This is a genomic window from Micromonospora sp. NPDC049240 (assembly GCF_040647835.1).
Taxonomy (GTDB): Bacteria; Actinomycetota; Actinomycetes; order Mycobacteriales; family Micromonosporaceae; genus Micromonospora.
The window spans coordinates 1-57,417 of the sequence record NZ_JBEZCX010000006.1; the positions used below are offsets into that span (position 1 = coordinate 1).

The window sequence follows — 57,417 nt, forward strand, 5'->3', positions numbered from 1 at the left end:
CCTGTACACGCTCTACGACGGGTCGCTTCCCCCCGGCTACAGCCCGATGAAGAAGCAGGGCGCGATCATCCTGGGCAGCGGCGGCGACTGCTGCATCGACAACAGGAACCAGAGCGTCGGCACGTTCTACGAGGGGGCCATGGTGGCCGGCTACCCCTCGGACGCGACGGAGAACGCGGTCCAGGCCAACGTCGTGGCCGCCGGCTACCGCTGAGCCGATCCGGCCGCCGCCCGGTCCCACGGGGCGGCGGCCGGATCACGGGCGGACCCGGTCGCCGTGGACGGGACGCCGCACGCCGGGCAGGCCCGGGACGGACGGTAGGCTGCGGGCGGTCATCGGGGCGTCCGAAGGGGAACTGCGTGACAGGCGTGTCGGTTCGCGGGACGGTTGCGGCCTGCGGAGGCCCGGAGTGAGCGAGGGACTGCGTCCCGGTGACCCGGTCCGGCTCGGTGGTTACGAACTGCTCGGCCGGCTCGGCGAGGGCGGCATGGGCAGCGTGTTCCTGGCCCGGTCGCCGCAGGGCCGGCAGGTGGCGGTCAAGGTGGTCCGCGCCGAACTGTCCCACCACGACGAGTTCCGGGGCCGGTTCCGCAGCGAGGTGAACCGGGCCCGCCAGGTGCCGCCGTTCTGCACCGCCGAGGTGCTGGACGCCGACCCGGACCACGACCCGCCGTACCTGGTGGTGGAGTACGTCGACGGGCCCAGCCTGGTGCAGGTGGTCCGGGACCGGGGACCGATGACGGCGGCCGGCGTGCACGGCATCGCGGTCGGGGTGGCCACCGCGCTCACCGCCATCCACGGCGCCGGCGTGATCCACCGGGACCTGAAACCCGCCAACGTCCTGGTCGCGCCCGGCGGGATCAAGGTCATCGACTTCGGCATCGCCCGCGCGTTCGAGGCCACGAGCCAGCACACCCGGACCGACCAGATGGTCGGCACCGTCGCGTACATGGCTCCGGAGCGGTTCGAGAGCGCATCCGGCCAACGCACGGGCCCGGCCGCGGACATCTTCGCCTGGGGCGCCGTGGTCGCCTTCGCCGCGACCGGCCGGACGCCGTTCGGGGGCGAGTCCGCCACCGCCACCGCGATGCGGATCATGACCCAGCCGCCGGACCTGACCGGTCTGGACGGCCCGCTGCGGGAGCTGGTCTCCCGGGCGCTGGAGAAGGAGCCGACCGCCCGGCCGACGGCCCGCGACCTGCTCGACGGCCTCTTGACCGCGGCCTCGCCGCCGAGCGGGGCCGCCGTCCGGACCGCCGGGCCGACAGTGCCCGGCGCGGCAGCGGAGAGCGGCCCCGGTGTCGGCCCCGCCGCCGGCGCGGGAGCGAAAGCCGGTCCCGCACCGGGAGGCGGCCCCGACGGCGCGGACCGGGGCGTCCCGGCGGACCCGGGCACGGCCACGACGCGGCGCCGCCGACTCATCGGGATGGCCGCCGGCGCCGCCGTGATGGCGGTGCTGGTGCCGGCCGCGCTGTACGGCGCGGACCTGGTGGGCGACCGGTCCGGTTCGACGCCCACCGGCTCCGCCGGCAGCGGTTCGCCGACCAGCGGCGGCACGCCGTCCACGTCGCCGGCGGCCGGCGGGCCGACCACCGGCGGCACGCCCTCCGCGACGGCGTCCCGGACCCCGGGCGGATCGCCCTCGGCGTCGGCCGACCGGACCCGGGCCATGCTGGCCGGGCAGCGGCGGGTCCTGCTGCACGTGGTGGAGATCGACCGGGACCTGTCGCTGCCGTTCGACGGTGAGCTGACGGTCGGCGACGGCACCGGCAAGGACGCGCTCTTCGTGCTCGAACCGGTAGGCGTCGACTTTATGATCAAGTCGGTGAACCCGGACATCGCGCACCGTCCGTGCCTCGGCGTCAAGCTCGACCCCGAGGGGTACGCGTCCCTGGTGGGCGCCGAGTGCGAACCCACCGGGGCCACCGTGTTCAGCATCACCCGCGAGGGCAAGGACGACAAGGGCCGCACCTCCTACTCGATCATCAGCGACAAGTACGGCGTGGTGCAGTGGGAGGACACCGAGAAGGAGATCTACGTCCAGGAGATGGGCGACGCCCCGATCGACACCACGTTCAGCCTGGTCGACCGCGGCGCCGCCTGAGCCCCCTCAGGTCAGCAGCTCGACGTACCCGCCGGAGCCGTGCACCCGGATCCGCTGCCCGTCGCGGATCAGCCGGGTGGCCCGCGGCACGTTCACGACGGCCGGCAGGCCGTACTCCCGGGCGATGACCGCGCCGTGGGTCATCGGGCCGCCCACCTCCGTCACCAGGCCGGCCACGGCGACGAACAGCGGCGTCCAGCTCGGGTCGGTGTGGACCGTGACGAGGATGTCGCCCGGTTCGACGTCCGCGCCGGCCAGGTCGAGGACGATCCGGGCCCGCCCCTCCACCGTGCCGGTCGACACCGGCACGCCGGCCAGCGCGCCGCTCGGCACGTCGTCACGCCGGTACGCCCCGTGGACCGCCTCGCCGTCCGAGGTGAGCACGCGGGGTGGCGTGAGCGCCTGGTGGAACCGGAACGCCTCCGCGCGCTCGCGGATGAGCCGCGCGTCCACCCGGCGCGTCCGCACCGCGTCCCGGAACTCGTCGAAGGTCAGGAAGAAGACGTCCTCCCGGTCGGGCAGCACACCGTCCCGTACCAGCCGGTCGGCCTCCGCCATCAGCGCCTGCTTGTAGACGAGGTAACGGCTCACGATGCCGTACTTCGGGTACTCGCGGTAGCCGATGAAGGTCCGGACCCGGTCGATCATCCGTTGGGTCTCGTCGGCCTTGCGGTCCCCGTCCGGCAGGGCCCGGAGCCGGTCGAGCACCTCCCGGGCCTTCCGCCGGACCGCCTGCCGGCCCTCCGCGAAGCGCCGTCCGGCGGCGCCGGGCGCGACGTTCCGGACGTGGTCGAGGATCAGCGGTACGAGGGTGGCCGGGCGCTCGCTCCACCGTGGTCGGGTGATGTCGATCTCGCCGACGCACCGCATGCCGTACCGGTCGAGGTAGTCCTGGAGGGCGTCGCGTGCCTCGCGTCCGCCCGGCAGTTTCGGCAGCTCGTCCAGGAAGCCGTCGTCGTCCGCGGCGTCCCGCAGGAACGCCACCACCTCGGGGTGGGGGCGGATGACGTCGGCGACGTCGAGCAGCGCCAGCCCCATCTCCGAGGTGACGTTGCCGGGGGCGGACAGCGTGAGCGTGTCGGCGGCGTTCCGCTCGCCCAGCCACTCCCCCAGCTTGTCGTTGAGCCACCAGGTGGCCTCCATGCCGGCCATGATCGCCTGCATGTTGACCGGGTCGACGAGGGCCCGCTTGTGCTCCGGGAACGCCTCCGCCACCAGGAAGTCGAACAGCGCCGGCCCGGTCCGGGTGCCGATGTCGCGGCGCAGCGCGGCGATGCTGGCCCGACTCTGCTCGATCAGGGCCGTGACGACGGCCGGGTCGGTCTCGATCGTCGCCGACGGCAGCCCGGGGGGCGGACCGGCGGGGCCGTCGTCGGGCAGTGTCGGCACGACGTCACCGCGGTCCAGGATCGTCTCCAGCGCGTCCCTGGTCAGCGGATCCGATCTGGTCATCAGGTCCAGGAAGGCGGCCCGGCCCGCCGGTGTGGCCAGGTGCCGGGTGGCGTCGACGAACAGCCGGCCACCGGCCTCGTGCATCGGCGCCATGGCGGTCAGCCGCCACATCGACAGCCCCAGCGGCTTCATCGCGTCGGTCATCATCTGCTGGTGGCCGACCGAGAGGTAGACGTGGTTCTGCCCGTCGTCGACCACCGGGACCGGGAACAGCGTGGTGATCGGGCGGCTCTGGAGGATGTGGAGGTCGCCGTCGGCCAGGGCCCACTCCACATCCTGCGGGCCGCCGAACCGCGCCTCGATCCGCCGCCCGAGCCGGACGAGACGGACCACCTGCTCGTCCGTCAGCGCGGGTTGCTCCCGACGGGCCGGATCGACCGCCTCGGTCCGCGTCCCGCCGCCCGGGACGGCGCGGACGGCCCGCGGCTTGGTGGCGATGGTCCGGGAGCGGACCCGGTCGTCGCGCACCGTGAACAGGTCCGGGGTGACCAGGCCGGAGACCAGGGCCTCGCCCAGACCGAACCCGGCCTCCACCGAGGCGACCTTCCGGTGCCCGCTGACCGGGTCGGCGGTGAACAGAATCCCCGCCACATCGGGAAGCACCATCCGCTGCACCACCACGGCCATGTGCACCGTACGGTGGTCGATGCCGTTGCGGAGGCGGTAGGTCACCGCCCGCTCGGTGAACAGCGACGCCCAGCACCGGGCGACGTGCGTGCGAATCTCGTCCGGGCCCATCACGTTCAGGTAGGTGTCCTGCTGGCCGGCGAAGGAGGCCGTCGGCAGGTCCTCGGCCGTCGCGCTGGACCGCACCGCGTAGGCGGCGTGCGCGCCGAACCCGGCCAGCGCCGCACCGATCGCTGCCGCGACCTCGCCCGGGACGGCCGCCTCCTCGACGACGCGGCGGATCTCGGCGCTGACCGTCCGGATCGCCTCGCGGTCGTCCGGGCGCAGCCGGGAGAGCCGGTCCAGGGACCCGTCGAGCGCCGGCAGGTCCGCCACGGCCCGCCGGTACGCGTCGGTGGTCACGCAGAAGCCGGGCGGCACGCTCACCCCGTCGAGCCGCGACAGCGCCCCCAGGTGTGCGCCCTTGCCACCGACGGTGGCGACCTGCCTCTCGTCGATCTCGTCGAACCCGACCACGTAGCGTCCGGCCATCGTCATGCCCCCGTTTTTCCAGCTCATCCGCGTCCGGCCGACGATTCTGCGGCATGATCGGGGTCTTGCGGCAAGCCCCGGGGTGCGATATACGTTAGAGGTGGCAGGGAGGGTGTCTCCCTGCCATCGCTGTTTTCCGGCCCTCTCCCTCACCATCGGTGGCGTCCGGCAGCGCGCTCCGGTCCGCGCACACCCACGCCTCGGCCGGCGACGACGCGAAGCGTCGCAGCGACCGGGCGGGCAGCGGCCGGGATTGTGGCACTCCCGACGGCGGTCGGTGGCATGGCGGGGACGCCCTGAGGGCAAGACCGGAACGGAGAGCTACTCTGAGGGGCCGTTCGGGCGACTCGATGACAGGTTGTATCCGGATTTGTCGCCCACGGTGGTGCCTCGACCTGGACGAGCGGGATCTGCTGTGGTGAGGGAGACTCGGGCGATGACCGGCGCTGGCACCGACCCGCGGACACGTGCCGACGTGTTCGCCGTCGACGGTGAGATCGGCCCGGAACTGGCCCGGGTCGACTGGTCGGCCCATCCGCTGGGGCAGCCCGACGCGTGGCCGCAGAGCCTGCGGACGGCGGTGCGCATCCTGCTCTCCTCCCGCTTCCCGATGTGGATGGCCTGGGGCCCCGAGCTGACGTTCTTCTGCAACGCCGCATACCGCCGCGACACGCTGGGCCGCAAGTACCCGTGGGCGTTGGGCCGACCGGCGAACGAGGTGTGGGCGGAGATCTGGGCCGACATCGGCCCCCGCATCGACACCGTGCTGCGCACCGGCGAGGCGACCTGGGACGAGGGGCTGCTGCTGTTCCTGGAACGCGCCGGCTACCGGGAGGAGACCTACCACACGTTCTCCTACAGCCCGCTGCGCGACGACGACGGCACGCTGGTCGGGATGCTCTGCGTGGTCAGCGAGGAGACCGAGCGGGTCATCGGCGAGCGCCGGATGGCCACCCTGCGGGACCTCGGCTCCGACCCGAGCGTGATCCGCACCGAGCAGGAGACGCTCGCCTTCGCCGGTCGCCAGTTGGGGCGCAACGCGCACGACCTGCCGTTCACGCTGACGTACCTGTTCGGTGACGAGGGCGACGCGCGGTTGGCGGAGGCGACCGGGTTCGCCGCCGGCCATCCGGCGGCGCCGGCCACGCTGTCGCTCGACGACCCCGACGCGGTCTGGCCGGCACGGGCGGTGACCGAGGGGGACCTGGTCCGGGTGCCGCTGGACGCCGCCGTGTTCCGCGGCCTGCCGACGGGCGCCTGGCCGGACCCGCCGACCGAGGCGTTGCTGGTGCCGCTGCGCCAGCAGGGCGACACGCCGTACGGGTTCCTGGTGGCCGGGCTCAACCGCTACCGGGCTCTCGACGACGGCTACCGCGGGTTCGTGGAACTGACCGCCGGGCACGTGGCGACCGGGATCGCCAGCGCCCGCAGCTACCAGGCCCAGCAGCGGCGGGCCGAGGAACTCGCCGAGTTGGACCGGGCGAAGACCGCCTTCTTCTCCAACATCAGCCACGAGTTCCGCACCCCGCTGACGCTGATCATGGGACCGGTGGACGAGTTGCGCGGCCGGCTACGGGACGCCGACGGGCCGATCCGCGAGGAGCTGGAGGTCATCCGACGCAACGGGCTGCGCCTGGGCAAGCTGGTCAACAGCCTGCTCGACTTCTCCCGGATCGAGGCCGGCCGGATGCAGGCCCGCTACCAGCCGGTGGACCTCGCCGCGGTGACCGCCGACCTGGCCAGCGTCTTCCGCTCGGCGATCGAACGCGCCGGCCTGACCTTCGAGGTCGACTGCCCGGCCCTGCCCGGGCCGGTGCACATCGACCCCGGCATGTGGGAGAAGGTGGTGCTCAACCTGCTCAGCAACGCCCTGAAGTTCACCTTCGACGGCACCGTGCGGGTCGAGCTGCGCGCCGAGCACGGGCAGGCCGTGCTGCGGGTGGTCGACACCGGCATCGGCGTCGCCGAGGAGGAGATGCCCCGGCTGTTCGAGCGGTTCCACCGCATCGAGAACGCCCGCTCCCGCTCCGACGAGGGCAGCGGCATCGGGCTGGCCCTGGTCAAGGAGCTGGTCACGCTGCACGGCGGCACCATCACCGCCAGCAGCACGGTGGGCCGCGGCACCGCGTTCACGGTCCGGCTGCCGTTCGGCGACGCCCACCTGCCGGCCGACTCGATCGCCGCGGCCGGCTCCGGCCGCGTGCCGCTCTCCGCCGAGCCGTTCGTGCAGGAGGCGCTGCGCTGGCTGCCCGGCGAACCGACGGCCGAGGTCGTCCCGGAGGACGCGACACCGGTCGAGGGTCCCGCGCCGGCCCGGCCGGGGCAGGTCCCGGCCCGGGTCCTGGTCGCCGACGACAACGCCGACATGCGCGAGTACCTCACCCGCCTGCTGCGCTCGGCCGGGCACCGGGTGCGGGCCGTGGCCGACGGCCAGGAGGCGCTGGAGGCCGCCCGCACCCAGACGCCGGACCTGGTGGTCAGCGACGTGATGATGCCCCGGCTGGACGGCCTGCAACTGGTGGCCGCGCTGCGGGCCGACTCCCGGACCGCCGGCACGCCGGTGCTGCTGCTGTCCGCCCGCGCCGGGCAGGAGGCTTCGATCGAGGGGCTGGAGGCCGGCGCGGACGACTACCTGGTCAAGCCGTTCCCGGCCGCCGAGCTGCTGGCCCGGGTGCGGGCGAACGTGGAGCTGGCCCGGCTGCGCAACCACCATGCCCGCTGGCGCACCGCGCTCATCGACTCGTTGCAGGAGGCGTTCTTCGTCTGCGACGAGGCCGGCGCGGTCGTCGAGATCAACGCGGCGTTCACCGACATCCTCGGCTACGGGCCGGAGAGCCTGCCCTACCTGCCGGTGCAGCCGTGGTGGCCGGACCCGGAGGCCGAGCCCGAGGCACACCGTCAGGTGTCCGCCGCGTTCTCGGTGCTGATCGACCAGACGAAGGGCGCCTTCACCGTGCCGGTGACCCACCGCGACGGGCACCGGCTCTGGATCGCGACCGCGTTCAACCAGGTCGACGACCCGGACACCGGACGCCGGGTCATCGTGGGCACGTTCCGCGACGTCACCACCGAGCACTACGCCGTGCAGCGGGAGACCGCCCTGGCCGGGCTGAGCCTGCGACTGTCGCAGGCGGACGATCTCACCGACGCCCTGCACGGGGTGCTGGACGAGATGCGCAAGCTGTGGCGCGCCGCCGGCGTGGTCACCGCCGTCTTCGGCGACTCCCCCGGGCCCGGCGTCACCGCGACCGACCCCCTGCTGCGGTGGGACACGCTGCCCGACGAACGCCGGCAGGCGCTGCTCGCGTTGCGGGACACGCCGCTGCTGACCCCGGTGGCGACGCCGGCGCACGGTGCCGGCATCGCGCTGGAGCATCCGGACGGCACCATGGCGCTCTGGATCGACCTGGGCGAGAAGCGGCCCTTCACCGAGCAGGACCAGACGCTGCTGGCGCTGCTCGCCGGCCACGTCGCCCAGGGGCTGCACCGCGTGCACCAGATCGACCAGCAACGCGAAACCGCCCTGGCCCTGCAACGGGCGATTCTCGGACCGTCCCAGCTTCCCGCCGGCTTCGCCGTGCGCTACGCCCCCGCGTCGCTTCCGCTCAAGGTCGGCGGCGACTGGTACGACACGGTCGAGCTGCCGGACGGACGCATCGCCATCGTGGTCGGCGACTGCGTCGGCCACGGCCTGCGGGCCGCCACCGTGATGGGGCAGTTGCGCAGCGCCTGCCGAGCGCTGCTGTTGCAGGACGCCAGCCCCGCCCAGACGCTGATGGCCCTGGACCGGTTCGCCGCCCTGCTCCCGGGCGCGCAGTGCGCGACCGTCCTCTGCGGTGTGCTGGACCCGGCGACGGGCCGACTGCGCTACTCCAGCGCGGGGCATCCACCGGCCATCGTGGTGCATCCCGACGGCACGCCCGAGTTCCTCGACCAGGGCCGGTCCCGGCCGCTCGCGGTCCGCACCGGGCGGGAACGCCCGGAGGCCGAGATCACCGTGCCGGCCCGGGCCACGCTCATGCTCTACACCGACGGCCTGGTCGAACGGCGCCGTCAGCCGCTGACCGCCGGCATCGGCCGGGCCACCGCGGCGATCCAGGAGGGCCGGGGCATCCCGGTCGAGGCGCTGGCCACCGAGGTGATGGCTCAGCTCACCCCGGAAGGCGGGTACGACGACGACGTGGCTCTGCTCCTCTACCGCCACCCCGGGCCGCTGGAGTTGGACTTCCCCGCCGAGTCGTCGCGGCTGGCCGAGGTGCGCACCGCGTTGCGCGGGTGGCTGGACCGGTGCGGGCTGGCCCCGGCGCACTCCTACAACGTCCTGGTGGCCGCCGGTGAGGCGTGCGCCAACGCGGTCGAGCACGGCCACCGGGACAGTCCCGGCGGGCGGATCCGGCTGCGCGCCGCCGCCACCGCCGACGCGCTGCGGCTGAGCGTCACCGACAGCGGGCACTGGCGGGACCGGGACCGGCCGTCGGACCCGCACCGGGGCCGCGGGCTGGTGCTCATGCGTGCTCTGATGGACTCCATCACGGTGACCCCGGGGGCCACCGGCACCACCGTCGACATGCAGGCAAGGATCATCCGATGAGCACGGCCCTGACGCTCACCACCGGCAGCGACCCCGACGGGGGGCGCGTGCTGACCGCGGTCGGCGAGATCGACATGAGCAACGCGGCCGACTTCGCCGCCGCGCTCGACGACGCCGTCCGACCCGACGGCGACCCCCTCGTGGTGGACCTGACCGCGGTGGAATATCTCGACAGCGCCGGCCTGGCCGTGCTGTTCCCGCACGCCGAACGCATCGCGCTCGTCGCCAGTCCGCTGCTGGAGCCGCTGCTCACCATCTCCGGGCTGGCCGATCTGACCACCGTCCGGAGCGGTTGAGGCAGCGGCCGGGGGGCGCCCGCGCCCGCCACGGCCGCACCGAAGCCGGTCGGAGCCGTCCTCTCACCCGGTCTCCGCAGCACCGCGCCCCGTCGTCGTGCAACTTTTAGACACGTCGATGTTAGCGTTAACGCAGGTGGCAACGTCGGCGCGGCATTCATAAGACGTATGGCCTTCCAATTGGCCGCTGTCCACGGGACCAAAACGTTGACGTTACGCAGATGTAACGCTTAACGTCTGATGTCTCAGTCATGTGAGCCCCCTCACCCACCACCGCTTTCGGAGGGATCACCATGTCCCGTCCCCACCTCACCCGCCGTTCGCTCCTGGCCGCTCTCGGTGCCGGCGGCGCCGCGGCCGCCGTCGGCGGCGTCCTCCGTCCCGGGTCCGCCGCCGCCGCCATCCCCGGACCCGCCAGCTACGCCGAGACGTGGGCGTCGGTCGGTCAGCACCCGGCCGCGCCGGAGTGGTTCCAGGACGCCAAGTTCGGCGTCTACTTCCACTGGGGAGCGTTCAGCGTTCCGGCGTACGCCAACGAGTGGTACCCGCGCAACATGTACAACAACGGCTCCAACGAGAACAACCACCACAAGTCCGTCTACGGTGACCCGTCGGTCTGGCCGTACCACCACTTCATCAACGGCGCGAACGACCGGTCGGGCCGGTTCGTGCAGTTCGCCCCCCGGCTGCGCTCGGCCGGCGGCAACTTCGACCCCGGCGAGTGGGCCCAGTTGTTCGCCGACGCCGGCGCCAAGTTCGCCGGGCCGGTGGCCGAGCACCACGACGGCTTCTCCATGTGGAACAGCCAGGTCAACGAGTGGAACTCGGTGGCCCGCGGCCCACGGCTGGACCTGCTCCGCCTGCACACCGACGCCATCCGGGCCCGCGGCCTCAAGGTCATGGTCGCCATGCACCACGCGTACAACTTCACCGGCTTCTACCAGTGGGCGCCGCAGCAGTCCGACGCCAGCCTGCGCAAGCTCTACGGGCAACTGGGCACCGCGGCGGAGGAGCAGCTCTGGTACGACAAGCTCCGCGAGGTCATCGACCAGGCCCAGCCGGACATGATCTGGCAGGACTTCAACCTCAGCCGGATCAGCGAGGCGCAGCGGCTGCGGTTCCTGGCCTACTACTACAACCGGGCCGTGGCGTGGAACAAGGAGGTCGTCGCCACCTACAAGGACGGGTTGGACCTCGGCGGCACGGTCTTCGACTACGAGCGCGGTGGTCCCGCCGCACTGCGTCAGCCGTACTGGCTCACCGACGACAGCATCAGCAGCTCCAGTTGGTGCTACACGGTGGGGATCGGCTACTACTCGCTGAACCAGATGCTGCACTCGCTGCTCGACCGGGTCAGCAAGAACGGCAACATGGTGCTCAACATCGCGCCGACGGCCGACGGCACCATCCCCGACGGACAGCGCAGCATCCTGCTCGCCATCGGTGACTACCTGCGCCGCTTCGGCGAGTCCGTCTACGCCACCCGGGCCTGGACGACGTACGGCGAGGGCCCCACCCAGATGGGCGGCGGTTCGTTCAGCACCCCGCGCGCCGGCACCGCCCGGGACATCCGGTTCACCCGCAGCAAGGACAACCGGGTGCTGTACGCCACGTTCCTCGGCTGGCCGGGCAGCACGGCCACCGTCACCACGCTGGCGTCGGGCCGGATCAACCTCGGCACCCTGACCGGCGTGCAACTGCTCGACGCCAACGCCGGCAGCTACGTCAACCTGCCGACCCGCACCCAGGACTCCGGCGGCCTGCGGATCACCATGCCGTCCGCCGGCGCGCCGTTCAACGCGCCCGCGTACGTGGTCAAGCTGACGTTCAGCGGCCCGATCCCGACGCTCGGCGGCGGTTCGACCACCTGGCAGCGGATCACCAACGTGACAAACGGCCTGGCGCTCGACAGCGGCGGCAACGTCGCCTCCGGCTCCCCGCTGAAGCAGTGGAGCTGGGACGGCAGCACGAACCTCCAGTGGCAGCTCGTCGACCTGGGCACCGGGTACCACCGGATCGTCAACCGGACCAACGGCATGGTCGTCGACGGCTTCGGCCAGACCACCAACGGCGCCGCCGCCCAGCAGGCGCCCTGGAACGGCGGCAACAGCCAGCAGTGGCAGCTCACCGACCAGGGCAACGGGCGGTACCGGATCGCCAACCGGGCCACCGGCCTGGTGCTCGACGGGGGCGGCCAGGTCGCCTCCGGTTCCCCGGTCAAGCAGTGGAGCTGGGACGGCAGCACCAACCTGCTGTGGACCCTCGCCACCGTCTGAATCCCTGAATCCACGTCCGACGCGTGCGCGTCACGCACCCCCGGCGGTGCTGGCGACACGCGTCGGACGACGTTCCGACCTGGAGGACCACGATGACCCGTAGAGCTCTGCTGGGGCTGGGCCTGACGATGACGCTCGTCGCCTCGGCCACGCTCGCCGCCGGCTGCGGCGACGGTGCGGGGAAGGACAGCGACTCGGGCGGCTCCGCCCCGCTCGTCGGGGTGGACTACCCCCGATCCGACACCGACTTCTGGAACTCGTACATCAAATACGTGCCGACGTTCGCCGACGAGCTGGGCGTCGCCCTGAAGACCACCAACTCGCAGAACGACATCGCCAACCTGATCTCGAACGCCCAGACCTTCATGAGCCAGGGGGTCAAGGGCGTGGTGATGGCCCCGCAGGACACCGCCGCGATCGCGCCGACGCTCCAGCAACTGGCTGCCAAGAAGATCCCGGTGGTCACCATCGACACCCGCCCGGACTCCGGCGAGGTGGCGATGGTGATCCGCGCCGACAACCGCGCCTACGGCACCAAGGCGTGCAAGTTCCTCGGCACCAAGCTCGGCGGCAAGGGCAAGGTGGTGATGTTGCAGGGCGGCCTCGACTCGATCAACGGCCGGGACCGGACCGAGGCGTTCCACGAGTGCATGCGCGCCGACTACCCGGGCATCACGGTGTTCGGCGAGGCGACCGACTGGAAGGCCGACGTGGCGGCCAGCAAGCTCCAGACCCGGTTCGCGTCGGACCCGGACCTCAAGGGCATCTACATGCAGTCCTCGTTCGCGCTCTCCGGCACGCTCCAGATCCTCAAGCAGCGCGGCCTCCAGGTCCCGGCGAGCGACCCGAAGCACGTCTTCGTGGTCTCCAACGACGGCATCCCGGAGGAGCTGGCCGACATCGGCCGGGATCTGATCGACGCCACCGTCAGCCAGCCCGCCGACCTGTACGCCAGGTACGGCCTGGAGTACGTGAAGGCGGCGATCGACGGCAAGACGTTCCAGCCCGGCCCGACCGACCACAACAGCACGATCATCCAGGTGCGGGAAGGGCTGCTGGAGGACCAGCTCCCGGCGCCGCTGGTGACGAAGGACGGCGCGCCGGTCGCGGGCGAGCCCACAGTGAAGTTCGACGACAGGTCCCTGTGGGGCAACACCGCATGAGCGTCCGCTCACCCGCCTCGACCGACGGGCCGGCCGGCGACCTCCGGCCCGTCGTGGAGGCCGTCCACATCACCAAGCGTTTCGGGTCGACGACCGCCCTCTCCGACGCCGGCATCGTGGTCCGGCCCGGCGAGACGCACGCCCTGGTGGGCCGCAACGGCGCCGGCAAGTCGACGCTTGTCGGCATCCTCACCGGCCTCCAGGCGCCGGACGAGGGCGCGGTGGCCTTCGACGGCCGGCCCGCGCCGCCGCTCGGTGACCGGGCCGCCTGGCGGCGGCGGGTGGCCTGCGTCTACCAGAAGTCCACGATCATCCCCACGCTCACGGTGGCCGAGAACCTGTTCCTCAACCGGCACGACCGCGGTCGCGGCGGGCTGATCCGCTGGTCGCGGCTGCGCCGCGCGGCGCAGGACCTGCTGGCGACCTGGTCGGTCGACGTGGACGTGCGGCAGCCCGCCTCGACCCTGTCGGTCGAGCAGCGGCAGTTCGTGGAGATCGCCCGGGCGCTGTCGTTCGGCGCCCGGTTCATCATCCTCGACGAACCGACCGCGCAGCTCGACGGCGCCGGCATCAACCGGCTGTTCACCCGGCTCCGTGACCTGCGTGCCCACGGGGTGACCTTCCTGTTCATCAGCCACCACCTCCAGGAGATCTACGAGATCTGCGACCAGGTGACGGTCTTCCGCGACGCCCGGCACGTCCTCACCGCACCGGTGGCCGAGCTGAGCCGTCCGGCCCTGGTGGCGGCCATGACCGGGGAGGACGTGACACTGCCGGAGGCCGACCACCCGCCGCTGCCGGCCGACGCCCCCGTGCTGCTGTCCGTCCGCGACCTGGTCACCCCGTCCGGCGCCGAACTGTCCCTGGAGACCCGGGCCGGCGAGGTGGTGGGCATCGCGGGCGGCGGCGGCAGCGGCAAGGTCGAGGTGGCCGAGGCGATCGTCGGCCTGACCCGCCGCGCCGGTGGGACGGTCGCCGTCGACGGGCGCGTGCTGCGGCCGGGCAGCGTGCCCGACGCCCTCGACGCCGGGGTGGGCCTGGTGCCGCAGGACCGACACCGCGAGGGCATGGTGCCACTGCTGTCCATCGCGGAGAACGTCACGATGACCGTGCCGGAGCGCATCGCGCGGCGTGGGCTCATCTCACCGGGACTCCGGGACGCCGTGGCCCGCACCGCCATCACCGAGCTGGCCGTCAAGGCGGCCGGCCCGCACGTCCCCGTCGCCGACCTGTCCGGGGGCAACCAGCAGAAGGTGGTGATGGGCCGGGCGTTGGCCAACGACCCGAAACTGCTGGTGCTCATCACGCCGACGGCCGGCGTCGACGTGCGGTCGAAGCAGACCCTGCTTGGTGTGGTGGAACAGGTACGCCGCCGGGGCGCCGCCGTCCTCATCGTCTCCGACGAACTCGACGACCTGCGGATCTGTGACCGCGTCCTGGTCATGTTCGCCGGGCGGGTCATCCGCGAGCTGGCCCACGGCTGGCCCGACAACGAGCTGGTAGCCGCCATGGAAGGGGTGGATCTCCACCATGCCTGAGACGCTGTCCACCACGACGTCGCCGCCGGCCGGGGCGTCCCCGCCGGCCCCGCCGTCGCCCTCCGCACGGAGCCTGGTCCTCACCCGCCTGCGGGACCTGGCCCTGGTGCCGGCGATCGTCGCGGTCGCCGTCGTCGGCTCGCTCGTGAATCCCGTCTTCCTCAGCGCCGACAACCTCCTCAACGTGCTCCAGAGCATGTCGGAGATCGCCATCCTGGTGCTGGCGCAGACCATCGTGCTGATCACCGGCAAGATGGACCTGTCGCTGGAGTCCACGTTCGGCCTGGCCCCCGGCATCGCGGCCTGGCTGGTCGTCGACCCGGCGCTCACCCGCGGTCTCGGGCTCGACGTGCTGCCCGACGGCCTGGCGGTGCCGGTGGTCCTGCTCGTCGGCGCCCTGGTCGGCGCCGTCAACGGGCTGCTGATCGTCCGCTTCGGCCTCAACGGCTTCATCGTGACGCTGGGCATGCTGATCGTCCTGCGCGGACTCCTCACCGGGATCTCCGGTGGTCAGACGTTCTTCGCGCTGCCGGAGTCGATGACCTACCTCGGCTCGGCCACCTGGTTCGGCGCGCCGGCGTCCATCTGGGTGTCGCTGCTGTTGTTCGCGGTCGGGATCGTGGTGCTCGGTTACACCCGTGTCGGCCGGGCGTTGTACGCCATCGGCGGCAACGCCGACGCGGCCCGCGCGGCCGGCATCCGCACCGACCGGGTGTTGTGGGCCGCCCTCGTGGTGGCGAGCGTGCTGGCCGCGCTCGCCGGGTTGCTGATCAGCGGGCGGCTCGCCGCGGTGCCGGCGGCGCAGGGCGACGGCGCCATCTTCCAGGTGTTCGCGGCGGCGGTCATCGGCGGGGTCAGTCTCAACGGCGGCAAGGGCAGCGTGTTCGGCGCCTTCACCGGGGTCCTGCTCCTCTTCATGATCATCAATGTGCTCACGCTCGCCGGGGTGCCCGCCCAGTGGACGAACTTCCTCAACGGCGCCGTCATCCTGGTCGCCCTGACGGTCTCCCGGATCACCGGCGGCAAGGCGCAGACATGACGCCACCGCCGCGTCCGGCGCCGCCGACGAGCCAGCCCACCTCGACCGACCGGGAGAACAGTTGTCCGAGCACATCACATCCGTAGAGACCATCGACGTCCGGTTCCCGACGTCGCGCCACCGCGACGGCTCGGACGCGATGAACCCGTTCCCGGACTACTCCGCCGCCTACGTCATCCTGCGCACCTCGGCCGGCGCCGAGGGACACGGCCTCGTGTTCACCGTGGGGCGGGGCACCGAGATCCAGATCCGGGCCCTGCGGTCGCTGGCCCCGATGCTCGAGGGCCAGCCGGTCGACGCGCTGGTCGCCGACCCCGGGGCGCTCGCGCGCCGGCTGGTCGGCGACAGCCAGATCCGCTGGCTGGGCCCGGAGAAGGGGGTCGTGCACATGGCCGCCGGCGGCCTGGTGAACGCGGTCTGGGACCTCGCCGCCCGGCGGGCCGACAAGCCGCTGTGGAAACTGCTCGCCGATCTCACCCCGGAGCAGCTCGTGGCGCAGGTCGACTTCCGCTACCTGCGCGACGCCCTCACCGAGGACGAGGCGCTGGCGCTGTTGCGCGCCGCCGTCGACGGGCGGGCGGACCGGGAGCGCCGCCTGCTGACCGAGGGCTTCCCGGCGTACACCACGACGCCGGGCTGGCTCGGTTACGACGACGACAAGCTGGCCCGGCTCTGCACGGAGGCGGTCGCGGCCGGGTTCCGGCTGATCAAGCTCAAGGTGGGCGGGGACCTCGCCGACGACGTACGCCGGCTGGGCATCGCCCGCCGGGCCGTCGGGCCGGACGTGCGCATCGCGGTCGACGCGAACCAGGTGTGGGGGGTGCCCGAGGCGATCCGCTGGATGCGCGAACTGGCCCCGTTCGACCCGTACTGGATCGAGGAGCCGACCTCACCCGACGACATCCTCGGGCACGCCGCCGTCCGCTCGGCCGTCGCCCCGACGAAGGTGGCCACCGGCGAACACGGGCACAACGCGGTGATGTTCAAGCAACTGCTCCAGGCCTGCGCCGTCGACGTGGTCCAGATCGACGCCTGCCGGGTCGCCGGGGTCAACGAGAACCTGGCCATCCTGCTGCTCGCGGCGAAGTTCGGCGTGCCGGTCTGCCCGCACGCCGGCGGGGTGGGGCTGTGCGAGCTGGTGCAGCACCTGGCCATGTTCGACTTCGTCGCCCTCACCGGCAGCACCACCGACCGGGCCATCGAGTACGTCGACCACCTGCACGAGCACTTCGCGGATCCGGTCCGGATCCGCGACGGCCGTTACCTCGCGCCCCGCTCCCCCGGCATGAGCGCGGAGATCCTCGCGCCCTCGCTGGCCGACTACCGCTTCCCCGACGGACCCCGGTGGGCGGTGGCGACGACCGGAGCCGCACTCACATGATCATCGACGCGCATCACCACCTCTGGCAGCCCGACCGTGGGTACCACTGGCTCGACGACCCGGCGCTGGCGGCGATCCGCCGCCCCTTCACCCCCGCCGACCTGACCACCGAACTCGCCTCGGCCGGCGTGGACGGCACCGTGCTGGTGGAGGGCGGCCGTTGCCACCCCGACGAGGCCGCCGAGTTCCTCGGTCACGCCGCGGACACGCCGGCGATCCTCGGCGTGGTGGCCTGGGTCGACATCGCCGGGGGCGAGGTCTCCGCCACCGTCCGGCGCTACCGGCACCTGCCCGGCGGGGAGCTGCTGGTCGGGGTGCGGTCGCAGGTCCAGGGCGAGGCGGACCCCGACCACCTCGACCGTCCCGACGTACGGCGCGGGCTCGCCGAGGTGGCCGACGCCGGCCTGGTGTTCGACCTGGTGATCCGTGCCGACCAACTGCCCGCCGCGGCGCGGGCGGCCCGGGCGGTGCCGCAGCTCTCGTTCGTCCTCGACCACCTCGGCAAGCCGCGCATCGACCGGGGCGCCGCCGGGCTGGCCGGCTGGCGCGACCCGCTCGCCGCGCTGGCCGCCAGTCCCAACGTCACCGGCAAGCTGTCGGGCCTGGCCACGGAGGCGGCACCGGACTGGTCGCCGGCCGACCTGAGCCCGTTCGTCGAGGTCGCCGTCGACGAGTTCGGCCCGGACCGTCTGATGTTTGGCTCGGACTGGCCGGTGTGCCTGCTCAGGTCGGACTACCCGGGGGTGCGGCGGGCCCTGACGGCCGCGCTGCCGCCCCTGTCGCCCGGGGACCGGCGGGAGATCTTCGCCGGCACCGCCGTGCGCACCTACCGCCTGACACCACCGGCCGAACCGGCCGCGCCCGGGCCGGCGAGATGAGCCGGCCGGTCAGGCGTCCCCCGCCTGGGCGGCGAGCACGGTCCGCAACCACGCCTCGGAGGTGTTGACATGCATCAGCGCGGTGGCCTGGGCGAGCAACTGGTCGCGCGACCGCAGGGCGAGGTAGATCGCCTGGTGTTCGTCGATCGTCTTGTGTGCCGCGTTGGCCTCGATCAGCCCGCGCCAGACCCGGGCCCGCAGCGTACGGCCGGAGAGCCCGTCGAGCAGCGAGGTGAGCGTCTCGTTGCCGGTGGTCGCGACCACGGTGTGGTGGAAGGCGGTGTCGAACTGGATGAGCTTCTCGGCGTCGTCGGCGGCGGCCCGCATGTCCTGCAGGATCCGGTCGAGTTCCGCCAGCTCGGTGTCGGTCATCCGCAACGCGGCGAGGCCGGTGGCCACCGGCTCCAGCATCCGGCGGACCTCCATCACCTCCAGCAGCGTGTCGTCGCGCAGCAACTCCACCGCGACGCCGAGACCCTCCAGCAGCAGCCGCGGGGCGAGGCTGGTCACGTAGGTGCCGTCACCGCGACGCACGTCGAGCACCCGGGCCGACTCGAGCACCTTGACCGCCTCCCGCACCCCGCTGCGCGACAGGCCCATCTGCGCGGCGAGCTGCGGCTCCGGTGGCAGCCGCGCGCCCGGCGGCAGCTCACCGCTGGAGATCATGCCGCGGATCCGCGCGATCGCGTCGTCGGTCAGTGCCATTGCCGCCCCCTTCGGGCCGGCCCACCGGGTGCCCTGGAAGTGGCTCCGTCGCCTGCGGTGGGCAGCAGCCGTTCCCACCACTATAGATTCATCCGACGTCTGCCCGACTCCGGCCGTCGTCGCCAGCCCCGCCGTCCGCGGAAAGGGTCCTGACGCCATGCGATACCGTCCGCTGGGCCGCACCGGCCTGACCGTGTCGATGCTCGGGTACGGCGCCTCCCCCCTCGGCGGCGTCTTCGGCCGGATCGACGAACGGGCCGGCATCGAGGCCGTGCGCGCCACGCTGGAACTCGGCGTGAACATCATCGACGTCTCGCCCTACTACGGCGCCACCACCGCGGAGACGGTGCTCGGACGCGCCCTGCGTGGCGTCGACCGGGCCAGCTACGTCCTGGCCACCAAGGTCGGCCGGTACGGCGAGGCGGCGTTCGACTTCTCCGCGGCCCGCACGGTCCGCAGCGTCGAGGAGAGCCTGGCCCGCCTCGGCACCGACCACCTGGACCTGGTCCAGTGTCACGACATCGAGTTCGGCGACCTCGACCAGATCATCGGCGAGACGTTGCCCGCGCTGGCCCGCCTGCGCGAGGCGGGGAAGGTCCGCTTCATCGGCGTGACCGGCTATCCCCTGGCCGCGTTGCGCCGGGTCGCGGCGGCGGTCCCGCTGGACACCGTGCTGTCGTACTGCCGCTACACCCTGCTGGACCGCGCGCTGGCCACGGCCGAGCCGGAGTTCACCGCCCGGGGCACCGCGGTGCTGAACGCCTCCCCGCTGGCCATGGGGCTGCTCTCCCGGCGCGGCGCACCCGACTGGCATCCGGCCCCGCCGGATCTCCGCCGGGCCGCGACCGCCGTGGCCGACCTGTGCGCGCGACGTGGCGTCGACATCGCCCGGGTCGCGCTCGGCTTCGCCGCCGCGCCGACGCGGTTCGCCACCACGTTCGTCGGTTCCGCCGACGCCGCGGACATGGCCCGCAACGTGCGCTGGGCCCTGTCCGAGCCCGATCCCGACCTGCTCGACGACATCGAGAAGCTGCTGACGCCGGTACGTGACCTCGCCTGGCCCAGCGGCCGACCGGAGAACACCCCTATCGGAGAGGCATGAGGTGCGACGTTACGGCTGTGTGATCCGGCTGCGGCCGGACCACCGGGAAACCTACCTACGGCTGCACGCCGCCGTCTGGCCCGGCGTCGAGCGGACGCTGGGGGCGGCGCGCATCCGCAACTACAGCATCTTCCTGCACGGGGACCTGCTGTTCGGCTACTACGAGTACGTCGGCGACGACCACGACGCGGACCAGCGTCGGATCGCCGCCGATCCGCAGACCCAGGCGTGGTGGCGGCTGACCGACCCCTGCCAGGAATCGCTCGCCGAGCCCGGCTCCGGCCACTGGTGGGCACCGATGCACGAGGTTTGGCACCTGACCGAGGAGGCTTGGTGAACCGCAGCGCGCACTACGTCGGCGACCGGAGGTTCGTCGTCGAGGACACCCGGGAGGTGCCACCCGGCCCCGGCGAGGTACGCATCGCGGTGACGTACACCGGCATCTGCGGCACGGACCTGCACGTCGCGCACGGCGCGATGGATCACCGGGTCCACGTGCCGGCGGTGATCGGGCACGAGATGTCCGGTCGCGTCGCGGAGATCGGCCCGGGCGTCACCGACCGGCGGGTGGGCGAGCCGGTGACGGTGATGCCGCTGGACTGGTGCGGTCGGTGCCCCGCCTGCCGGGCCGGCCACCAGCACATCTGTCACCGGCTGAACTTCGTCGGCATCGACTCCCCCGGCGCGATGCAGCGCTCCTGGACGGTGCCGGCCCGGATCGTGGTGCCGCTGCCGGACGACCTGCCACTGGCCGAGGCTGCCCTGGTCGAGCCCACCGCGGTGGCCGTGCACGACGTGCGGCGTTCCCGCCTGACGGCGGGCGAACACGCGGTGGTCATCGGCGCGGGTCCGGTCGGTCTGCTCATCGGCGCGGTCGCCCGGGCGGCCGGCGCCACGGTGACCGTGCTGGAGATCGATCCGCGACGCCGCGCGCTCGCTGTCGACCTCGGCCTGTCCGCCGTGGACCCGGTGGCGGCGGACCCGGTGGGACTCGTCCAGGAGGCGACCGAGGGCGCCGGCGCCGACGTGGTCTTCGAGGCGTCCGGGTCGGCAACCGGGGTACGCCTCGCGACCGACCTGCTCGCCGTGCGCGGGCGGCTGGTGGTGGTGGCGATCCATCCCACGCCGCGGGAGGTGGACCTGCACCGAATCTTCTGGCGCGAGCTGGAGGTGATCGGGGTACGGGTCTACCAGCGGGAGGACTACGCCGAGGCGGTGCGCCTGGTGCACCGCCGGGAGGTGCCCGCGGCGCGGCTCATCTCCCGGATCGTGCCGCTTGACGACGTGACCGAGGCGTTCCGGGCGCTCGCCGCCGGCGGCGACGTGAAGGTGCTGGTGGACTGTGGAGGTGGGGTGTGAACCCGTTCGACCTGAACGGCCGGCTCGCCGTGGTCACCGGCTGCCGGCGCGGGATCGGCCTGGCGATGGCGGAGGCGCTGGCGGCGGCGGGCGCGGACGTGATCGGCGTCAGCGCCGCCCTGGAGGAGACCGGCAGCGAGGTCGAGGCGCGGGTGACCGCGCACGGCCGCTCGTTCGTGCCACACCGGTGCGACCTGGCCGACCGGGCCGCCGTGCACGCGCTCGCCGGGTGGCTGGGCCGGCGGGAACGGCCGGTGGACATCCTGGTCAACAACGCCGGCACGATCCGCCGCGCCCCGGCCGTCGCGCACCCGGACGAGGACTGGGACCAGGTGCTGGAGGTCGATCTCACCGCCCCGTTCGTCCTCGCCCGCGAGGTCGGTCGGGACATGGTCCGGCGCGGCTCCGGCAAGATCATATTTACCGCCTCGATGCTGAGTTTCCAGGGCGGCGTGACCGTGCCGTCCTACGCGGCGGCGAAGTCGGGGATCGCCGGGCTGACCCGGGCGCTGGCCAACGAGTGGGCACGCCACGGCGTCAACGTCAACGCGATCGCGCCCGGCTACATCGCCACCGACAACACCCAGGCGTTGCGGGACCAGCCGGAACGCGACCGGGCGATCGTGGAGCGCATCCCGGCCGGACGCTGGGGCCGGCCCGAGGATCTCGCCGGGGCCACCGTGTTCCTGGCCTCGGCGGCTGCCGCGTACGTGCACGGCACGGTGCTCGCGGTCGACGGGGGCTGGCTCGCCCGCTGACTCCCCCGGCACGCGGCCGTCTCACGACGACGCGCCCCGGCCGGACCTGGTGGACCCGGCCGGGGCGACGTCGGGTGGACGTACTAGCGCACCGTCCATCGCTGGTTGGCGGCGGCGGTGCAGGTCCACTGGATCACGGTGGTGCCGTTGGCGGTGGCGGCGCCGTTGACGTCCAGGCAGAGGCCGGACTGCTGGTTGCGGATGGTGCCGTCGCTGTTACGGGTCCACCGCTGGTTGGCGCCGCCGTTGCAGTCCCAGATCTGCGCCTTCGTGCCCGCGCCGGCGTTGGCCGGCGAATCCAGACACTTGCCCAGCGCCTGGATCGCGTCCCCGCTGAACGTCCACCGCTGGTTGGCGGCGCCGTTGCAGTCCCAGATCACCGGCTGGGTGCCGTTGGCGGTGTTGCTCTGCGGCACGTCCAGGCAGCGGCCGGAGGCGGCGCTGACGAGCGCCCCGCCGGTGGTCGGGGGCGGGGTGCCGGTGCCGCCGCCGCTGACCCGGTAGACGACCGTGCCGTGCCCCGGAACGGTGGCCGAGATGGCGCCGGAGGTGGTGCTGGTCGCGTTGGTCCACGCGTCCAGCAGGGTGAACGACGTGCCGGTCTTGCCGATGGCGGCGGCGGTCGTGGAGATCGTCGTGCTGGCGCTGCCCTGGTTGAACAGGGCGACCGCGACGTCACCGTTGGCCAACCGCTTGGCCAGCACCCGCCGGGTCCCGTCGAACGACACCTGACCCGCCTGCAACGCCAGCGGGTCCTGACTGATCCCGATCAGGTTCGCGTTCTTCAGGATCGTCTGCGTGGCCGCGGTCATGTTGCGCAGGTCGTTGCCCGCGATCAACGGCGACGCCATCACCGCCCACAACGCGAAGTGACTGCGCATCTCCGTGTCGGTCATCCCACCCCGACCGACCTCCAACATGTCCATGTCGTTGAACGCACCCGGCTTCGCCCGCCCCGCCAGCGGCACCGTCACGTCGACGATGTTCTGGATGCCCATCGGGTAGCCGTTGGTCTGACCGGTGTTCCACGCGTTGGTGATGTCCTCCGTGGTCCGCCACATGTTCGCCACGTCACCCCAGTCCCGCTGCGGACCGGTCTTGGAGTGGATGCTGTTCGAGTTGATGCTGTAGACGATCGGCCGGCCGGTGGCGGCGAGGGCGTCGCGCATGATGTTGAACACGCGTACCTGGTCGTCGATCGTGCCGCTCGGCGAGCACCAGTCGTACTTGAGGTAGTCCACCCCCCAGGCCGCGAACTGACGGGCGTCCTGGGCCTCGTGCCCCTGGGCCCCGGTCGAGCCGGGATAACTGTTGAAGTACTGCGCGCACGTCTCGGTCAGCGGCCCCTGGTAGATGCCGAACTTCAACCCCCGGCCATGGATGTAGTCACCGAGGGCCTTCATCCCCGACGGGAACCGACTCGGGTCACCCTGGAGGTTCCCCGCCGAGTCCCGGTTCTGGTTCATCCAACAGTCGTCGACGACGACGTACTGGTAGCCGGCGTCCCGCATCCCGGAACTGACCATCGCGTCGGTCATCTGCCGGATCAACGTCTCGTTGATGTTGCAACCGAACGTGTTCCAGCTGTTCCAACCCATCGGCGGCGTACGCGCCGCGCCGTTCTCCAGCGCCGAGGCCGTGGACGGGCGCAGGCCGACCAGGGCGCCGGCCAGCAGCAGTCCGGCCGCCAGGACGGCGGTGGCCCGGCGGCGGGCCGAGCTGAGGTGTCTCATCGGTCATCCTCTCCGCGACGGTGGTACGCCCGCCGCAGGCGTTTTCCGGTGGTGGTCAGGGCAACGCGCGGGCCGGGCGCCGATACGCGCCCGGCCCGCGCCTGTCACGGGGTGGTCAGGTCGAACCGGCGGACGGTGGCCGCGCCGCCGAGCGCCTGGGTCGCGTAGTTGAAGATTCCGAAGCGGTAGCCCATGAAGAACTGCCAGGCGTTGTTCAACGTCAGCGCGTTGCCCAGCGGGACGAAGTTCGTCCCGTCGGTGCTGTAGGAGAAGGTCGCCTGCCGCCCGCTGCCCGGTCTGATGTCGGCCTTGGCCCGCAGCCAGATCCGACCACCGCTGACCGCCGCGCCGGCGATCTCGGTGCCGGTGTTCGTGGTGCGCCAACCGCTGTCCATGGTCAGGTTGTTGGTCATCACCACCCTTGTCGCGCCGTTGTCCCGGCGTACGCCGATCCAGGCCGACGAGTCCCGCAGCATGGCCAGCCCGGTGCGGTCGCCGTCGCGCATCGTCGAGTAGTCCAGTTCGACGGTCGCCGTCGACGTCGGTCCCTGGATCCGCCGCGTCACCGTGTTGCGCGCGCTGTAGAGGTCGTTGGTGACGGTCGCCGTCTGCAGCCGGAGCCCGTCACCGACCGACCACCTGGTGTTGTCCGGGTTGTGGTTCCACTCCCACTGGTGGCTCAGCGTGGTGCCGGTGAACGTGTCCGCGCCGGTCATCGGTTGCACCGGGCGGGTCGGCAGCGGCGACGGGTAGGAGCTGCCCCAACCGCCGTTGACGGTCTGGATCTGGGGCCAGCCGTCGCTGGTCCAGGTGATCGGGGCGAGGGCGGGCACGCGACCACCGGGGTACGCGTCCACGAACGCCATGTAGTACCACTGGCCGTTCTGCGTCTGCACCAGGCCGCCCTGGTGCGGCACGCCGCCGCCGGCGATCGGGCCGGGCATGTTGAGCAGCACCTGCCGCGTCTCGTACGGCCCCCAGGGGCTGGTGGAGCGCAGGATGTACTGACCGTTGGCGGGCCGGGTGACGAAGATGTAGTAGTAGCCGTTGCGCTTGTAGAAGCGGGAGCCCTCCAGCGTGCCGATGGACGAGGGCGTGGTGTAGACCTGCTGTGTGCGCACCTGGCTCAGGCCGTCCGCGGACAGTTGCGCGACGCTCAGGGTGCTGTTGCCGTAGGCGACGTACATGGTGTCGTTGTCGTCGATGAGCAGGCCCGCGTCGTAGTAGCAGTTGTTGATCTCGGAGCGCTTCTGCCAGGTGCCGCTGACCGAGGTCGAGGTGTACACGTACGACTTGTTGAAGTCGATGCACCCGATCCAGTAGAACGTGCCGTTGCTGCTGCGGTAGTTCAACGTCGAGGCCCAGATGCCGTTGACGTACGCGCGGGCGCCGTTGAGGTCGTACTTGGTGCCGAAGTCCAGCCGGGGCACCGAGTGCCCGGCGATCTCCCAGTTGACCAGGTCGTAGGAGCGCAGCACCGGCGCGCCCGGCGAGTAGTGCATGGTCGACGAGGACATGTAGTAGGTGTCGCCGACGCGGATGATGTCGACGTCGGCGAAGTCCTGCCAGACCACCGGGTTGGTGTACGTCGACCCGCCCGGGGTGCCGCTGTCGCCGAGCTTGACCAACTGCCACTGCTGGTTGTTGCCGCCCCAGTCGCTGTACTGCACCACGTTCGCGCCGTCCGCGGTCGAGGCGTTCTGCACCTCGACCGCCTTGCTGGAGTGCCGGGCGATCAGCCGCACGTAGCCGCCGGCGGAGTCGGCGAGCCGGAACTGCTGGTTGGTGGCGTTGTTGTCCGACCACTGGACGATGCCGGCGCCGTCGGCGGTCGAGACGCCGGAGACGTCCAGCACCTTGCCCGAGTGACGCGAGCGCAGCCGGTAGTAGCCGCCGCCGGAGTCGACGAACTGCCACTGCTGCCAGGCGCCGTCGTTGCGGGACCACTGGGTGATCCGGGCCCCGTCGTTCGTCGCCTGGTTGTACACGTCGAGCGCCTTGCCGCTGTTGCGGTTGACCAGCACGTACCACGCGTTGGTGTCGACGGTCGCCGCCGACGCGCCGGACGGCGTCACCGCGACGATGCCGGCGCCGAGCAGCACCGCCAGCGTCGCGGCCACGACGCGCGACCACCGGCCGCCACGTCCCACCCGGGCCGCGAGTCTATCGATTCGCACCATGCTCCTCCTTCGTTCGGGCCGGCGCGCGGTGCGAGGACGACGGGCAGCTCAGTCTGTTAGCGCTAACATGCGAGCTGCCACGCGAGAGGGGTGCGCGCCCGGGCCGGGCAGGCATTCCGGACCGCCGACGATGCGCCACGATTCCGGAGATGCACACATCGACTGTGAGCGATAACACGGTGGACGTCAAGTCGTCACAATCATCGATGCCGCCGCGTGGGCGAATGCGTGGTCGGTCGCCGCGGACCGGCAGGACCCCACGGTCCCGGGGCGGCCCGTCGGCGGGGATATGTCAATGTAATGTTGACAGATGAATCAGGAGCTGGCGCGCCTGTCCGAGATCGGTGCCGCCCGGGCCCGGTTGGACGAGCGGGAGTTGGAGCTGATCGACCGGGCCCGGCACGACGGCGCGACCTGGGCCGAGATCGCCGACGCGTTGGGGTTGAGCAGCCGGCAGGCCGCCGAGCAACGCCGGCAACGGCTCGTGGCGGCCCGCCGGTCCCGACTCGGACGGCTCGACCGGGCCTGGTCGGCCGAGGTGGTGGCCCTGCGGGCCGCCGTCGCCGAGCTGCACCGCTGGATCGCGGCGGACCGGGCGTGGGACAGCCGGTTCCGCCGCGCCGCGCTGGTGCGCGACACCACCGCGTCCGCCCTCGACGCCGAGCCGGGGCCGTTGTACGCGCTGGCCGCGTACCTCATGGCGGACCTGGCCGGCGTCGGACCGCGACTGCCCGCGCCGGCCCGCAGCGCGGCGGACCGCATCACCGCCGCACTGTCAACGAAGAATTGACGTCGCCGGACAGTATTGCCGCTGCCCCACTCAAGAAATCAGGATGTGAGTCCTCCCCGCTCAACGTTGGAGGGCTCATGCGCCGCAACGCCGCGCTGTTCGTGGCCATCTCGCTGCTGTCCGGGCTCGGTGGCAGCGCCATGGCCCTGGTCGCCGGCATCTGGGTGCTGGACCTCACCGGCTCCACCGGGCCGGCCGCGCTCGCCGGGCTCTGCGTGTACGTGCCGGTGCTGGCCGGACCGTGGCTCGGCGGGCTGCTGGACCGGGCGCCCCGGCGACCGCTTGTCATCGGCGTCAACCTGGCGCTGGCCGCGGCCCTGCTCTGCCTGCTCGCGGTGCGCGGACCGGACCAGACCTGGCTGATCTTCGTGGTCGCCGCCGCCTACGGGGTCAGCTACGTGCTGATCGACGCCGGCGAGACGGCGCTGCTGCCGGCGGCGCTGTCCCCGGCGCAGCTCGCCGACGTCAACGGCTGGCGGTCCAGCGCCCAGGAGGGCATGAAGCTGGTGGCGCCGCTGGCCGGCGCGGGACTCTACGCGTGGCGGGGCGGCTACCCGGTGGCCGTGCTCAGCGCCGCCGCGCCGGTGCTCGTCGCGCTCCTCTACGCCGCGTTGCGGTTACCCGCCACCGGCGGCGTCCCGGCCACCGCCGACCCGCCGACGTCGCCGCCCGATCCGGCGGCGGGACGCCCGCCCGGCCTGCGGGCCGGGCTCGCCGCCCTCCTCGGCCGGCGCGCGGTGCGCGTACCGGTGACGCTCGCCGCCGTGTCGATCGCGATGTCCGGCTTCACCACCGCCGCGCTCTACACCGTGGTGACCACGGATCTGGCCCTGCCGTCGACGTTCCTCGGCGTGCTGGCCAGCGCGCAGGGCGGCGGGTCGGTGCTCGCCGGCCTGGCCGTGGGGCGACTCGTCGACAGGTGGGGTGCGGTCGCGGTCGGCGTCGCCGGCACCGCGCTGTTCGCCGCCGGCTGCCTGGGTCGGTGCCTGCCCTGGTCGCCGGTGACCGTCGCCGCCTCGGCGGTGATCGGCGTCGGTCTGCCGTGGACGCTCGTCGCCGCCGTCACCGCGGTCCAGACGCACACGCCGCCGGCGCTGCTCGGCCGAATCTCCGGCACCGCGAACACGCTGATCTTCGGGCCGATCACGCTGGCCATCCCGCTCGGCTCGGCGGCCGTACGCCTCGGTGGCCGGCCGCCACTCGTCGTCGCCGCCGTGACGTGCCTGGCCGTGGCGCTGCTGGCGGTCGCCGGAGGCGGGCGGCGAGCCCACGCGCCTGACCGTTCCCGCCGGCCCGGTCGGTGGGCGCGGCCCGTCCCCGAGGTGCGGGGACGGGCCGCGCACGGTCAGCGCCAGGTGTCGGTGGCGGTGCGGGTGCCGCCGGCCGGCGTCGTGAAGCTCCGGTTCGCACCGGACTCCCAGGTCACCGAGCCGTCCGGGTTCTTCTTGACGTACTTGTACTCGACCGCGGTGTTCGGCGGCAGGTCGACAGTGGCCCGCCAGACCGGGTAGGTGGCCGGGGAGAGCGCGACCGCGTTCGCCGGGTTCCACCCGCCCAGCGCCGCCACGTTGCCGACCACGAACACGTTCTGGCCGTAGGCCGTGGTCGCGGTGACCGCGAACGAGGTGGCCACCGCCGTCGAGACGGTGTCGCCGCGGAACGTCTCGGTCACCGCGTACGTGCCGGCGGCCGGCGTGGTGAAGCTCCGGTTCGCGCCGGTCTCCCAGGTCACCGCGCCGGCGGCGGTCACCTTGACGAACTTGTACTCCACCGCGGTCGACCGGGGCAGGTCGACGGTCGCACGGTAGGTGCCGCCGCCCTGCGCGGTGAGCCGGACGCCGTTGGCCGGCGCCCACGACCCCAGCTCGGGGACGCTGCCGACGACGTACACGTCCTGGCCGGCGCTCGGGGTCGCGCTCACGGTGAACGTGGTGGCGACCCGGTCGGTGGGGCTGGTGGTCGGGCTGGCCGTCGGCGACGCCGTCGGCGACACGGTCGGGGAGGCGGTCGGCGACGGGCTCGTCCCGGGCCGCGCGCCGACGTGGACCGCGACCGCGCCGTTGGCCGGGACGGTCACGGTGGCCCGGCCGCCGGAGACGGTCACCGTGGCGCCGGTGCAGCCGGCGGCGGTGGCGCCGCCCGCGATGACGTCGCAGTACCGCCCGTCGGCCAGGCCGGTGGTGAACGTGGCGGTGGTGGCGGCGCCGGAGTCGTTGATGCCGATCCACGCCCGGTCGCCCCGGTGGAAGCCGATCACGTTGCTGTTCACGGTGGTGAAGTCCGAGACCGTCTTCACCGGGCGGGCCGCGTTGGCCCAGCCGACCATGCCCTTGATGCCGATGCTGCGGGTCAGGCAGTTCCAGGCCGCGCCGCAGACCGTGTCGGTGACGCGCCCGGTACCGTCGCTCGGCGGCGACTGGTTCCGGTTGGACCAGGTGAAGCTGTCGTAGACCGACGGCTTGCCGTGCGGGTACGCCAGCGCGAAGTAGTTGGCGAGCACGTAGTCGCTGCCGTTCGGGTACGACAGCACCACCCCGTCGCGCTCCAGGTCGTGATTGGTGACCATGGCGAAGACGTTGGCGCTGGGCGCGTCGAGGTTCCAGTTCGGCACGTTGGCCAGCGAGGAAATGGAACCCAGGAACGCCGAGCGAATGCCCTTGGCGTACCCGAAGTCGAGGACGTCGCCGTTGCCGATGAACGCCCGGGCCTGCAACGCCGGGTTGCTGGCGCCGTCGAAGATCTCCTGCGCGACGTACGGACGGCGACCCTCCGCCACGGTGTTGTCCAGCTTGCCGAGGATCGCGGCGAAGTCGTCCTTCCTGACGTGCTTGACCGCGTCCACCCGGAAGCCGTCGACGCCGAGGCCGATCAGGTCGTTCAGGTAGCCGGCGATCTTGCTGCGGACCGCGTCCTTCTCGGTGTAGAGGTCCGACAGGGACAGCAGTTCACAGCTCGTCACCTGGGACTCGTTGTTCCAGTCGCTGATGCCGCCGGAGGTCGGGCAGTTGTCCCCCGGCCGGTGGAAGTCCCCGCTGCCGTAGGGCACCGCCGGATAGCTGTAGCCGCTGAACTCGGTGCCGGCGTACCCGCGCGTGCCGACCGGGTTGTTGGTCCCGGCCATGTGGTTGACCACCGCGTCCACGTAGACCCGGACGCCGGCGGCGTGGCAGGCGGTGACCATGGCGGCGAACTGCTGCCGGTTGCCGAACCGGCTGTCCAGCTTGTACGACACCGGCTGGTACACCTCGTACCAGGGGTGCGCGCCGTCCGGACTGGTCGGCAGGCTGACCGACTCCTGCGGCGGGGCCACCTGCACCGCGCCGTAGCCGGCGGGGCCGAGGTGGTCGGTGCAGGCGGCGGCGACCGAGGGCCAGTTCCATTCCCAGAGGTTGGCGGTCACCTCGCTGTCGTTGAGGACGGTGGCGGCGCGGGCGGGGGTGGCGGTGGTGGCAGCGGTGACGACCGCCGTCCCGCCGGTCGCGACGAGCGCGGCGGCGAGCAACAGGCGAGCGACGCGACCACGCGGGTGTGGCCTGGGGGATTCCATGGCAGGGGTACCTCTTCCGGGGTGCTCGAAAGGGTGCGCGGGGGGCGGACGGCCATCCGGGTAGCGAACACCATGCGGGATTCATGAAAGTCTTTGCAATACCTTGCGGCAAACTTTTCGAAACCGGTCCGCAACGTTGATCGCCCGATAGCACCGATGAGCAGTCCAAACGCGCCCCGGCGCGCCCCGTGGCCGGATGGCAAGAATTCCAACGCTGTGGGACCGCCGGCACGACGCGGTTGACCGGGGCCGGCATGATCGGGGCAGCCGCACCACCTCCCGGACCCCGAAGGGACCCGTCATGGCACACGCCCCGACCACGCCCGCCCGCGGACCGGCCCGGCGGCTGCTGCCCGCGCTGGCGGGGCTCGCGCTGCTGGCCGCGGCCACCGGCTGCGGCGGCGCGACCGAGCCGGTGAGCGGCCCGACGAGCACCGGCTCGGCCAGCGCCTCCGCGCCGACGAGCCCGTCGACCGGCCCGAGCCAGGGCGGCGGCGCGACAGTGGACGGACGCACCGTCCCCGCGGTGGCACCCGGACTCGGCTTTCCCGACGGCAGCAAGGTCGACACCGTGTTCGGCGACCCGTCCTCGGCGACCGTGATCCTGACCGCTCCCCCGCCGGAGCAGGTGCTCACCCACTACCGTCAGGCCGGTCCGGCGGCCGGGTACCCGGTGGGCACCGACACCGCCGGGACGCTGCACCTCGCCGGACGCGGCTGGACCGTCGCGGTCATCACCAGCTCCCGGGACACCACCGTCACCTTCGCCCGCGCGCAACCGGCCGGGACGACCGCGCCGCCGCCGCAGGACGACACCGAGGTCGCGCTGACCGGCCGGGACCTGGGCGTGACGAACCTGCCGTTCAACTTCCGCTTCCCGCCGGGCAGCCGGCTGCGCGACCTCTCCGACACCACCGCCGGCGCGCGGCTCACCCTGGTCGAGCCCGCGCCGGAGCGGGTGCTCGCGTTCTACCGCGACCACCTGCCCCGGGGCTTCTTCGACGTCACAAGCGACCGCACCGTCGACGGGACCACCACCATCACGTTCGACAAGGACGACGGCGAGTGGACCGGCACCATCGAGGCGACCGACGACCTGGTCACCGTCACCACCGTGCACCACCGGTAGCCCGGATCCGCCGGGCGCCGACCACGTTGAGCGCCACGCCCCACAGCAACGCCGCGGTCGCCGGGAAAAGCTCTGGGCAGCCCGACATGCTTCCCGCATGATCGGCTCGTGGAGACCTACCTGGAGACCGAACGCCTGCTGCTGCGCCGGTTCACCGCCGACGACGCGGACCTGCTGATCGAGTTGGACAGCGACCCGGCGGTGATGCGCCATCTGACCGGTGGCAGGCCGACCCCGCCGGAGACCATCCGCGAGCGCTACCTGCCGAACGTCCTGGCCGGCTACCAGAAGTGGGACGGCGACCTCGGGGTGTTCGCCGCACACGAGAAGGACGGCGGCGCGTTCGTCGGCTGGTTCATCCTGCGTCCGGCGCCCCAGGGCCCGCTCGACGACGTGGAACTCGGCTACCGGCTGCGGCGGGCGGCCTGGGGCAACGGCTACGCCACCGAGGGCTCACGGGCGCTGCTGGGCAAGGCGTTCACGGAGCTCGGGGTGCGCCGGGTCTGGGCGGACACGATGGCGGTCAACCAGGGTTCGCGCCGCATCATGGAGAAGCTCGGCATGACACTCGTGCGGAGCTTCCCCACCCCCGCCGACATCGGGGTGATCGAGGGCGCCGAGCACGGCGGCGTGGTCTACGAGATCACCAGGGAACGGTGGGAGCGGCAGTAGCCGCCTGCCGGCCGGAAGACCGGACGAGCCCCGGCCGATCCGTGACGGATCGACCGGGGCTCGCCGGTGCGCGCGGATCAGGCCAGGTCGAACCGGTCCAGCTCCATCACCTTGGTCCAGGCGGCGACGAAGTCGGTCACGAACTTCTCGCGGGCGTCCTCGCTGGCGTAGACCTCGGCCAGCGCCCGGAGCTGCGAGTTCGAGCCGAAGACGAGGTCGACCGCGGTGGCGGTCCACTTCACCTGGTCGGTCGCCACGTCCCGGATCTCGTACACGTGCTCCTCGGACTCCGACGCCTTCCACCGGGTGCCCGGGGAGAGCAGGTTGGCGAAGAAGTCGTTGGTGAGCACACCCGGCCGGTCGGTGAGCACACCGTGCGCCGCGCCACCCACGTTGTTGCCGAGGGCGCGCAGGCCGCCGACGAGGACGGTCATCTCCGGCGCGGTCAGGCTGAGCATGTACGCGCGGTCGACGAGCAGCACCTCCGGCTCGGTCTTCTCGCCCGGCCGCAGGTAGTTGCGGAACCCGTCGGCACGCGGCTCCATCACCCGGAACGACTCGACGTCGGTCTGCTCCTGGGTGGCGTCGGTGCGACCCGGGTGGAACGGCACCGTCACCTCGACGCCGGCGTCCCGCGCCGCCTTCTCGACCGCGGCCGAGCCGGCCAGCACGATCAGGTCCGCGAGCGAGATCTGGGCGCCGCCGGCGGCGTTGAACTCCCGCTGGATGCCCTCCAGGGTCGCCAGCACGGTCGCGAGCTGCTCGGGCTGGTTGACCTCCCAGTTGCGCTGCGGCTCCAGCCGGATCCGCGCGCCGTTGGCCCCACCGCGCTTGTCGGTCGAGCGGTAGCTCGCGGCCGAGGCCCAGGCGGTGGAGACGAGCTGCGCGGTGGTCAGGCCGGAGTCGAGCACCTTGGCCTTCAGCGCGGCGACGTCGGCGTCACCGACCAGCTCGTGCTCGGCAGCCGGCACCGGGTCCTGCCAGAGCTGGGCCTCCGGCACCCACGGACCGAGGAAGCGGCTGACCGGGCCCATGTCGCGGTGCAGCAGCTTGTACCAGGCCTTGGCGAACGCCAGCGCGAACTCGTCCGGGTGCTCCAGGAAGCGGCGCGAGATCTTCTCGTACGCCGGGTCGACGCGCAGCGACAGGTCGGTCGTCAGCATCGTCGGCTTGTGCTTCCGGGCCGGGTCGTGGGCGTCCGGGATGATCTCCTCGGCGTCCTTGGCGACCCACTGCTTCGCCCCGCCCGGGCTGGTGGTGAGCTCCCACTCGTAGCCGAACAGGATCTCGAAGAAGCGGTTGCTCCACTCGGTCGGCCGGTCGGTCCACGTCACCTCGAGGCCGCTGGTGATGGTGTCCCCGCCCTTGCCGCTGCCGTACGTGCTCAGCCAGCCCAGGCCCTGGTTCTCCAGCGGGGCGCCCTCGGGCTCCGGACCGACGTGGTCGTCGGCGACGCCGGCGCCGTGGGTCTTGCCGAACGTGTGGCCACCGGCGATGAGCGCGACGGTCTCCTCGTCGTTCATCGCCATCCGGCGGAACGTCTCGCGGATGAAGTGCGCCGCCGCGGCCGGGTCCGCGTTGCCGCGGGGACCCTCCGGGTTGACGTAGATGAGGCCCATCTCGGTCGCGCCGACGCCGGCCGCCATCTCCTTCTCGGAGGCGTAGCGCTCGTCACCGAGCCAGGTGTCCTCCGGGCCCCAGAAGATCTCCTCGGGCTCCCAGACGTCCTCGCGGCCGAAGCCGAAGCCGAACGTCTTGAAGCCCATCGACTCCAGAGCCACGTTGCCGGCCAGCACCAGCAGGTCGGCCCAGGAGATCTTCTGGCCGTACTTCTGCTTGACCGGCCAGAGCAGCCGGCGGGCCTTGTCCAGGTTGGCGTTGTCCGGCCAGCTGTTCAGCGGGGCGAACCGCTGACCGCCGTCGCCGGCGCCACCACGGCCGTCCTCGATACGGTAGGTGCCCGCCGCGTGCCAGCTCATCCGGATCATCAGGCCGCCGTAGTGGCCGAAGTCGGCCGGCCACCACTCCTGCGAGGTGGTGAGCACCTGGGTGATGTCCCGCTTGAGGGCCTCGACGTCGAGCTTGGCGAACTCCTTGGCGTAGCTGAAGTCGGCCCCCAGCGGGTTGCCCTTCTCCGAGTGGGCGTGCAGCACCGACAGGTCGAGCTGGTTGGGCCACCAGTCCCGGTTGGTGCGCGGGCGACCGCCGGTCTTCGGGGTCGGCGAGTCGATCGCCGGGTTCTCGCTCTCGCTGCCGTGCGCGGTCACGGAGTCGTGCGCGACCGGGCAGCCGGCCGCCTCCTTGGCGTCCACGCCCTGGGCGCTGACGGGCCCGTTGTCCTGGGTCTCGCTCATCTGTTTCCTTCCGAACTGGCGGATCACTGGCCGAACTGGCGGATCACTGGGCGGTGCGGGCGGTCGCGCAGCCGGGGCAGGTGCCCCAGTAGACGACCTCCGCCTCGTCGACCACGAAGCCGTGGTCGTCGGAGGCGGTGAGGCAGGGGGCATGACCGACGGCGCACTCCACGTCGGCGATCGTGCCGCACGAGCGGCAGACGACGTGGTGGTGGTTGTCCCCCACCCGCGACTCGTAGCGGGCGACGGCGCCGGCCGGCTGGATGCGCCGCACCAGACCGGCGTCGGTGAGCGCGCGGAGCACGTCGTAGACGGCCTGGTGGGAGACGGTCGGCTGGTCCGCCCGGACCAGCGCGATCACGGTGTCGGTGTCGACGTGCGGATGGTCCCGCAGCGCGGCGAGCACCGCCAGGCGGGGCCGGGTCACGCGCAACGAGACCGCCCGCAACTGGGTCTCGAAGTCGGACGTCATGCCCGCAACCCTAGTCCAGTCTTCTGGAATGAATCAAGTTTCCGCCCCGGTGTGTCGGCCTGAACACGCGACGACGGGGGCGCCGCGTTCGCGGCGCCCCCGTCGGGCGGGAGATCGGCTCAGGCGGCCGAGCAACTCGCCGTCGGCGTGTTGCTGTTGCCGTTCTTGTAGAGCGTGATGCCGAAGTTGTTGCCGTTGCCGTTCGGGCGCGCGGTGAGCGTACCGCTGGTGCCGCTCACCGACGCGTTCCAGCTGTTCTGGAGCGTCTGACCACCCTGGGTCTGGATGTTGACCGTCCAGTTGCTGCTACCGCTGACCGAGAACGTCACATTGAACCGGTCGCTCCAATCCTCGGCCCGGCTGACGCTGACCGTGCAACCGCCGTTGTTCGGCGGCGGGGTGGTCGGGTTGGTGCTGGTGCCACCGATCGTGATGTTGGAGTTGCCGCTGCTCTGGTAGCCCTCGGTGGCCAGGATCTGGTAGTCGTGGCTGCCCAGGTTCATGCCGGAGCGGGCCCAGGCGTCGAAGTGGTTGCCGGCGGTGATCGTGCCACCGACCCGCTTCGACTGCCGCACGCTCCAGTACTGGTAGAACGTCCGGGTGCCCTCGATCGAGGGCGCGTTGACGCGCTGGGTCCGGTAGATGTCGTACGTGCCGCCGTCCGAGGTCACCGTGCCCATGAAGCCGCTGCCCGGCGGGCGCCAACTGCCCCAACTGTCGACGATGTAGTACTCGACGAGCGGGTTGCGGGTCCACCCGTAGAGGGTGAGGTACGCGTTGCCGGACGGGTTGAAGCTGCCGGAGTAGCTGACCGTCCGGCGCCCGCCGGGGTTCCAGCCCTTCCCGGCGACGAAGTTGTTGATGCCGCTCCACTGGGTGCTGTACTGGCCACCGTTCCCCATGGTCATGGAGACGTTGCCGCTGTCCTTCCAGAACGAGTAGAAGTAGCCGTTGTTCGTGCCGGTGGAGTTCGACGTGACGGTCTGGTCGGCGTAGGCGGGGCCGGACAGGACCGCGGTGGCCCCGGCGGTGGCGAGCGCCACGGCGCAGGCGCCGCCGAGGAGCATCCTGAGGCGTCCGCGCCTGCGGCTGCCCGAGCGGACGGGGGCTTCGTTCATGGGCGTGTTCCCTCCCTGTGGTGGCGGGCACGCGGCCGGCGGGTGGCAGCACCACCGCCGACCGACGGACATCGACCGCCATCGAGGCGAGTCGATGGCCACAGTATTGGAGCCACCCTTCACAGTGTCAACAACTTCCGGAAACATCATGGAAATCGACGCTGGCGTACGGCGCCCCGCCACAACCCCATAGAAGCTGCTCAGCGGCACTTTGAAGCGCTTCGACAACCAGCGCGACGCAACTCGATCCACCCCCCACGGGACATCGCCGGGAACCGAGAGCCGAAAGTTTCGGAGACTTTCCGGACCAGCGTGCCCCAGGCCGCCGACCACCCCACCGCCCCGACATTGAACCGATCAGTTCAGTGTCGTAAGGTGAACCTCGTGGTTCAGCAAGAGACGCTCAACCGGGTGTTCGCCAGCCTGGCCGACCCCACGCGGCGCGACATCCTCGTCCGGCTCGGCGCGGGCCCGGCCACCATCAGCGAACTCACCGAACCGACCGGGATGAGCCTCACCGGCATGAAGAAGCACGTCCAGGCGCTGGAGAACGCCGGGCTCGTGGTGACCCGGAAGGTCGGCCGATCCCGGCAGTGCCGGCTCGCCGACGCCCCACTGGACGACGCGATGGCCTGGCTCGCCTTCTACCAGCGGCTCTGGGCGCGTCGCCTGGACGGCCTCGACGCCTACCTCACGCTCCGGTCCGAACCGAGCAGCCGGTCCGAACCCGAGCAGCCGGCCCGACACGACCAGCCGGACCCGACCCGACCCGAAGGACCGTGACAGATGACGATCGACCTGACCGTGACCCGACAGCTCCCCGCCTCCCCGGAGGAGGTCTTCGACGCCTACACCGACGCCGAGAAGCAGAGGACCTGGTTCGGCATCCTGGACACCGAGCCCGGCATCGTCGAGATCGAGGTCGACCTCCGGGTCGGCGGCAGGCAGACCGCGGTGTGGGGCCCCTCCCCGGACACGCTGTTCCGCGAGACGCAGACCTTCCTGGAGATCGACCGGCCGCGCCGGTTGGTCACCGAGTCCACCGGGAGCAGCCCCGACGGCGCCACCATGACCACCCGCATCGAGGTGACGTTCGAGGAGAAGGACGGCGGCACCCTGATGACCGTGGTGCAGTCCGGCTTCCCCACGCCGGAGCTGCGCGACTTCTTCGCCGGAGAGGCGTGGACCGGCGCGTTCGACCGTATCGAGTCGTACCTGGCGCGCGGGCGGGGACACACCGCCTCGCGCGGCTGACCGCCGGCGGGGCGGCGGTCAGGAGTCGGACCCGGCCGCCGCCCGCAGGGCGTCCCGCGCGCCGCGGGGTTCACGGCCGAGGAGTTCGCCGAGCAGCGGGTCGACACCGGCGAAGAAGCCGTCCCGCGCGGCCCGGTAGAAGCCCAGCAGGAAACGCGTCCGTTGCTCCGGCACTCCGGCGGCGACCTGCGCGGCGATCCACTCCGCCTCGTCCGTCGGTCGGCACCGGATGGTCCGCCCCGACAACTCGGACGCGATCTCGGCGATCTCGACGAAGGTCGGGGCCGCGGAGGCGGTCAGGGTCGTCGGGCCGTCGTACCCACCGTCGGAGGCGAGGATCGTCGCGGCGGCCTCGGCGGCGTCCTCGCGGGCGGTCCAGGACACCGGCCCGTCACCGGGTACGGCGATCACGCCGGTCTCGCGCCAGGGGCCGGCGAACCACGGGAGGCTGTGGGCGTAGAACCCGTTGCGCAGCGAGGTCCAGGCGATCCCGGAGGCCGCCAGGAGCCGCTCGGTGGCGAAGTGGCTCCGTCCGGGGGCGAACGGGTTGTCCGGCGCGGCGGCCTGGTGGCTGGTGTAGACGATCCGCTTCACCCCGGCGGCTACCGCGGCGTCGACCGCCGCGCGGTGCAGGGCGGTCACGTCCTCGACCGGGTCGTTGGAGGAGACGAGCAACAACTGGTCGGCGCCGGCGAACGCGGTCGGCAGGGAGGCGGGATCGGCGTAGTCGCCACGCCGGACCTCGACGCCACGCCGCGCGAAGCGCTCCGCCTTCGCGGCGTCGCGCACGGCGACCACGATCTCGCTCGCGGGCAGGCGGTCGAGCAGGTGGTCCACGGTGGCGCCGTTGAGGGCGCCGGTCGCCCCGGTGACAACAATCATTGATTCGCCTTTCGCGTTACCAATGGAAACACGACCACGGTAGCCGCCTGGATCGCCGATAGCAAGTTGGTGTTATCGTTGATTCATGAGCGATGGCGTCAAGAATCGGGCGGACACCCGGGCGGCGATCGTCGACGCCGCCGCGTGGCTGTTGCACAGCGGCGGGCCCGGCGCCGTGACGACCCGGGGCGTCGCGGAGCGGGCCGGCGTGCAGGCCCCGACCATCTACCGCCTGTTCGGCGACAAGGACGGCCTGCTGGAGGCGGTCGCCGAGCGGGTACTGGCCACGTTCGTCGCGGACAAGGCCGTCGCCGTGGCGGCGGCCACGGCGGCGGACGCCGACCCCCTCGACGACCTGCGGGCGAGTTGGCGCCGACAGATCGAGTTCGGGCTCGGCAACCCGGCCGTGTTCCGCCTGCTGAACGACCCGGAACGCGTGGCCGGCTCACCGGCCGCCCGCCTGGGCAGGCAGATCCTCCAGACACGTGTGCACCGACTGGCGGCGGTCGGCCGGCTCCGGGTCCCCGAGCCGCACGCGGTCGACCTCATCCACGCCGCGGGTGTCGGCACGATCCAGACACTGCTCGCGACTCCGCCGGAGCAGCGGGATCCCGCCCTGGCCGACGCGATGATCGACGCCGTCCTGGGCCGGATCCTGACCGATGCCCCGGCCGAGGCGCCGGACGGCTCCCGCGCCACGGCCGTCGCCCTGCGGGCCCTCGCGCCGCACCTGCCGATGTTCAGCGACGCCGAGCGCCACCTGCTGGTGGAGTGGCTCGACCGCATCACGACGGCGGCCGGGAGGTAGCGCGCGTACCCCGCGTCGTTCGTCAGCCCGGCGCGCCGCAGCCGTCCGCGCGCACCCCGGCGAGCATGTCGGCGGTGGTGTGCGCCCGGACGTCCGGCGGCGCGCCGCCGGTGTGTCGCGCCACCACGGCTCGGACGTGGCGCTCGGCGGGGTCGGCCAGGCCGTCGTAGACGGCCGCGAACAGGTCCCGGGCCGCCTGCCGCGGCCAGCCGGCCGGCAGGAGTTCCAGCGGCAGGTGCGGGTCGAGCGTCGGGAACCGCCGGTAGGTGTCCATCACCTCGGTGCGCGCCCGCACCGCCGCCGCGCCGTCGACCGAGCCGGTCCGCGACGCCAGCGGCGTCCACCGGCGTAGAAACTCCTGGTACTGCCGGCGGATCGCGGCGACGTCCCAGGCCTCGATGGGCGCCCGCCCGCCGGCCGCCTCCAGCACCGCGTGTCGGCCCCGGAAGACCGTGACGGCGCCGAGGGTGAGCTGGGCCAGCCGCGCCCGGGCCGGCGGCGTCAGCTCGTTCGGCGAGATCCACAACCCGTCGTACAGGGGTGCGTAGCCGAGCCAGCGGAGCTGACCGCGCAGCGCCCGACGCTGCGCGCTGTGCTCCTGCGGCAGCGAGAACGCGACGATCGTCCAGCATCCGTCCCACGGCGTCGCGGCCGTGGTGGAGGTGAGGATCCAGTTCCCCCCGGCGGAGAGGTCGGCGGCCACGGTGGGGCTGAGCCGGTAGGAGCTGTTGCGGCCGTGCCGGCTGCGTTCCAGCACACCCCGGCGGGCCAGCCGGCTGATCGCGGTGCGGGCGCCGGCGCTGGTCACCCCGGCCTCCGCGAGCAGCGCCACGATCGCGGCGGAGGGAAGCGCCGCCCGGGTACGCAGGGTGTAGTCCGCCAGGAGCGTCACCGCGACGCCCTGCGGCGCCGGGCCGGACTGTCGCCGGGGCAGGCGCACCGACGGCTCGTCCGGATAGATCTCCTCGATGTCGAACGCGCTGGCCACGGACGCTCCGGACTCGGCTCGGGGACGGGACCTCGACTGTAGACGGATCATCCCCGAGCCATACACATCGTGATACGTCGATTGACACTTCCGGGACCGGCGGGAACACTATCTGCTACCCGACACGGAGCCGGGCAGGGCGCACCACCGACGACCTCAACCTGCACAGGTGATCGAAGGAGTCTCCGTGAGAATCAGAGCGAAAATGCTGCTCGCGCTGGCCGCGACGCTGGCCGCGGCCGGCCTGGTCATCCCCGCCACGCAGCCCGCGTACGCGGCGTCGCTGACCGAGGTGACCAGCTTCGGCGACAACCCGGGGCGGATGCGCATGCACGTCTACGTGCCGGACAACCGGCCGACCCGACCGGCGACCGTGGTGGCCATGCACGGCTGCGGCGGCTCCGGCCCCGGCTTCTATTCCGGCAGCGAGTTCGCCTCACTGGCCGACCGCTACGGGTACATCGTGATCTATCCGACCGCGACCCAACAGGCCGGCTTCGGCAACTGCTTCGACACCTGGTCCGACGCCGCCAAGCGCCGCGGCGGCGGCAGCGACCCGGTGTCGATCATCTCGATGATCCGCTGGGTCCAGCAGCAGTACGGCGCCGACCCGGGCCGGGTCTACGCCACCGGCAGCTCGTCCGGCGGCATGATGACCAACCACATGCTGGCGCTCTACCCCGACGTGTTCTCCGCGGGCGCCGCGTTCATGGGCGTGCCGTTCAACTGCTTCGCCAACGCGGCCGACTATCCGCCGCAGAGCAGCCAGTGCACCGGCGGCAGCATGAACCGGACGCCGCAGCAGTGGGGCGACGCGGTCCGTCAGGCCTACCCCGGCTACGCGGGTCCCCGCCCCCGGGTGCAGTTGTGGCACGGCACCGCCGACACACTCGTGCCGTACTCGCTGCTCCAGGAAACCATCGAGCAGTGGACCAACGTGTTCGGGCTCAGCCAGACGCCCACCTCCACCGACACGCCGCAGACCAACTGGAACCGGCGCCGCTACGCCGACTCCAGCGGCACGGTGCAGGTCGAGGCGTACAGCGTCCAGGGCGCCGGGCACAGCCTGCCGGCCAGTGGGATGGCCGCGGCCGCGATCGCGTTCTTCGGCCTGACCGGCACGCCGAGCCCGACGACCTCGCCCAGCCCCACCACCTCGCCCACGACGTCGCCCAGCCCCACCACGTCGCCGACCCCGGGTCCGACCACGCCCCCGCCGGGCTCCGGCGCGTGCCGGATCAGCGTCGAGGTCAACGCCTGGAACTCCGGGCTGACCGAGAACATCACCATCACCAACACCGGGGCCGGTGCGGTCAACGGTTGGTCACTGGTGTTCACGCTGCCAGGCGGCCAGACCATCACCTCGGGCTGGAACGCCTCCTACTCCCCCGCCGCCGGCCAGGTGACGGCCCGTAACGTCGCCTACAACGCCGCCATCCCGGCCAACGGGTCGACCACCATCGGCTTCCAGGCCAACCACAGCGGCAACACCGCCAAGCCCGGTTCCTTCACCCTCAACGGCACGCCCTGCACGCTCACCTGACCGGGGGTCGCCCCCGGGTCGCGCGCTGTTTCCCGGAAAGTGTGGCCATTCGAGCCCGAGTGGCCACACTTTCCGGGAAAGCGGCGGGGGCGCGGGGTGGATCAGGGCAGTGCGGCGCCGCGCGCGACGATCCAGAGGTCGTACCACTCCTCGCGAGTCAGGCCCGGGTCACGGCGGGCGGCGTCCCGGCAGGCCCGGATGCGGTCGGGGCGGGCGGTGCCGATCACCGGCGCCACCCGCGCCGGGTGCCGCTGGATCCACCACAGCACGATCGCCTCCGGCGTGGTGCCCTTCGCGTCGGCCAGCGCGGCGACCCGCTCGGTGGCCTCCCGGTCTGCCGGCGTCCGGGCGGCGCCGGTGAAACGCCCGCGGGCCAGCGCGCCCCACGCCTGGAGGCCGATCCGGTGCGCCCGGCAGTGCTCCAGGGTGCCGAGCGGAAAGCCGGTCCCGGTGGACTCCGCGGTGTTCACCAGCACGCCGGCCTCGACCCAGTCGCGCCGACCCAGACTGATCTCCAACTGGTTGGCGACGAGCGGCACGTCGAGGGACGCCTGGAGGTGGGCGATCTGCGGGGCCGCCATGTTCGACACACCGAACTGCCGCACCAGGCCCTGCCGGTACAGCGAGGCCAACGCGCCGGCCACCTCGTCCGGGTCGGCCAGCGGGTCCGGCCGGTGCAGCAGCAGGACGTCGATCACGTCGGTCCGCAGCCGCGCCAGGCTCCGCTCGACGCTGCGCTCGATGTGCGCGGCGCGCAGGTCGTACCGGCCCGGTCCCTCGTCGCCGGGCAGGCGGATACCGCACTTCGTCTGGATCAGCACCCGACGGCGCAGCTCCGGCGCGCGGGCCAGCACCTCGCCGAAGACCGCCTCCGACTTGCCGTTGCGGTAGATGTCCGCGTGGTCGAACGCGGTGACGCCGATCTCCAGGGCGGCCTCGACCGCCGCCTCGGCCGCCGCGATCTCCGGCGCGCCGTACGGCTCGGCGTCCCACCCGCCGCCCAGCCCCATGCAGCCGTAGATCAGTCGGTGGCTACGGATGTCGGCATCCGCCTTGGGTACATGCTGGTCATCGGCCATGAGACGTGGATAGCACAGCACCGACAGTGACCGTACTTTTGACCGGTCCGCCCACCCGGGAAGTTTCCTAGCCTGGTGCCATGACCGAGACGCACCGATCGGCCGGCCCCCTGCTCGATCTCGGCCTCGCCGTGGCGTTCGCCCTCGGCCTGGCGTGCACCGCCATCATGCTGGCGAACAGCTGGGGTGTCGGCTACGCCGTACCCGACGGGTTGGTCGGTGTGCTCGTCTGCGGCCTGGCCCTGCTGCGGCGCCGCGACCGGGTCCGGACGGCGGTGGCCGGGCTCGGCGTGGCGGCCGTGGCGGTCCTGGTCTCCTTCGTCGCGGAGCTGCCGCAGGAGCCCGGCCCGATCACCGGGCTGGCGCTGGCCGTGCTGGTCGGCGCCGTGATCCGGGCCTGTCCCGCGCGGACGGCCGCCGCCGTCGGCGGCGCGGGCCTGCTGGTGATCGCCGGCAGCCTGCTCACGTCGCTGGACCACCAGCGCGGCCTCACTGCGGTCACGGTGCTCGACACGCTGTGCTGGCTGGCCGCCGTCGCGGTCGGCCTCGCGTTGCGCCGCGCCGACGACCGCGCCCGGGCCAGAACCGAGAGGGTACGCCGGGACGAGCGGCTGGAGCTGGCCCGGGAGCTGCACGACGTGGTCACCCACCACGTCACCGGGATCGTCGTGCAGGCCCAGGCCGCGCAGGTGGTCGGCGCGAAGCAGCCGGAGAAGCTGCCGGCGATGCTGTCCGGGATCGAGCTGTCCGGCGCGGACGCGCTGGCCGCCATGCGCCGGGTGGTCGGGCTGCTGCGGGACGCCGACGACGCGGCGCCGGCCGCGCCGGGGCCGGAGCAGCTCGCCGATCTGGTGGCCCGGTTCCACCGGCACGGCCCGCCGGTGCGGCTGGAGCTGCCCCCGGGTGGCGGCGGCTGGCCGCCGGAGGTGACCACCACGGTCCACCGGATCGTGCAGGAGGCGCTGACCAACGTGTCCCGGCACGCCCCGCACGCCGGGTCGGTCACCGTCACCGTCGACCAGGGCCCGGACGCGGTGTCGGTGGCGGTGGTGGACGACGCGCCGCCCGCGCCGGGCCGGGTCGGCCACCGCACCGGGTACGGCCTGGTCGGGATGCGCGAGCGCGTCCACACGCTCGGTGGCACGCTGCACGCGGGCCCCGACGACGGCCGGGGCTGGTCGGTCCGGGCCACCCTTCCGCTGCCGAGCCGGACGCCGCGATGAGCATCCGGGTGCTGGTCGCCGACGACCAGGCGATGATCCGGGGCGGGCTGCGGCTCATCCTGGAGGACCAGCCGGACATCACCGTGGTGGGCGAGGCGTCCGACGGCGTCGAGGCGGTCGCCGAGGCCCGCCGGCTACGCCCGGACGTCTGCCTGGTCGACATCCGGATGCCCCGCCTCGACGGGATCGAGGTGACCCGGGCGCTGGCCGGCCCGGGGACGCCGAGCCCGCTGCGGGTCATCGTGGTGACCACGTTCGATCTGGACGAGTACGTCTACGGCGCGCTGCGCAACGGCGCGGTCGGTTTCCTGCTCAAGGACGCCGGGCCGGCGCTGCTGGTCGAGGCGGTCCGGGCCGCGCACAACGGCGACGCGCTGGTGTCCCCGTCGGTGACGCTGCGGTTGCTCAAGCACGTCGCGGCGGCGGCCCGGCCGGCGTCCGGCCGGGCGCTGCCCCGGCTCTCCGCGCGGGAGGTCGAGGTGGTCCGGGCGATCGCACGCGGGCGGACCAACCGGGAGATCGCGGCCGAGCTGTTCATCTCGTTGAGCACCGTGAAGAGCCACCTCTCCGGCATCCAGACCAAGCTGGGCGCCCGCAACCGGGTGGAGATCGCGGCCTGGGCCTGGGATAACCGGGTGGTCGAGAGCGCCTGACCGGCTCATGCCGGCGGCTCGACGACCGGCCGGCGGAACGGGCTCCAGCCGAGGAAGCGCTGGTACATCTGCTGCGGGCTCGGACCGTCGTGCGGGTTGAGGTGGTAGAAGTCGCGCATCGCCTCGTAGAGCAGCCCGGCCAGGTAGATGGTCATCGCGGCGAGGTTGCGGTCGTACTCGGCCTTGAGCGCGAGCCGGGCGTGCGGGCAGGGCCACGGCTCACCGTCGGCCCGGCACGCCCACGTCGGGCGCACCGGCGTGCGCGGTACGGCTGTGCCGTAGCCACGCGGGCGGTCGGGCTCCGGGCCGCGGCCGGGCATCGGGTGGATGGCTGGGCAGCCGTGGGCGGGTCCGCCGCGGCGACTGGGCGGAGGTTGGGGAGACGATCGGGAGCGCGACCAACTACGCGCCGATCCGGCGAGTGCGACCGCATCGTGACGAGCCGACTCGGGCGGCAGGCGATCCTGACCGGACCGCGACCGCCGCAGCGTGCGCAACGAAGCGCTATGGAACTGACCACCCCTGCGTGGAGGTCGCCGACAACCTGCCGGGCGTCGTGCTGGTCCGCGACACCAAGGACCGCGACGGCGGCACCCTGCATGTCGCCGCCGCGTCCTGGCAGTCGTTCGTGGATTTGGCCAAGCGGCTCGGTCCCACCGCCTGACCCAGCGTAGAACCGTTTGACACCCGCTACAGGCTACGAACTTGATGGCGTCAACGAGTCACCCGCAACACGCGCGACGAACACGGACGCCCGACGATCGCCGGGCCCACCCGCCTGACCCATCCTCGCCATCAAGTCTGTAGCGTGCCGGGACCACTTGTCCCCACCGGACTTCGACCAGACGCGTCAGCTCGGACGGCGCTGGACCCGCCGGAACGCGACCGCCGCCAGCAGGCCGGCGAGCAGCAGGTAGCAGCCCGACTCCAGCCACTGAACCGACCAGTACCGGCCGACCGGCTGGTAGGCGACGTCCACGTGCAGGTCGTGGTCGGCCAGGCAGGTAGCGGTGTCGCCGAACGGCCCCTCCGCCGCGCCGGTCCTCGGCGGGTCGGTGAAACACCTGTCGAAGATCGCCCGGTCCAGCGCCGTGCCATCGCGGGTACGCAGCTCGCTGACGTCGGTGATCCAGGCGTCCGGCAGGGTCAGCCCCTTCACCACCGGCGCCCCGGTGATGCCGCCCAGGCCGCGCGCCTGGTTGATGGCCGACGCGGTCATCGGCAGCGTGACGTGTCGCGCCGGCAGCAGGTGTGGCCGGACCAGGTTCGGCACCAGGAACTGGACGACCACGAAGACCAGCGCGGTCACCGCCATGGCCGGCACGGTGCGGCGCACCACCAGCCCGATCAGGACCCCGAGGACGACAGCGAACACCGCGTACGCCACCGGGGCGAGGTTGCGGGCGCCGAACAGGACGGTGCTGAAACGGTTGTCCGCGACCCGGTCGACCGGGCTCATCGCCCAGGTCACCAGTGCGGCGGCGACACCGGTCACGGCCATGGCGGCCAGCCCGACCACGGTCAGCTTGACCGCGAGCCAGCGGCGGCGGGTCACGCTCTGGTTCCAGACCAGTCGTTGGGTGCCGGCCTCCAACTCCCGCGCCACCAGCGGCGCGCCCCAGAACATGCCGAGCAGGCCGGGCACCGGCGCGAGCAGCGCCGCCAGATAGAGCGAGGTGTTCTCGTAGTCGACCGCGAGCTGGGCCAGCCGGGGGCAGTCGGACCGGCCGGCGCACTGGGCCCGGTAGGCGTGCTCGGCGTCCCGGACGTCCAGGCCGAGATGCACGACGTACGCGGTGAACAGCGCCAGCGCGACCACGCCGACCAGGGCCGGCACGCGGAACTGCCGCCAGGTGAGCCAGCTCATCGGTTCCCCTCCCCCGCCGCCCGGGTCAGATAGCTCAGCACCAGCTCCTCCAGCCCGACCGGCGCCACGCGCCACGGCCCGCACGGCGGCGGGCCGTCGACCCGCACGACGGCGTCGATGTGCGCTCCGGTGTGCCGTGTCGCGACCGCCTCCACACCGGCCGGCAGCCGGTCCCGCTCATCGCGCGGGCCGACCAACCGGTGGTGCCGGGTCAGCAGGTCGGCCACGTCGCCGGCGACCTGCACCCGGGACCCACCCAGGACGACGAGGTGGTCGCAGGCCCGGGCCACGTCGCCGAGCAGATGGGAGGAGAGGATGGCGGTGGCGCCCAGTTCGGCGACCACCTCCATCAGGTCGCGCAGGAAACCGTCGCGGGCCAGCGGGTCCAGCGCAGCGGCCGGCTCGTCGAGGATCAGCAGATCGGGACGCCTGGCAACGGCGACGGTGAGCGCCAACTGCGCCCGCTGGCCACCGGAGAGCCGGCCCGCCCGCTGACCCGGGTCGAGTCCCACCAGGGCGATCCGCCGCGCCGCCAGCGCCGGATCCCAGGACGGGTTCAGCTTCGCGCCCATCCGCAGATGGTCGGCGACCGAGAGGGCGGCGTACACCGGGGTGTCCTGGGCGACGAAACCGACCCGGGCCAGGTGCGCGGCGTTCGCCGCGGGCGGCGAGCCGAGCACCCGCAACGTGCCCGCGGTCGGCGTGGTCAACCCGCAGGTGAGATTCAGCAGCGTGGACTTGCCGGCGCCGTTCGGGCCGACCAGCCCGACCACCCGGCCCCGGGGAACGTCGAGGTCGCAGTCGAGGAGCGCGGGCCGACGACCGTACCGTTTCGTCAAACCCCGGGCGTGGACGGCGAGTTCGGAAAGTGACATGGCCCGATCCTGCGGATCGGGGCCGTCGCCGGCATCGGTCCGCAGGAGGGCCGACCGCCCCGGCCGTCGTCCTTTCGGCCGGTTTCCGGGCCGGGGTGGCGGGCCCGCCGCCCGGCCGACCCGCCGGTCAGCACGACAGTGTCCCCTCGTCGCCCGGGTCGACGCCCAGCACCTCGGTGAACCGGCGGTACGCGTCGACCCGGTCCCGCACCTGCCCGGGGTTGCCGCCGCCGCACTCCAGCGCCCCGTTGATGCTGCGGACCGTCCCGCCGAACCCGGCGCCGCCGGTGATCGCCGCGTGCGGCGTGGTGGTGCCCGCGCCGGACTGGGTCATCCAGAACCAGAGCGCGGTCCGCCACGCCACCGCCGGGTCGGTGGCGACCAGGTCCGGGTTGCCGAGCAGGTCGACCCCGAGCGCGTCGCCGGCCGCCTGGTAGTTGTAGTTCCAGCTCAGTTGCAGCGGCCCGCGCCCGTGGTAGGCGGTCCGGCCGGCCGGGCACCCGTAGGGCCGGCCGCCGTCGCAGTAGGTGCCCCACGCCGCCCGGTCGATCTCGTCGACGTGGACGAGGCCCTCGGTCTCGTGGTCGACGTTGGCCAGGAACGCGGCCAGTTCCCGCTTGCGGGTCCGCTCGTCGCCGGTGGTGGCGAACGCGGGGAACGTCGCCATCGCGTCGGTCAGCCCGGCGTACGTGTAGAAGGCGTTGCGGCCGGGGAACATCGCGTCGAACGTCGACCCGGTCACCAGCGTGCCGTCGCCCTCCGGCACCACCCGCTTGTTCACACCGGCCCTCGGGGGCGCCGACGGGGTCAGGGACACCGACGGGGTCGGCGAGGCGGTGGACGTGTCCGTCCCGCCGACCGTGTAGCCGGCGAACAGGCCGCGCACCCGGAACGGGTAGCTGTCCAGCAGGATGACCGGCATGCCGCCCTGGGCCTCGACCGCCGCCGTGCCCTGGTCCCAGGCCATCAGCGTCAGCGTGAGATGGTCACCGACCACCTTCTTGTCGTCGAGCATCCGCTGGGTCTCCTCGGCCAGGTGGCAGAACCAGCGGGCGTGGGCGTGGATGGAGTCCTCCGGGTCCAGCGCCGACGCCTCGCCGCTGTCGTCGTCGTCCTCGCCGTACTGCGCGAAGACCTCGGGCGTCAACTGGGACAGGCCCTTGCGGCCCTCCTGGCCCTCCTTGTCCGCGTCGAAGTCCGACGCGTACTCGATCTGGGCGGCGAGGATCACGGGGGTGAGCAGGTCGCACTCCCGGGCCGCCGCCTCGATCGGCGCGACCAGGTCGGCGTCGGGCACACCCGAGGAGTCGAACCGGCCGCGACCGTCGCCACCGGCCAACTCGGTGAGGACGCTGCCCCCGGCGCCGGGGCCGAGCGTGCTCTCCGGATCCGGCGAGTACGAGGTCAGCTGCGACCCGCTGAGCAGGATGATGATCACCAGAACGATCAGGGCCAGCGCCGCCATCGCCGCCAACGGGAACATGCCGACCATCGAGAGGAGCAGCCAGGTGAGCTGGGTGGTGCCCAACCGGCCCGTCGCCGTCTGCTGCGCCGCCCGCGCCGCCGCCAACTTCGACACCGGCCGTCACCCGGCCCGCTGGTGCCAGGCCGCCGACGCCCGCTCGGTGACCGCCCGCGCCTCGGCCTTCGCCGCCGCCGCGATCGGCGCCGCGTCCGGCTCCTTGTACCAGGGTCGCAACCGGATCACCGCCGGCCGCACGCCGGTCGCCAGCAGCAGCGCGGTGCCCTTCGGCAATGCCCGGATCCGGTCCGCCGGCAGCACCTGCTCCTGCCGGTACGACACCGACCGGCTGCCGCCGTCGCGGGACCGGGAGTAGGTCGGGGTACGCACGTCGTGCTGGCCGACCAGGCGGGCGACCTTGTCCACGAAGTCGGCGTCGTCCAGCCCGGCGCCCAGCAGCTTGACCGTGGCGGCGCTCCACAACGCGTCCATCCCCGCCTCGCCCCAGACCCGCACCCCCTGCCGGTAGCTCTGCAACAGCGTCACCACGCTGACGCCGCGGGAGCCGAGATGGCTGTAGAGGTCGGGCAGGTCGGCGATGCGGCACACGTTCGCCGCCTCGTCCAGCACGGCGGTCATCGGCGGGTCCAACCGGCCGCCCATCCGTTCGGCGGCCACCACGCCGGCGCGGACCACGGCGTCCGCCAGCCCGGCGATCACCCCGGCGGCGGACCCGCCGCCGTCCTTGGACAGCAGGTAGAGCGTGTCCCGGCCGAGCACGTGCTCCGCCGGGACGAACTCCGGGCGGTCCGGGTCCGGGCTGACCCAGGCCAGGATCTCCGGGTCGAGCAGGCAGGCCACGCACTGTCGGGCCGTCTCGTAGATGCCGTCGCGGGTCTCCACCGCCCCGCGTACGGTGCCCTGGAGCTGGTCGGCCATGGCGTTCAGCCCGGCGTCGCGGAGCAGGTCGATGGGACTACGGTCGGCCGGGTCGGCGAGCCAGGCCAGCATCTCGACGACCGGCACGCCGCCGCGCGCGGCGGCCAGGAAGAGCGCGGTCAGCGTGTTCTGCGCCGCGGCGGTCCAGAAGTCCCGCTTCGACGCGTCGTCGTTGACCGAGCTGACGAAGTGACCGGCGAGCCGCCGCGCGCCCTCCGGGTTGTGGCAGCCGCCGAGCATGTCCCACCACATCGCCCGCTCGGTGTACGCGATGCCCTGCGGGTCGAACGTCCACACCCGGCCGATCCGGGCCCGCTCCTGCCGGGTGACCAGGTAGACGTCCGACTTGTTGGACGTGAGCAGCACCGCGCCGGGCGCGCGCAGCACCCGTGGGATGGCGATCCCGGTGGACTTCCCGGAACGCGGTGCCATCAGGTCGAGTTCCACGTCCTCGTAGGAGGACCGCAGCTCGGGGCCCGACGGCAGCAGGTCGCCGAGCAGGTTGCCGGTGTCGTCGGGGCGCAGTCGGGGCACGTCCCGCAGCGACGGGCGCAGTTCGCGGGCCCGCGCCGCGGCCGCCCTGCCCGTCATGGTCCGCAGGTCGGCCGCACCGGCGAGGTTCGCCGGCCGGCCCAGCCGGCGGACCACGGCGCGGGTGGCCGCGACCACCGGAACGGCGGCGAACGGGGCCAGCCCGGCCGCGCCGCCGTACACCAGGGCCGACGGCACGCCCGGCCACACCGCCCCGGCGTCGCCGCCGAGCAGGCTCAGGTAGACGTCGAGGCGGAACGGCGGCGGGCGCCAGCCGTAGCCGCCCACCGCCGCGGCGAGCGTGCCACCGAGCCAGAGCAGGGCGAAGGCGGTGAGGTTGATCAACGCGAGCACGGGGACCAGCCAGGCCAGGTGGTCCCCGCCGCCGCGCTTCACCGGTGCTCCAGGTCGGGCCGGGAGCCGGCCGTGACGGCCCGCACCACCGCGTCCCGCTCGGCGCGCATCCGGTCCGCGTCGCCGTTGGCGATCCACCGCGTGTTCGTGTCGTGCAGGTGCCGCTCGGCGTCGGTGATCGCGACCCGGATCGGGATGCCGGGCCGCCCACCGACCTTGATCAGGAAGCGGCCCCGGCCGGGCGGTTCCTCGTTGCCGCCGTCCTGGGCCCAGCCGGCCGGCGAGGACCAGGACGAGACCAGCTCGATCTCGCGCCGGGACAGCCCGACCACGCGGGCCAACTCCTCCATCTCCGCCCTCGGCAGTCCGGCGCAGGCGACCATGCCGGCCCGCTCGACGAACCCGCGCGCCTTGGCCTTGTCCGCCTCGCTGCCCAACGCCTCGGCGTCCTTCAACGTGTGGGTGATCTTCGCGTCGGCCAGGCCGAGCGAGCGGTTCAGCCGGGTGAGCGCGTCGATCCGGTCCACGATGCCGGAGGCCGCCCGCAGCGGGCGCCACAGCTCGTCCAGGACGGTGAAGAACCAGCGCCGGGGCGCCAGGCCCGCGTCGGCGAGGGCGTGCGACGCGGACACCGTGCCCAGGCCGTCCGACCAGGCGGCGAGCATCGCGGCGGCGGTCAACTGCCCGTCCGCCTCGCCGATGCGGGAGATGTCGATGCAGACCGCGGTGGCGTCCGGGTCGATCCGGGTGGCCGTCTCCGACGCGAACGTGTCGCCCAGCGGACCGTCCACGATGCCGAGCAGCGACCGGTGCAGCGGGTCCACCGCGTCCCGGTACCGGGACTCCTGTCCCCGGTCCAGCGTGACCTGCCGGACCTGCGGCGGCCCGGTCTCCAGCACCGCGAGCAGGTCCGGCAGCCGGTACGTCCGGCCCGGCGCGGTGCGCTCGCGCAGGTGCCGCAGGCAGGCCGAGAGCACCGACTGCTCGTGGTCGCTGATCGGCGCGCCCCGCACGATGGTCAGCAGGGCGGCCACCATGTTCAGCACCCGGCCGTGGGACTCGGCGGACAGCGCCTCGCCGGCCTGCCCGCCGATCCGCGCCGCCGCCGCGCCCATCGCGCCCGGGTCGAGCACGTTGAGCCCGCCGACGCCCCGGGCGATGGAGATGACCTGCCCACCGAGCGCGCGGACGGTGTCCGCGTAGTCGGGCTTGAGGTCGCCGAGCACCAGCGGGACGACGCCCTGCCCGGCCAGGCCGATCAGCATCCGGTTGATCAGCGTCGACTTGCCGAGACCCGGCATGCCGAGCATGAACAGCGACGGGTTGGAGATGTACCGCGCCCGGGTGAACCAGTTGAGCGGGTCCCCGCAGACCGTGGCGCCGGTGCTGATGTGCTGCCCGAGCGGTACGCCGGTCATCGGCGCGCCCGAGCCGGAGGCGAACGGCCAGAGCCCGCACGCCTGCACCGTGGTGGCCCGCCACATGGCCGGCGGGTCCAGCGTGGCCACCCGGCCGCCACCCAGTTCGGGCGAACCCCGGTGCGGCACCGCGTCGACGCGGTCCATCCGGGCCAGCCGCTGCCGGTACCGGTGCTCGGCCGCCTCCTCCGCGGCCCGCCGCCGGCGCGCCCGCCGCAGCGCCCGCGGAGTCTGCTCGCCGCTCTCGTCGGGCTCCCGGTCCTGCGCCTCCACGGGCGGCACCACCAGGCCGGACATCGCGGTGTCCGGACCGGACGTCCCCCGTGGCCAACCCGCGCCGAGGTCCAGCACCCGCGCGCCGTCCGCGCCCACCCCGGCCGTCACAGCGCCTCCTGAAGGTCCTGCGGGACGATCGACTGCTCCCAGGGCAGGATGCCGACCGGAAGCGCGCAGGTGAACGCCGCGGCCTGCAACCGGTCCGCCGGTCGCATCGCGATCCGGGTCGCGCCGAGCAGGTTCCGCATGGTCACGTTCGCGTCGCGCACCTCGGCGATCGAGTCGACGGTCAACGTCACCAGCATCGAGAACTCCACCAGGCCGGCGCCCGACGCCTCCTCCGCCGCGGTCTGCTCGGCCGCCTGGATCTCCGCGACCGCCCGGGCGCGGACCAGGCCCTTGGTCGAGTTCGCCATGAACTGGGCGGACCGGCGGTCGGACTCGACGATCCGGGCGGAGGTCGCCGGGTCGATCGGGCGGTAGACCAGGGCCACCCGCTTGCGGCGGATACCGGCGGCCGGGTCGAGCAGGCTGCGCAGGATCCCGGAGCGCACCACGCCGCGCGGCGCCATGGTCAGCAGCCAGCTCCGGGACACCCCGGAGTCGTGCTGGTACGCGGTCACCGTCTCGACCGTGGCGGCCGGCCCGGCGTCGTCCCACTCCAGGCCGGTGCCGCCGTGCTGGGCGCGTACGTCGAGCACCTCGGCCGCGGCGGCCGGGTCGTACGCGACGCGGACGACCTCGGCGATCCGTTCCGCCGACAGCGGCTCCGCCGAGCCCCCGCCGGCGGCCACCAGCCCGTTGAGCACCCCCTGCAACCGCAGCGCCAGGTCGGCGAGCATGGTGTCGTCGTCGCGCCGGCCACCGCCCGGCGCCGAGTAGGTGAGCGTCAGGTAGGTGTTCATCTCCGAGGACGCGTCCGGGTAGGAGCGCACCACCTCCTCCATCACCGCCCGGGCGGCGGGCGGCGCGTTCGGGGAGAGCCGGCCCAGCACCTCGGTGGCGAGCCGGGTGCCCGGGTCGGGGGCGGTCTCCACCACCACCGACGCGCCGCGCAGCCCCGGCTCGTGCGCCAGCCGGGACAGCCACTCCCCCCACAGCGCCACCCACGTGTCGACCTGGTCCGGGTCGACGAGCGACCCGCCGTCCGGCTCGCAGCTGAGCACGATCGTGTACTGGTGCCGGTTGCGGTGGTGCAGCACGCCGAACGGCCGGTCGTACGGGTCGCGTCCCTCCAGCATGGTCACCCGGCTCAGCAGCCCGGGCGGGCGGAACCGGCCACCGGGCCGGGTGGACAGCGGTCCGGAGACGTAGAGGTGCTGCCGCTTGGACCGGCGGCGCATCCACCCGACCCGGACGCCGGCCATCTGGAAGACGTTGCGGCCGTCCTGGGTGCGGATCGCCAACGGCGCCAGCACCAGCGCGAACGGGAGTCCCACCACCAGGGCCGCGTCCAGCGAGATCATGGACGCGATCAGGACCACCACGAGACCGCCGAAGAGGCCGAAGGTCCCGATCAGGCCCAGCGAGCCCAGGCCGGCCTTGCGGGGACGGCGCCAGTTGCCGTACGTGGGTGTCTTGATCTGTTCGGTTGCCGTGCTCATGCTCGTCCTCCTGGGCCGGCCTACTGTCGGTCGGAATGCGGCAGCGCTCCCCCGGCGATGCCGGCGGCGTGCCGGTGGGTGCCGGCGAGGGCGCCGGCGCTCTTCTGTGCGGTCCAGGCGGCGGCGCCGACCGCGCCGCCGACGACCCGCCCGGCCGCCGACACGACGCCGCGTCCGCCGCCTCCGGACGAACCGCCGCCGGACGGCGCCGCGTTCTCGGGCGCCGGGGTGCCGCCGCCGGACGCCGACCCGCCACCGCTGCCGGCGGACCCGCCACCGGACGTCGCGGCCCCGCCGGCCCTGGACGCCCCGCCGGCCTTCGACGCCCCGCCGGACCCCGACCCGCCGCCGCCCCGGGCCGCGCCGGAGGGTGAGCCGCCACCGCCGCCGCCCGGCCCCCGGGCCGCGCCGCCGCCGTGCCCGCCACCGGCGATCCGCCGGGCCCCGCTCGCCACGGCGCCCGCCGCCGCCGCGCCGGCACTGACGCCGGCACCCACGCCGTCGCCCGAACCCAGCGCCGCCATGGCCGGTACGACCAGCCGCATCAGCGCGGGCAGCGCGACGGCGGCCATCAGCAGGATGGCGGCTCCGGCCAGCTTGTAGTGCTTGGCGTCGCCGTCCACCGAGCCGATCATGGCGGCCCCGGAGTACATGATCAGACCGACCACCGGTTTGAACGCCAGCCAGGCCACCATCCAGGCGATGTGCTTACGCCACCACCCGCCGCCCGACTCGGTCATCGACGCGGCGGCGGCCAGCGGCAGCGTGCCGGTGAGCAGCACCATCGCGCCGAGCCGCAGATACATCAGGATCACGTGGATGCAGCCGGCGACCAGCAGCAGCAACCCGATGATGATCAGCAGGAACGCGGTCAGCCCGTCGGTCCCGCAGTTGGCGATCAGCTTGAGCTGCGCCTTGATGCCCTGGTCGTACAGGTGGTCGCTGTAGCGGTCGGCCTCCGTGGCGAGCAGGTTGAGCACGGTCCAGGCGGCGCCCACCGTGAGCACCATCCGGACCAGGCCCAGCAGTGCCGTCCAGAGCGCCTGCCCCCGGCGCAGCAACGCCATCCGGAACGCCGCGGCCAGCAACGACGCCACCGCGATGGACACCACGAGCCAGTTGGTCTGCAGATGGATCTGGTTGTTGATCGTCTCGTCGCCGAGCGTCGGCACGTCGCCGAGGTTGGCGAACAACTCCACCGCCGCGCCCAGGATGGCGCCCGCGATGTCACTGAGGATGCCGTCGATCCCGCGCTCGAAGAAGCCGACGACCTGCCCGATCTCCCCGATGTAGACGGCGTCGCCGGTCGCGCACTCAGCCATCGCCGACCCCCCGCCACAGCACGAAGCCGGTCAGCGACACGACCGCGGTGACCGGCCCGTACAGGCCGCCGGAGGTCAACGGGCGCAGCCGCCAGTCGACGTCGTTCCAGTCCGCCGTGTAGTCGACCGAGAAGTACCGTGCGGTCGCCTGCCGGACCAGCACCCGGACCACCGCCGTGCGGGGCGTGTAGCGCACCACCAGGAACCCGGCGAGTCGGTTGGTGGTCTGCGGCGGGCCGCCCTCCTCCAGCGACTCGCGCATGGCGTCGAAGTAGTCCCGCCCGAGCCCGGGCACGAGCTGCTGCCGGCTGACCGTCCGCCAGTCCGGACCGCTCATCTGGCGGGAGATCGTGTGCACCGCCAGCACCGCGCCCATCGGGGTGTGCGCGAAGCACCAGCGCAGCGGCCCGGTGGTGCGCAGCGGTCCGGCCGAGGCGGAGAACGGCGTCTGCGCCCCGTTGACCGGCCGCCAGGTGACGTCGTCCGGCGCCGCGACCGGGATCTGCTGCGCGGTGTCCACGGTGCGGCAGCCCTGCGGTCGCGACCCGTCCGGCCCGAGGCCGCCGATCACCGGCCCGGTCGCGGGCGCGGCCCGGGTGGGGTCGTCCCCGCCGCCGTAGACCGCCGCGCCGACGCCGGCGCAGAGGGCCAGCACGACGAAGGCCGCCGACACCTGCCACCGGCGTTGCCGCCAGAACGGCCCGCCCTCCACCGGCTCGGACGCGTGTCGTGAGCGCACGGTCAGTTCCCCTCGCCCTGGCCGCCGGTGCCGAAGACCCAGCTCACGATCGGGCCCGCGGTGGCGACCAGGATGCAGCCGCCCAGCACCATGCCCAGCCGGCTCATGTGCTCCGAGCTCTCGCCCCGCTTGTGCGAGATGGCCATCACCGCGCCGGTGATCAGCACGCCGAGGACGCCGGCGGCGGTGCCCGCCCAAGCGACCAGGCCGAGCGCCTGCTCGACCTTCGTGGCGAGCTGCCCGGGCACCGAGTTGCCGCCGGTGGACGGCTGCGGCACCCCGCCGCCGGACGACTCGGGGTCGGGCGCGAGGCGGAACCCGACCGGGATCCGCACCAGCCCGCTGTAGTAGATGTCGGAGAGGGCCATGGGTGCTCCTTCGATGTCAGGGGGGTCGGTCAGCCGGCCGGTGGCCGGTCGGGTCGGGTGGTCACTGGCTGAACCCGAGCGCTTCGACGATCGGTCCGGCGGTGGTCGCGAGCAGGCACGCCGCCATCACGAACGCGATCTGCTTGGTGTACTCGGTCCGCTCCTCCAGCGCGCCGCGCCGCAACTGCGACGCCAACGTCATGCCGGTCAGCAGCAGGCCGACCACGGCGGCGGCGCTCACACACCACGCCATCAGCGTGAGCAGCTGCACGACCGGCGCTTCGGCGTCGTCGACGTCCACCTCGTACGGCGCGATCGACGGCGTGGTGAAGCTCTTCTTGTTGATCGCGTTCTCGCACTTGAACTTGCCCGCGTACAGGGCGCCCTTGAGCGTGCACGAGTGGGATCCGGTGATCTCCACGTTGTCCTTGGTCCGCGAGTGGCCGCTCAGGTCCACGAGCATCTCGACGTCCATCCAGACCGTGTCCCCGTCGGTGTACTCGGCGGTCAGGTCGAACGAGCCGTCGGTCGAGCCCTTCTTGCCCGAGCAGACCCGGTCGCCGTGCCCGGCCGGGTAGGTGTTCACCGTGGTGGTGGTCTTCAGGCAGATCTTGTAGAGGAACGCGGCGTCGCCGCCGTCGACGGTCACCGTGTAGCTGCCCGCGGCCACCGCCGCCGTCGGCGGGGCGAGGGCGAGCAGCGCCAGGACCAGGGCGACCAGGACCGGCCCGGACCGGACCGGCCGGATCACCGCGTCCCCCGTCCCGGCCGGGCCTCCGCCAGTGCGGCCAGCCGGGCCAGTTGTCGGGGCGGCTGCTTCGGCTCCACCCCCACCCGGTACGACGGGATCCACGGCACCCGGTGCACCGGGGCGATCGCGCGCAGCAGCCGGATCCGGCCGAGCAGCGGCGCCGGCAGCCGGCCCGGGGCGTCGGCGATCAGCACCACCCCCACCAGCCACATCCCGGCCGGGTGTCGGCCCTCCCGCATCGCGTTCAACGCGCGGGAGACCGCCCGCAGACCGTCCAGGCTGGTCCGGCCGACCACCGCGACCCGGGCCGGTTCGCCGATCGCCGGGTCCGGCCACCGGCACCCGACGTCGGTGCCGCCGAGCAGCCGGGTGAGGGTGCTGGCGCCGGCGCCGCCGTGCGCGCCGATCCAGCCGATGCCCTGGTCGGAGAGGACGTCGCGGTGTCGGGCCGGACGCTCGTCGCGCTCGGCTGGTCGCCGCAGCATCACCGGCTGGCTCATCGTCCGTCTCGCCTCCCTCGTTGCTCGCGTCGCGTCTGCCGGCCGCACTACGACGCGACCGCCCACCCGGTTCAGCGCGGATCCCAGGTTTTTTCCGGAGCCCCTCCCCGCCCGGGCCCCACCGGTCGGGGAGGGCCCGGTGACCGCACGGCGGTGGCACGACGGGCCCGGGCGCCGAGGCACCC

The 57,417-nt window shown here is 72.9% G+C and carries 46 protein-coding genes and 2 pseudogenes; 25 read left to right on the forward strand and 23 right to left on the reverse strand.

What is annotated here, in order from left to right; translation table 11 throughout:
* Both AB0B02_RS10560 and AB0B02_RS10565 read left to right on the forward strand, forming a co-directional pair.
* Positions 1 to 214, forward strand: a 214-nt coding sequence (locus AB0B02_RS10560; protein WP_357299117.1) for an arabinofuranosidase catalytic domain-containing protein, incomplete at its 5' end; no start/stop codon positions are given.
* A 196-nt stretch (positions 215 to 410) separates the two neighbouring features.
* Positions 411 to 2,105 (forward strand): serine/threonine-protein kinase, encoded by a 1,695-nt coding sequence (locus tag AB0B02_RS10565; RefSeq protein WP_281942182.1) that lies wholly within the window; start codon positions 411 to 413, stop codon positions 2,103 to 2,105.
* Between the two features lie 6 nt (positions 2,106 to 2,111).
* Here AB0B02_RS10565 and rph read toward each other — a convergent pair whose 3' ends face one another.
* Complete coding sequence (gene rph, locus AB0B02_RS10570; protein ID WP_357299123.1) at positions 2,112 to 4,721, reverse strand: rifamycin-inactivating phosphotransferase; 2,610 nt, start codon at positions 4,719 to 4,721, stop codon at positions 2,112 to 2,114.
* 430 nt (positions 4,722 to 5,151) lie between these two features.
* Here rph and AB0B02_RS10575 point away from each other — a divergent pair, with 430 nt between their 5' ends.
* The 8 genes from AB0B02_RS10575 (at position 5,152) to AB0B02_RS10610 (ending at position 17,877) form a co-directional block, all read left to right on the forward strand.
* Entirely contained in the window at positions 5,152 to 9,306 is a 4,155-nt protein-coding gene (locus AB0B02_RS10575) for a SpoIIE family protein phosphatase (RefSeq protein ID WP_357299125.1), read from the forward strand.
* The gene (locus AB0B02_RS10580) at positions 9,303 to 9,602 is read left to right on the forward strand and encodes an STAS domain-containing protein (RefSeq protein WP_281942186.1); all 300 of its coding nucleotides are present in this window, start codon (positions 9,303 to 9,305) and stop codon (positions 9,600 to 9,602) included. Before AB0B02_RS10575 ends, AB0B02_RS10580 begins: the two co-directional genes overlap by 4 nt.
* 293 nt (positions 9,603 to 9,895) lie before the next feature.
* Positions 9,896 to 11,878, forward strand: coding sequence for an alpha-L-fucosidase (locus AB0B02_RS10585; RefSeq protein WP_281942187.1), 1,983 nt, complete (start codon positions 9,896 to 9,898; stop codon positions 11,876 to 11,878).
* A 92-nt stretch (positions 11,879 to 11,970) separates the two neighbouring features.
* Positions 11,971 to 13,041, forward strand: a complete 1,071-nt coding sequence (locus AB0B02_RS10590) for a sugar ABC transporter substrate-binding protein (protein WP_281942189.1) — start codon at positions 11,971 to 11,973, stop codon at positions 13,039 to 13,041.
* The gene (locus tag AB0B02_RS10595; protein WP_357299132.1) at positions 13,038 to 14,579 is read left to right on the forward strand and encodes a sugar ABC transporter ATP-binding protein; all 1,542 of its coding nucleotides are present in this window, start codon (positions 13,038 to 13,040) and stop codon (positions 14,577 to 14,579) included. The genes AB0B02_RS10590 and AB0B02_RS10595 overlap by 4 nt, the downstream gene beginning before the upstream one ends.
* A complete protein-coding gene (locus AB0B02_RS10600; protein ID WP_281942193.1) occupies positions 14,572 to 15,618 on the forward strand; it encodes an ABC transporter permease in 1,047 nt (348 codons plus the stop codon). The genes AB0B02_RS10595 and AB0B02_RS10600 overlap by 8 nt, the downstream gene beginning before the upstream one ends.
* Before the next feature lie 61 nt (positions 15,619 to 15,679).
* Positions 15,680 to 16,999, forward strand: a complete 1,320-nt coding sequence (locus tag AB0B02_RS10605) for an enolase C-terminal domain-like protein (RefSeq protein WP_357299135.1) — start codon at positions 15,680 to 15,682, stop codon at positions 16,997 to 16,999.
* Positions 16,996 to 17,877 (forward strand): amidohydrolase family protein, encoded by an 882-nt coding sequence (locus AB0B02_RS10610; protein ID WP_357299137.1) that lies wholly within the window; start codon positions 16,996 to 16,998, stop codon positions 17,875 to 17,877. Before AB0B02_RS10605 ends, AB0B02_RS10610 begins: the two co-directional genes overlap by 4 nt.
* A 9-nt stretch (positions 17,878 to 17,886) precedes the next feature.
* On the opposite strand, the gene AB0B02_RS10615 is transcribed toward AB0B02_RS10610, so the two are convergent.
* Positions 17,887 to 18,582, reverse strand: coding sequence for a FadR/GntR family transcriptional regulator (locus tag AB0B02_RS10615; RefSeq protein ID WP_281942200.1), 696 nt, complete (start codon positions 18,580 to 18,582; stop codon positions 17,887 to 17,889).
* Positions 18,583 to 18,739: 157 nt separating this feature from the next.
* On the opposite strand from AB0B02_RS10615, the gene AB0B02_RS10620 reads away from it, so the two are divergent.
* Genes AB0B02_RS10620 through AB0B02_RS10635 form a run of 4 tightly spaced genes read left to right on the forward strand, consistent with a single transcriptional unit; the run spans position 18,740 to position 21,801 of the window.
* Complete coding sequence (locus AB0B02_RS10620; RefSeq protein WP_357299140.1) at positions 18,740 to 19,684, forward strand: aldo/keto reductase; 945 nt, start codon at positions 18,740 to 18,742, stop codon at positions 19,682 to 19,684.
* Between the two features lies 1 nt (position 19,685).
* Entirely contained in the window at positions 19,686 to 20,021 is a 336-nt protein-coding gene (locus AB0B02_RS10625) for an L-rhamnose mutarotase (protein ID WP_357299144.1), read from the forward strand.
* Positions 20,018 to 21,043, forward strand: a complete 1,026-nt coding sequence (locus AB0B02_RS10630) for an alcohol dehydrogenase catalytic domain-containing protein (RefSeq protein ID WP_281942206.1) — start codon at positions 20,018 to 20,020, stop codon at positions 21,041 to 21,043. Before AB0B02_RS10625 ends, AB0B02_RS10630 begins: the two co-directional genes overlap by 4 nt.
* Positions 21,040 to 21,801: an SDR family oxidoreductase gene (locus tag AB0B02_RS10635; protein WP_357299149.1), complete on the forward strand. Its 762-nt coding sequence runs from the start codon at positions 21,040 to 21,042 to the stop codon at positions 21,799 to 21,801. The genes AB0B02_RS10630 and AB0B02_RS10635 overlap by 4 nt, the downstream gene beginning before the upstream one ends.
* 83 nt (positions 21,802 to 21,884) lie before the next feature.
* On the opposite strand, the gene AB0B02_RS10640 is transcribed toward AB0B02_RS10635, so the two are convergent.
* Together AB0B02_RS10640 and AB0B02_RS10645 are read right to left on the reverse strand one after the other, a co-directional pair.
* Positions 21,885 to 23,534, reverse strand: a complete 1,650-nt coding sequence (locus AB0B02_RS10640; protein ID WP_357299152.1) for an RICIN domain-containing protein — start codon at positions 23,532 to 23,534, stop codon at positions 21,885 to 21,887.
* Between the two features lie 104 nt (positions 23,535 to 23,638).
* The gene (locus tag AB0B02_RS10645) at positions 23,639 to 25,714 is read right to left on the reverse strand and encodes a family 43 glycosylhydrolase (protein ID WP_281942213.1); all 2,076 of its coding nucleotides are present in this window, start codon (positions 25,712 to 25,714) and stop codon (positions 23,639 to 23,641) included.
* A 310-nt stretch (positions 25,715 to 26,024) separates the two neighbouring features.
* On the opposite strand from AB0B02_RS10645, the gene AB0B02_RS10650 reads away from it, so the two are divergent.
* The gene (locus tag AB0B02_RS10650; protein WP_357299155.1) at positions 26,025 to 26,504 is read left to right on the forward strand and encodes a hypothetical protein; all 480 of its coding nucleotides are present in this window, start codon (positions 26,025 to 26,027) and stop codon (positions 26,502 to 26,504) included.
* Between the two features lie 497 nt (positions 26,505 to 27,001).
* A pseudogene (locus tag AB0B02_RS10655) lies at positions 27,002 to 27,793 on the forward strand (MFS transporter); the annotation flags it as partial.
* Positions 27,794 to 27,849: 56 nt separating this feature from the next.
* On the opposite strand, the gene AB0B02_RS10660 reads toward AB0B02_RS10655, so the two are convergent.
* Positions 27,850 to 30,051 (reverse strand): carbohydrate-binding module family 20 domain-containing protein, encoded by a 2,202-nt coding sequence (locus tag AB0B02_RS10660; RefSeq protein WP_357299158.1) that lies wholly within the window; start codon positions 30,049 to 30,051, stop codon positions 27,850 to 27,852.
* A gap of 301 nt (positions 30,052 to 30,352) precedes the next feature.
* Here AB0B02_RS10660 and AB0B02_RS10665 point away from each other — a divergent pair, with 301 nt between their 5' ends.
* A complete protein-coding gene (locus AB0B02_RS10665; RefSeq protein ID WP_357299162.1) occupies positions 30,353 to 31,180 on the forward strand; it encodes a hypothetical protein in 828 nt (275 codons plus the stop codon).
* Positions 31,181 to 31,288: 108 nt separating this feature from the next.
* Positions 31,289 to 31,852 (forward strand): GNAT family N-acetyltransferase, encoded by a 564-nt coding sequence (locus tag AB0B02_RS10670; protein ID WP_357299165.1) that lies wholly within the window; start codon positions 31,289 to 31,291, stop codon positions 31,850 to 31,852.
* A 77-nt stretch (positions 31,853 to 31,929) separates the two neighbouring features.
* On the opposite strand, the gene katG is transcribed toward AB0B02_RS10670, so the two are convergent.
* The 3 genes from katG to AB0B02_RS10685 form a co-directional block, all read right to left on the reverse strand.
* Positions 31,930 to 34,206 carry a catalase/peroxidase HPI gene (gene katG / locus AB0B02_RS10675; protein WP_357299169.1) on the reverse strand — a complete coding sequence of 759 codons (2,277 nt, stop codon included), beginning with the start codon at positions 34,204 to 34,206 and terminating at the stop codon, positions 31,930 to 31,932.
* Positions 34,207 to 34,249: 43 nt separating this feature from the next.
* Positions 34,250 to 34,678 (reverse strand): Fur family transcriptional regulator, encoded by a 429-nt coding sequence (locus AB0B02_RS10680; RefSeq protein WP_357299172.1) that lies wholly within the window; start codon positions 34,676 to 34,678, stop codon positions 34,250 to 34,252.
* A gap of 119 nt (positions 34,679 to 34,797) precedes the next feature.
* Entirely contained in the window at positions 34,798 to 35,796 is a 999-nt protein-coding gene (locus AB0B02_RS10685) for a glycoside hydrolase family 11 protein (RefSeq protein ID WP_281942231.1), read from the reverse strand.
* Between the two features lie 384 nt (positions 35,797 to 36,180).
* Between AB0B02_RS10685 and AB0B02_RS10690 the strand changes: the two genes are divergently transcribed.
* Positions 36,181 to 36,579 (forward strand): metalloregulator ArsR/SmtB family transcription factor, encoded by a 399-nt coding sequence (locus AB0B02_RS10690; protein ID WP_357299177.1) that lies wholly within the window; start codon positions 36,181 to 36,183, stop codon positions 36,577 to 36,579.
* A gap of 3 nt (positions 36,580 to 36,582) precedes the next feature.
* Positions 36,583 to 37,050 (forward strand): SRPBCC domain-containing protein, encoded by a 468-nt coding sequence (locus AB0B02_RS10695; RefSeq protein WP_357299181.1) that lies wholly within the window; start codon positions 36,583 to 36,585, stop codon positions 37,048 to 37,050.
* An 18-nt stretch (positions 37,051 to 37,068) separates the two neighbouring features.
* Here AB0B02_RS10695 and AB0B02_RS10700 read toward each other — a convergent pair whose 3' ends face one another.
* Positions 37,069 to 37,932, reverse strand: a complete 864-nt coding sequence (locus AB0B02_RS10700) for an NmrA family NAD(P)-binding protein (RefSeq protein WP_281942238.1) — start codon at positions 37,930 to 37,932, stop codon at positions 37,069 to 37,071.
* Positions 37,933 to 38,017: 85 nt separating this feature from the next.
* Here AB0B02_RS10700 and AB0B02_RS10705 point away from each other — a divergent pair, with 85 nt between their 5' ends.
* Positions 38,018 to 38,740, forward strand: a complete 723-nt coding sequence (locus AB0B02_RS10705; RefSeq protein WP_281942240.1) for a TetR/AcrR family transcriptional regulator — start codon at positions 38,018 to 38,020, stop codon at positions 38,738 to 38,740.
* A gap of 22 nt (positions 38,741 to 38,762) precedes the next feature.
* On the opposite strand, the gene AB0B02_RS10710 is transcribed toward AB0B02_RS10705, so the two are convergent.
* Entirely contained in the window at positions 38,763 to 39,728 is a 966-nt protein-coding gene (locus AB0B02_RS10710) for a PaaX family transcriptional regulator C-terminal domain-containing protein (RefSeq protein WP_281942242.1), read from the reverse strand.
* Between the two features lie 187 nt (positions 39,729 to 39,915).
* Here AB0B02_RS10710 and AB0B02_RS10715 point away from each other — a divergent pair, with 187 nt between their 5' ends.
* Positions 39,916 to 41,271 carry a PHB depolymerase family esterase gene (locus AB0B02_RS10715; protein WP_357299185.1) on the forward strand — a complete coding sequence of 452 codons (1,356 nt, stop codon included), beginning with the start codon at positions 39,916 to 39,918 and terminating at the stop codon, positions 41,269 to 41,271.
* Positions 41,272 to 41,372: 101 nt separating this feature from the next.
* Here AB0B02_RS10715 and AB0B02_RS10720 read toward each other — a convergent pair whose 3' ends face one another.
* Entirely contained in the window at positions 41,373 to 42,350 is a 978-nt protein-coding gene (locus tag AB0B02_RS10720; RefSeq protein WP_357299187.1) for an aldo/keto reductase, read from the reverse strand.
* Between the two features lie 80 nt (positions 42,351 to 42,430).
* On the opposite strand from AB0B02_RS10720, the gene AB0B02_RS10725 reads away from it, so the two are divergent.
* On the forward strand, positions 42,431 to 43,573 hold the full coding sequence (locus AB0B02_RS10725; RefSeq protein WP_357299189.1) for a histidine kinase: 1,143 nt from the start codon (positions 42,431 to 42,433) through the stop codon (positions 43,571 to 43,573).
* Positions 43,570 to 44,226, forward strand: a complete 657-nt coding sequence (locus AB0B02_RS10730; RefSeq protein WP_281942251.1) for a response regulator transcription factor — start codon at positions 43,570 to 43,572, stop codon at positions 44,224 to 44,226. The genes AB0B02_RS10725 and AB0B02_RS10730 overlap by 4 nt, the downstream gene beginning before the upstream one ends.
* A 5-nt stretch (positions 44,227 to 44,231) precedes the next feature.
* Here the strand turns inward: AB0B02_RS10730 and AB0B02_RS10735 are convergent, their stop codons facing one another.
* On the reverse strand, positions 44,232 to 44,546 hold the full coding sequence (locus AB0B02_RS10735) for a hypothetical protein (RefSeq protein ID WP_357299193.1): 315 nt from the start codon (positions 44,544 to 44,546) through the stop codon (positions 44,232 to 44,234).
* 176 nt (positions 44,547 to 44,722) lie between these two features.
* Between AB0B02_RS10735 and AB0B02_RS10740 the strand changes: the two are divergent.
* Positions 44,723 to 44,890 (forward strand): annotated as a pseudogene (locus AB0B02_RS10740) (DUF397 domain-containing protein); the annotation flags it as partial.
* A 186-nt stretch (positions 44,891 to 45,076) separates the two neighbouring features.
* Here the strand turns inward: AB0B02_RS10740 and AB0B02_RS10745 are convergent.
* The 11 genes from AB0B02_RS10745 to AB0B02_RS10795 form a co-directional block, all read right to left on the reverse strand.
* Positions 45,077 to 46,093, reverse strand: a complete 1,017-nt coding sequence (locus AB0B02_RS10745) for an ABC transporter permease subunit (protein WP_357299196.1) — start codon at positions 46,091 to 46,093, stop codon at positions 45,077 to 45,079.
* Positions 46,090 to 46,968: an ABC transporter ATP-binding protein gene (locus tag AB0B02_RS10750; RefSeq protein WP_357299200.1), complete on the reverse strand. Its 879-nt coding sequence runs from the start codon at positions 46,966 to 46,968 to the stop codon at positions 46,090 to 46,092. Before AB0B02_RS10750 ends, AB0B02_RS10745 begins: the two co-directional genes overlap by 4 nt.
* 127 nt (positions 46,969 to 47,095) lie before the next feature.
* Positions 47,096 to 48,547, reverse strand: coding sequence for a glycoside hydrolase family 19 protein (locus AB0B02_RS10755; RefSeq protein WP_281942258.1), 1,452 nt, complete (start codon positions 48,545 to 48,547; stop codon positions 47,096 to 47,098).
* Between the two features lie 6 nt (positions 48,548 to 48,553).
* Positions 48,554 to 50,296: a TraM recognition domain-containing protein gene (locus AB0B02_RS10760; RefSeq protein ID WP_357299204.1), complete on the reverse strand. Its 1,743-nt coding sequence runs from the start codon at positions 50,294 to 50,296 to the stop codon at positions 48,554 to 48,556.
* Positions 50,293 to 52,056 carry an ATP/GTP-binding protein gene (locus tag AB0B02_RS10765; RefSeq protein WP_281942260.1) on the reverse strand — a complete coding sequence of 588 codons (1,764 nt, stop codon included), beginning with the start codon at positions 52,054 to 52,056 and terminating at the stop codon, positions 50,293 to 50,295. Before AB0B02_RS10765 ends, AB0B02_RS10760 begins: the two co-directional genes overlap by 4 nt.
* Positions 52,053 to 53,552: an SCO6880 family protein gene (locus tag AB0B02_RS10770; protein ID WP_357299208.1), complete on the reverse strand. Its 1,500-nt coding sequence runs from the start codon at positions 53,550 to 53,552 to the stop codon at positions 52,053 to 52,055. Before AB0B02_RS10770 ends, AB0B02_RS10765 begins: the two co-directional genes overlap by 4 nt.
* Before the next feature lie 20 nt (positions 53,553 to 53,572).
* Positions 53,573 to 54,874 (reverse strand): hypothetical protein, encoded by a 1,302-nt coding sequence (locus AB0B02_RS10775; protein ID WP_357299211.1) that lies wholly within the window; start codon positions 54,872 to 54,874, stop codon positions 53,573 to 53,575.
* Positions 54,867 to 55,613 carry a hypothetical protein gene (locus AB0B02_RS10780; RefSeq protein WP_281942265.1) on the reverse strand — a complete coding sequence of 249 codons (747 nt, stop codon included), beginning with the start codon at positions 55,611 to 55,613 and terminating at the stop codon, positions 54,867 to 54,869. Before AB0B02_RS10780 ends, AB0B02_RS10775 begins: the two co-directional genes overlap by 8 nt.
* A gap of 2 nt (positions 55,614 to 55,615) precedes the next feature.
* Positions 55,616 to 55,981 (reverse strand): hypothetical protein, encoded by a 366-nt coding sequence (locus tag AB0B02_RS10785; RefSeq protein ID WP_107155160.1) that lies wholly within the window; start codon positions 55,979 to 55,981, stop codon positions 55,616 to 55,618.
* Positions 55,982 to 56,042: 61 nt separating this feature from the next.
* Positions 56,043 to 56,732, reverse strand: coding sequence for a hypothetical protein (locus AB0B02_RS10790; protein WP_357299217.1), 690 nt, complete (start codon positions 56,730 to 56,732; stop codon positions 56,043 to 56,045).
* Complete coding sequence (locus tag AB0B02_RS10795; RefSeq protein ID WP_281942271.1) at positions 56,729 to 57,232, reverse strand: hypothetical protein; 504 nt, start codon at positions 57,230 to 57,232, stop codon at positions 56,729 to 56,731. The genes AB0B02_RS10790 and AB0B02_RS10795 overlap by 4 nt, the downstream gene beginning before the upstream one ends.
* Between the last annotated feature and the right edge of the window lie 185 nt (positions 57,233 to 57,417).

Bases quoted from the DNA above. Each gene is read 5' to 3' on its own strand.
- rph (WP_357299123.1), bottom strand. From the start codon at position 4,721: ATGACGATGGCCGGACGCTACGTGGTCGGGTTCGACGAGATCGACGAG.
- AB0B02_RS10575 (WP_357299125.1), top strand. From the start codon at position 5,152: ATGACCGGCGCTGGCACCGACCCGCGGACACGTGCCGACGTGTTCGCC.
- AB0B02_RS10580 (WP_281942186.1), top strand. From the start codon at position 9,303: ATGAGCACGGCCCTGACGCTCACCACCGGCAGCGACCCCGACGGGGGG.
- AB0B02_RS10585 (WP_281942187.1), top strand. From the start codon at position 9,896: ATGTCCCGTCCCCACCTCACCCGCCGTTCGCTCCTGGCCGCTCTCGGT.
- AB0B02_RS10590 (WP_281942189.1), top strand. From the start codon at position 11,971: ATGACCCGTAGAGCTCTGCTGGGGCTGGGCCTGACGATGACGCTCGTC.
- AB0B02_RS10595 (WP_357299132.1), top strand. From the start codon at position 13,038: ATGAGCGTCCGCTCACCCGCCTCGACCGACGGGCCGGCCGGCGACCTC.
- AB0B02_RS10600 (WP_281942193.1), top strand. From the start codon at position 14,572: ATGCCTGAGACGCTGTCCACCACGACGTCGCCGCCGGCCGGGGCGTCC.
- AB0B02_RS10610 (WP_357299137.1), top strand. From the start codon at position 16,996: ATGATCATCGACGCGCATCACCACCTCTGGCAGCCCGACCGTGGGTAC.
- AB0B02_RS10615 (WP_281942200.1), bottom strand. From the start codon at position 18,582: ATGGCACTGACCGACGACGCGATCGCGCGGATCCGCGGCATGATCTCC.
- AB0B02_RS10620 (WP_357299140.1), top strand. From the start codon at position 18,740: ATGCGATACCGTCCGCTGGGCCGCACCGGCCTGACCGTGTCGATGCTC.
- AB0B02_RS10640 (WP_357299152.1), bottom strand. From the start codon at position 23,534: ATGAGACACCTCAGCTCGGCCCGCCGCCGGGCCACCGCCGTCCTGGCG.
- AB0B02_RS10645 (WP_281942213.1), bottom strand. From the start codon at position 25,714: ATGGTGCGAATCGATAGACTCGCGGCCCGGGTGGGACGTGGCGGCCGG.
- AB0B02_RS10650 (WP_357299155.1), top strand. From the start codon at position 26,025: ATGAATCAGGAGCTGGCGCGCCTGTCCGAGATCGGTGCCGCCCGGGCC.
- AB0B02_RS10660 (WP_357299158.1), bottom strand. From the start codon at position 30,051: ATGGAATCCCCCAGGCCACACCCGCGTGGTCGCGTCGCTCGCCTGTTG.
- AB0B02_RS10665 (WP_357299162.1), top strand. From the start codon at position 30,353: ATGGCACACGCCCCGACCACGCCCGCCCGCGGACCGGCCCGGCGGCTG.
- katG (WP_357299169.1), bottom strand. From the start codon at position 34,206: ATGAGCGAGACCCAGGACAACGGGCCCGTCAGCGCCCAGGGCGTGGAC.
- AB0B02_RS10680 (WP_357299172.1), bottom strand. From the start codon at position 34,678: ATGACGTCCGACTTCGAGACCCAGTTGCGGGCGGTCTCGTTGCGCGTG.
- AB0B02_RS10685 (WP_281942231.1), bottom strand. From the start codon at position 35,796: ATGAACGAAGCCCCCGTCCGCTCGGGCAGCCGCAGGCGCGGACGCCTC.
- AB0B02_RS10695 (WP_357299181.1), top strand. From the start codon at position 36,583: ATGACGATCGACCTGACCGTGACCCGACAGCTCCCCGCCTCCCCGGAG.
- AB0B02_RS10700 (WP_281942238.1), bottom strand. From the start codon at position 37,932: ATGATTGTTGTCACCGGGGCGACCGGCGCCCTCAACGGCGCCACCGTG.
- AB0B02_RS10705 (WP_281942240.1), top strand. From the start codon at position 38,018: ATGAGCGATGGCGTCAAGAATCGGGCGGACACCCGGGCGGCGATCGTC.
- AB0B02_RS10720 (WP_357299187.1), bottom strand. From the start codon at position 42,350: ATGGCCGATGACCAGCATGTACCCAAGGCGGATGCCGACATCCGTAGC.
- AB0B02_RS10725 (WP_357299189.1), top strand. From the start codon at position 42,431: ATGACCGAGACGCACCGATCGGCCGGCCCCCTGCTCGATCTCGGCCTC.
- AB0B02_RS10730 (WP_281942251.1), top strand. From the start codon at position 43,570: ATGAGCATCCGGGTGCTGGTCGCCGACGACCAGGCGATGATCCGGGGC.
- AB0B02_RS10735 (WP_357299193.1), bottom strand. From the start codon at position 44,546: ATGCCCGGCCGCGGCCCGGAGCCCGACCGCCCGCGTGGCTACGGCACA.
- AB0B02_RS10745 (WP_357299196.1), bottom strand. From the start codon at position 46,093: ATGAGCTGGCTCACCTGGCGGCAGTTCCGCGTGCCGGCCCTGGTCGGC.
- AB0B02_RS10750 (WP_357299200.1), bottom strand. From the start codon at position 46,968: ATGTCACTTTCCGAACTCGCCGTCCACGCCCGGGGTTTGACGAAACGG.
- AB0B02_RS10770 (WP_357299208.1), bottom strand. From the start codon at position 53,552: ATGAGCACGGCAACCGAACAGATCAAGACACCCACGTACGGCAACTGG.
- AB0B02_RS10775 (WP_357299211.1), bottom strand. From the start codon at position 54,874: ATGGCTGAGTGCGCGACCGGCGACGCCGTCTACATCGGGGAGATCGGG.
- AB0B02_RS10785 (WP_107155160.1), bottom strand. From the start codon at position 55,981: ATGGCCCTCTCCGACATCTACTACAGCGGGCTGGTGCGGATCCCGGTC.
- AB0B02_RS10795 (WP_281942271.1), bottom strand. From the start codon at position 57,232: ATGAGCCAGCCGGTGATGCTGCGGCGACCAGCCGAGCGCGACGAGCGT.